Source organism: Ornithinibacillus xuwenensis (assembly GCF_039614845.1).
GTDB lineage: Bacteria > Bacillota > Bacilli > Bacillales > Amphibacillaceae > Ornithinibacillus > Ornithinibacillus xuwenensis.
In genome coordinates this window covers 653,625-703,237 of sequence record NZ_JBDIML010000002.1, presented here as the reverse complement: position 1 = coordinate 703,237, position 49,613 = coordinate 653,625, and the positions used below count along the sequence as shown (strand labels likewise).

35 protein-coding genes and 1 pseudogene are annotated in these 49,613 nt (G+C 35.9%); 15 read left to right on the top strand and 21 right to left on the bottom strand.

Annotated elements, in window-relative coordinates; genetic code table 11:
* Positions 1-488: 488 nt before the first annotated feature.
* Genes ABC228_RS09240 through ABC228_RS09230 form a run of 3 tightly spaced genes read right to left on the bottom strand, consistent with a single transcriptional unit; the run spans position 489 to position 1,157 of the window.
* Positions 489-623, bottom strand: coding sequence for a YvrJ family protein (locus ABC228_RS09240; protein WP_345824831.1), 135 nt, complete (start codon positions 621-623; stop codon positions 489-491).
* Positions 624-679: 56 nt separating this feature from the next.
* Positions 680-895, bottom strand: coding sequence for a DUF2922 domain-containing protein (locus tag ABC228_RS09235; RefSeq protein WP_345824830.1), 216 nt, complete (start codon positions 893-895; stop codon positions 680-682).
* A 37-nt stretch (positions 896-932) separates the two neighbouring features.
* Positions 933-1,157, bottom strand: a complete 225-nt coding sequence (locus tag ABC228_RS09230; RefSeq protein WP_345824829.1) for a DUF1659 domain-containing protein — start codon at positions 1,155-1,157, stop codon at positions 933-935.
* A 256-nt stretch (positions 1,158-1,413) separates the two neighbouring features.
* On the opposite strand from ABC228_RS09230, the gene ABC228_RS09225 reads away from it, so the two are divergent.
* Positions 1,414-2,448 (top strand): LCP family protein, encoded by a 1,035-nt coding sequence (locus tag ABC228_RS09225; protein WP_345824828.1) that lies wholly within the window; start codon positions 1,414-1,416, stop codon positions 2,446-2,448.
* Between the two features lie 42 nt (positions 2,449-2,490).
* On the opposite strand, the gene ABC228_RS09220 is transcribed toward ABC228_RS09225, so the two are convergent.
* Positions 2,491-3,222, bottom strand: coding sequence for a WecB/TagA/CpsF family glycosyltransferase (locus tag ABC228_RS09220; protein ID WP_345824827.1), 732 nt, complete (start codon positions 3,220-3,222; stop codon positions 2,491-2,493).
* Positions 3,223-3,495: 273 nt separating this feature from the next.
* Here ABC228_RS09220 and ABC228_RS09215 point away from each other — a divergent pair, with 273 nt between their 5' ends.
* Positions 3,496-4,527 carry an LCP family protein gene (locus ABC228_RS09215; RefSeq protein ID WP_345824826.1) on the top strand — a complete coding sequence of 344 codons (1,032 nt, stop codon included), beginning with the start codon at positions 3,496-3,498 and terminating at the stop codon, positions 4,525-4,527.
* A gap of 42 nt (positions 4,528-4,569) precedes the next feature.
* Here ABC228_RS09215 and ABC228_RS09210 read toward each other — a convergent pair whose 3' ends face one another.
* From ABC228_RS09210 to ABC228_RS09195, 4 genes are all read right to left on the bottom strand, one after another.
* The gene (locus tag ABC228_RS09210; RefSeq protein ID WP_345824825.1) at positions 4,570-5,622 is read right to left on the bottom strand and encodes a glycosyltransferase family 4 protein; all 1,053 of its coding nucleotides are present in this window, start codon (positions 5,620-5,622) and stop codon (positions 4,570-4,572) included.
* A 127-nt stretch (positions 5,623-5,749) separates the two neighbouring features.
* A complete protein-coding gene (locus ABC228_RS09205) occupies positions 5,750-7,447 on the bottom strand; it encodes a S8 family peptidase (protein WP_345824824.1) in 1,698 nt (565 codons plus the stop codon).
* 34 nt (positions 7,448-7,481) lie between these two features.
* Positions 7,482-9,116: an S-layer homology domain-containing protein gene (locus ABC228_RS09200; RefSeq protein WP_345824823.1), complete on the bottom strand. Its 1,635-nt coding sequence runs from the start codon at positions 9,114-9,116 to the stop codon at positions 7,482-7,484.
* A gap of 44 nt (positions 9,117-9,160) precedes the next feature.
* Positions 9,161-9,892, bottom strand: coding sequence for a hypothetical protein (locus tag ABC228_RS09195; RefSeq protein ID WP_345824822.1), 732 nt, complete (start codon positions 9,890-9,892; stop codon positions 9,161-9,163).
* An 87-nt stretch (positions 9,893-9,979) separates the two neighbouring features.
* On the opposite strand from ABC228_RS09195, the gene ABC228_RS09190 reads away from it, so the two are divergent.
* Complete coding sequence (locus ABC228_RS09190; RefSeq protein ID WP_345824821.1) at positions 9,980-10,747, top strand: glycerophosphodiester phosphodiesterase; 768 nt, start codon at positions 9,980-9,982, stop codon at positions 10,745-10,747.
* Positions 10,748-10,768: 21 nt separating this feature from the next.
* Here the strand turns inward: ABC228_RS09190 and ABC228_RS09185 are convergent, their stop codons facing one another.
* The 4 genes from ABC228_RS09185 to ABC228_RS09170 are packed head-to-tail and all read right to left on the bottom strand — an operon-like array spanning position 10,769 to position 14,667.
* The gene (locus ABC228_RS09185; protein WP_345824820.1) at positions 10,769-11,932 is read right to left on the bottom strand and encodes a CDP-glycerol glycerophosphotransferase family protein; all 1,164 of its coding nucleotides are present in this window, start codon (positions 11,930-11,932) and stop codon (positions 10,769-10,771) included.
* 23 nt (positions 11,933-11,955) lie between these two features.
* A complete protein-coding gene (locus ABC228_RS09180; RefSeq protein ID WP_345824819.1) occupies positions 11,956-13,221 on the bottom strand; it encodes a CDP-glycerol glycerophosphotransferase family protein in 1,266 nt (421 codons plus the stop codon).
* Between the two features lie 19 nt (positions 13,222-13,240).
* Positions 13,241-13,978, bottom strand: a complete 738-nt coding sequence (locus ABC228_RS09175; RefSeq protein ID WP_345824818.1) for an SDR family oxidoreductase — start codon at positions 13,976-13,978, stop codon at positions 13,241-13,243.
* The gene (locus tag ABC228_RS09170) at positions 13,978-14,667 is read right to left on the bottom strand and encodes an IspD/TarI family cytidylyltransferase (protein ID WP_345824817.1); all 690 of its coding nucleotides are present in this window, start codon (positions 14,665-14,667) and stop codon (positions 13,978-13,980) included. The genes ABC228_RS09175 and ABC228_RS09170 overlap by 1 nt, the downstream gene beginning before the upstream one ends.
* 254 nt (positions 14,668-14,921) lie before the next feature.
* Between ABC228_RS09170 and ABC228_RS09165 the strand changes: the two genes are divergently transcribed.
* Complete coding sequence (locus ABC228_RS09165; protein WP_345824815.1) at positions 14,922-16,349, top strand: MBOAT family O-acyltransferase; 1,428 nt, start codon at positions 14,922-14,924, stop codon at positions 16,347-16,349.
* Positions 16,350-16,371: 22 nt separating this feature from the next.
* On the top strand, positions 16,372-17,553 hold the full coding sequence (locus ABC228_RS09160) for a DHHW family protein (protein ID WP_345824814.1): 1,182 nt from the start codon (positions 16,372-16,374) through the stop codon (positions 17,551-17,553).
* A 78-nt stretch (positions 17,554-17,631) separates the two neighbouring features.
* On the opposite strand, the gene tagH is transcribed toward ABC228_RS09160, so the two are convergent.
* From tagH to ABC228_RS09135, 5 genes and pseudogenes are all read right to left on the bottom strand, one after another.
* The gene (gene tagH, locus ABC228_RS09155; protein ID WP_345824813.1) at positions 17,632-18,438 is read right to left on the bottom strand and encodes a teichoic acids export ABC transporter ATP-binding subunit TagH; all 807 of its coding nucleotides are present in this window, start codon (positions 18,436-18,438) and stop codon (positions 17,632-17,634) included.
* 14 nt (positions 18,439-18,452) lie between these two features.
* Positions 18,453-19,280: an ABC transporter permease gene (locus tag ABC228_RS09150; RefSeq protein ID WP_345824812.1), complete on the bottom strand. Its 828-nt coding sequence runs from the start codon at positions 19,278-19,280 to the stop codon at positions 18,453-18,455.
* A 91-nt stretch (positions 19,281-19,371) separates the two neighbouring features.
* Positions 19,372-20,532 (bottom strand): annotated as a pseudogene (locus tag ABC228_RS09145) (CDP-glycerol glycerophosphotransferase family protein); the annotation flags it as partial.
* 40 nt (positions 20,533-20,572) lie between these two features.
* A complete protein-coding gene (locus ABC228_RS09140; protein WP_345824811.1) occupies positions 20,573-22,228 on the bottom strand; it encodes a CDP-glycerol glycerophosphotransferase family protein in 1,656 nt (551 codons plus the stop codon).
* A gap of 88 nt (positions 22,229-22,316) precedes the next feature.
* Positions 22,317-25,058: a bifunctional glycosyltransferase/CDP-glycerol:glycerophosphate glycerophosphotransferase gene (locus ABC228_RS09135; RefSeq protein WP_345824810.1), complete on the bottom strand. Its 2,742-nt coding sequence runs from the start codon at positions 25,056-25,058 to the stop codon at positions 22,317-22,319.
* A 245-nt stretch (positions 25,059-25,303) separates the two neighbouring features.
* Between ABC228_RS09135 and ABC228_RS09130 the strand changes: the two genes are divergently transcribed.
* The 8 genes from ABC228_RS09130 to ABC228_RS09095 all read left to right on the top strand — a co-directional run bounded on the left by ABC228_RS09130 (position 25,304) and on the right by ABC228_RS09095 (position 39,035).
* Positions 25,304-29,086, top strand: coding sequence for a PA14 domain-containing protein (locus tag ABC228_RS09130; protein ID WP_345824809.1), 3,783 nt, complete (start codon positions 25,304-25,306; stop codon positions 29,084-29,086).
* A 126-nt stretch (positions 29,087-29,212) separates the two neighbouring features.
* Positions 29,213-29,611, top strand: coding sequence for a glycerol-3-phosphate cytidylyltransferase (gene tagD, locus ABC228_RS09125; protein WP_345824808.1), 399 nt, complete (start codon positions 29,213-29,215; stop codon positions 29,609-29,611).
* A 112-nt stretch (positions 29,612-29,723) separates the two neighbouring features.
* On the top strand, positions 29,724-30,785 hold the full coding sequence (locus ABC228_RS09120; protein WP_345824807.1) for a CDP-glycerol glycerophosphotransferase family protein: 1,062 nt from the start codon (positions 29,724-29,726) through the stop codon (positions 30,783-30,785).
* 279 nt (positions 30,786-31,064) lie between these two features.
* Positions 31,065-32,654 carry an S-layer homology domain-containing protein gene (locus tag ABC228_RS09115; RefSeq protein ID WP_345824806.1) on the top strand — a complete coding sequence of 530 codons (1,590 nt, stop codon included), beginning with the start codon at positions 31,065-31,067 and terminating at the stop codon, positions 32,652-32,654.
* Between the two features lie 45 nt (positions 32,655-32,699).
* Entirely contained in the window at positions 32,700-34,256 is a 1,557-nt protein-coding gene (locus ABC228_RS09110; RefSeq protein ID WP_345824805.1) for a putative polysaccharide biosynthesis protein, read from the top strand.
* 31 nt (positions 34,257-34,287) lie between these two features.
* Positions 34,288-36,165: a DUF5693 family protein gene (locus ABC228_RS09105; protein WP_345824804.1), complete on the top strand. Its 1,878-nt coding sequence runs from the start codon at positions 34,288-34,290 to the stop codon at positions 36,163-36,165.
* Positions 36,166-37,251, top strand: coding sequence for a polysaccharide pyruvyl transferase CsaB (gene csaB / locus ABC228_RS09100; RefSeq protein WP_345824803.1), 1,086 nt, complete (start codon positions 36,166-36,168; stop codon positions 37,249-37,251).
* Positions 37,252-37,283: 32 nt separating this feature from the next.
* The gene (locus ABC228_RS09095; RefSeq protein WP_345824802.1) at positions 37,284-39,035 is read left to right on the top strand and encodes a glycoside hydrolase family 26 protein; all 1,752 of its coding nucleotides are present in this window, start codon (positions 37,284-37,286) and stop codon (positions 39,033-39,035) included.
* 36 nt (positions 39,036-39,071) lie between these two features.
* On the opposite strand, the gene ABC228_RS09090 is transcribed toward ABC228_RS09095, so the two are convergent.
* Together ABC228_RS09090 and ABC228_RS09085 are read right to left on the bottom strand one after the other, a co-directional pair.
* Positions 39,072-40,124 carry a glycosyltransferase family 4 protein gene (locus tag ABC228_RS09090; RefSeq protein ID WP_345824801.1) on the bottom strand — a complete coding sequence of 351 codons (1,053 nt, stop codon included), beginning with the start codon at positions 40,122-40,124 and terminating at the stop codon, positions 39,072-39,074.
* A 112-nt stretch (positions 40,125-40,236) separates the two neighbouring features.
* Positions 40,237-40,974 carry a glycerophosphodiester phosphodiesterase gene (locus tag ABC228_RS09085; protein ID WP_345824800.1) on the bottom strand — a complete coding sequence of 246 codons (738 nt, stop codon included), beginning with the start codon at positions 40,972-40,974 and terminating at the stop codon, positions 40,237-40,239.
* Positions 40,975-41,209: 235 nt separating this feature from the next.
* Here ABC228_RS09085 and tagD (ABC228_RS09080) point away from each other — a divergent pair, with 235 nt between their 5' ends.
* Both tagD (ABC228_RS09080) and ABC228_RS09075 read left to right on the top strand, forming a co-directional pair.
* On the top strand, positions 41,210-41,599 hold the full coding sequence (gene tagD / locus ABC228_RS09080) for a glycerol-3-phosphate cytidylyltransferase (RefSeq protein ID WP_345824799.1): 390 nt from the start codon (positions 41,210-41,212) through the stop codon (positions 41,597-41,599).
* Between the two features lie 4 nt (positions 41,600-41,603).
* A complete protein-coding gene (locus ABC228_RS09075; protein WP_345824798.1) occupies positions 41,604-42,758 on the top strand; it encodes a CDP-glycerol glycerophosphotransferase family protein in 1,155 nt (384 codons plus the stop codon).
* A 370-nt stretch (positions 42,759-43,128) separates the two neighbouring features.
* Here the strand turns inward: ABC228_RS09075 and ABC228_RS09070 are convergent, their stop codons facing one another.
* Both ABC228_RS09070 and ABC228_RS09065 read right to left on the bottom strand, forming a co-directional pair.
* Positions 43,129-44,589: an APC family permease gene (locus tag ABC228_RS09070; protein WP_345824797.1), complete on the bottom strand. Its 1,461-nt coding sequence runs from the start codon at positions 44,587-44,589 to the stop codon at positions 43,129-43,131.
* A gap of 586 nt (positions 44,590-45,175) precedes the next feature.
* Positions 45,176-48,283 (bottom strand): S8 family serine peptidase, encoded by a 3,108-nt coding sequence (locus ABC228_RS09065; protein ID WP_345824796.1) that lies wholly within the window; start codon positions 48,281-48,283, stop codon positions 45,176-45,178.
* Positions 48,284-49,613 lie beyond the last annotated feature (1,330 nt).

Here is a 49,613-nt window from a genome sequence, read left to right as displayed (position 1 = left end):
CTCCCTCATGTACTTTTTAACCAGAATTTCCTCTCAAAACATACATGAGAGCATCCCTCATGTACTTTTTAACCAGAATTTCCTCTCAAAACATACATGAGAGCATCCCTCATGTACTTTTTAACCAGAATTTCCTCTCAAAACATACATGAGAGCATCCCTCATGTACTTTTTAACCAGAATCTGCTCTCAAAACATACATGAGAACCTCCCTCATGCACCTTTCAACCAGAATCTGCTCTCAAAACATACATGAGAACCTCCCTCATGCACTTTTCAACCAGAATTTGCTCTCAAAACATACATGAGAGCATCCCTCATGCACTTTTCACCTCATTTCCCCGCTCAAAACATGCATGAGCTCACCCATCATGCGCTTTTCATCCTAATTTCGCTCTCAAACCTGACCCACCTCCTCTACTATCACATCCACAACATCCTCAAAAAGAGCGGCAGTTATTCACCAATGAATAACTGCCGCTCTTTTCCTACTTCATCCTATCTGGCAATGCATGAATCGACTCTATCAGAGTATTGAGTTTTCCTTCTATGCGGTGCAATAAATAGAATGTCACCGCGATTGGAAAACCAACCTCTGTCACGAGCGATACCCAGTTCTCCACAATGTCACCTCCATTTAGAAAAATAGACCAGCAATCAATGCTGGCCTATGCTATCGTTAAGCTAACTCGATATCCTGAACAATACGTTCAACAACTCGTGCACTTTTCTTAGCTACTAAATTACCGCCACTTGTCGTGAAAGCATTTTGCGTAAGAATCTCATCCATTGCAGATCCTACAGTAGCTGGGTCCACTGGTTCAATCGGATTGTCCACGGAATACGTTACAACCTTTCCATCTTCATTCTCGAACTTCAATTCAAGCTTTTTCATACCTTAACCTCCCTTCTAAAGTTCATGTAGTACTTCATTACGCCTGACGAATGTCAGAGCTGTCTTTACGCTCAATATTAAATAGTGAGCGCTGTTGCAATCCTGAAATTGCATTTGCGATTGCATACAATTGATCTGCTGTAGCATCTGTTTTCACATTGTTAAAGCTTTTGTACTTATAAATTGGTTCACCTGTTATGGCATCATCACCATCGTGAAAAACAAGACGCAGCTGAGAATCGGTCATATCTGATACTGCCATGCTTAGCACCTCCTTTCACCTGTATAATCGATAAAAGGAGACAAAAGGAGGCAAAGTTGAACAAAATTGTTTAAATTTCAAAGAGCTCCTCATTTCATTATTGGTAAAATTATGCTATTTTAAGAAGTATGTATAAAGTCCTACTTATCATTTCCAACTTGGAAAAGATTGTGTAGATTGAATAGCTACGGCAATTATCGGAAATAACCAATAATACGATGTTTTAGAAAGATAGCAGGAATAGAGGAGTTTTTAGATGAATTTTATCAGGAATTTTTGGACTACGAAGAGCCGACTACAAAAAGTAGTTATTATTGGGAGCTTCGTATTTCTATTTTGTATTGGTATTGGGGTTGGCTACGCACTTTATTTATTAGATAAAACAGAGGATATGGTGGATGGTTCCTATCAGGAAATTGACCGAGAAGAAGATACCTCATCCCTCCGACCTGATCCTGTTAGTCCAGTCAGTGATAATGTATCGGTTCTCTTTATTGGTGTGGACACTGGAGAAGAAAGAGGATTTGGGGAGCAAAGTCGTTCTGATGCGTTGTTATATGCGACATTCAATGTTGAGAAAAATACGGTAAAGCTATTAAGTATTCCTAGAGATACCTATACCTATATACCCGTTATTGATGGTTTCTCTAAAATTACACATGCCCATTTTTATGGCGGTGCTAAAGGATCAATTGAAACAGTAGAGAAATTCCTCAATGTTCCAGTAGACTATTATGTTCGGTTAAATTTTGATGCATTCGTTGAGGTGGTAGATGCATTGGATGGCATTCAGTTTGATGTACCATATGAACTCTATGAAATGGATTCCCATGATAATGAGGATGCGATTCATTTACTACCTGGTGAACAATTAATAACTGGCGAAGAAGCATTAGCACTTGCTCGAACTAGAAAATATGATAATGATTTTGAACGTGGTAAACGACAACAAGCGATTCTAAAAGCAATCTTTAACAAATCAACTTCAGTAGCATCTGTATTTAAATTAGGTGCCGTATTAGATGCAATTGGACCAAATATGAGCACTAATTTAACCTTTGATAAGATGAAGGGCTTTCTATCCTACGTGACAGATGAAAATGTATCGATTCAAAGCATCGAGCTTGAAGGTGATGGAGGTTATATGGATGATGGTGGATGGTATTTTCAAGTAGATGAAGAAAGTAAGGAACAAGTATCACAGAAGCTAAGAGAACACCTTGACATTCCAACAAACTATCAGTTCACAAGTGAGCTTACCAATGAATATGGCATTTACCTAATGCAATAACTGTTGCGAATAACAAGTAGAACAAAAAGCTAGCCTATCAGGCTAGCTTTTCTTAACTAATACTCGTAGCATAAACTCAAAGACTTTTCCGATACGTTTAATGCGGCTTGGTTGTTTTATTATGCGATATAACCATTCAAGGTTCAGTTTGATCCATATTTTGGGAGCACGGGGGACATCGCCTGCTAGTCCATCAAGCGTTCCACCGACACCGATAAACACACCTTTATGAAAATGATGGTAATGCTGATTAATCCATAGCTCCTGTCTAGGAAGACCTAGTGCAACTAATACGATATCTGCATTCGACTCCTTAACTGCTTCGACAATAGATAGATCATCCAAGTCAAAAAAGCCATGATGGTTCCCCGCAATTGTTACATTAGGATATTCTTTTCTTACTGCGGCAACCGCTTTTTCATTCACATGTGCTTGTGCACCAAGAAAATAACAGCTAAGCCCTCTTTCATTAGCATATTGCAATAAGTCTACTACTAAATCAAAGCCAGCAATTCTTTCCTTCAGTGGCTGCTTCATCCACCCAGCTGCCTTTACAATTCCGATCCCATCTGGTATTACATAGTCCGCCTCTTGAATCACCTCTTTATAGGCTTGGTCCTCTCGTGCCTTCATCACAATCTCTGGATTTGCCGTGACGATAAAGCATTTTTCTTCATTTTCTAGACGAGGCTTCACACAGTCTCGTAAAAATTCTTCTTTTGTTTTGTTCACAAAGCCAATATCCATAATGGTTACAACGTTTTTTGAATTCATTAGAAAAAATCCTTTCCATTAAAATGAAACTTTTAGTCCACTTTTTTCGTCAAATTATGGAGACGCATCTTTATGTATTTTTTTAGTATAATTGTAATAAAAATATAATTTACGAATGAGCTGATTCATAGTAAAATATAGGGTAGGCTTTTTTATGCCTATATCACATGTAATATAAATATCAAAGTAATCATAACACTTGAATGTAAATTTTGTATATATTTGATGCGTTCTATACGTAAAGACGATAGAAAGTATAAGAGGAGATATTTTATGACAACTAATCACACACCACAAACACGTATGGTGAAACGAAAACGAAAAAGGAAACTTCGGAAACGCGTATATTTTATCTTTATACCCCTTATCTTTTTAGTAGCCGCGTTATCTTATGCAGGTTACCTATATTTTAAAGCAGATACCGTGTTCTCAAATTCGTATGTCGAGGACGGAAAAGAAAAGTCAGATCTTCGGGAAGCAAGTGTTAACCCTAGTGATGACAATGTATCGGTACTAATTATGGGGGTAGACGCAAGTGACATCCGCGCAAACGCAAATAACTCTCGTACGGATACTTTAATGGTCGCTACCTTAAATCAAAAGGATAAAAGTGTAAAACTAGTAAGTATTCCTCGTGATACACTTACGTACATTCCTGAGGTCGGTTATGAGGATAAAATTAACCATGCACACGCATATGGCGGTCCAGAGGCAACAATTGACACTGTAGAAAATCTATTAGAAATCCCAATAGATTACTATGTTAAAGTGAACTTTGAAGCATTTATTGATGTAGTAGATGCTGTAAATGGTATTACTGTCGATGTTCCATACGAATTTTACGAACAAGACTCGAAGGATAATGCAGGAGCTATTCACCTACTTCCAGGTGAGCAGGAGCTTAACGGTGAAGAAGCACTAGCACTTGCTCGTACAAGAAAGCTAGACAATGATATTGAACGTGGAAAAAGACAACAAGATATCATTAAAGCAATTGTGAAAAAATCTGTGTCTGTTAAATCAATTCTAAAAATCGATGATATTATTGAAGCTGTTGGTAGTAACATGACAACTAATATGACTTTCAAAGAGATGAAAAGCTTCATTAGCTATGGAACAAGCGGATCAAATCTTGATATTGAAGCCCTTACGTTAGAAGGCTATGATTATCAACCAGGTAAAACATATTATTGGAAATTAGATGATGCTTCACTTGCTGAAACAAAGCAAATCCTACAAGATCACCTAGATCTTAACACAAGTACTGTCATTAATATGACTGGTTCCACAGAAGGCCAAGAATAATCTAATATAAAAGAAAGCAGCTGTTACAAAACAGCTGCTTTCTTATTTATGTCGAAAACCTTTTATGAAGTTTGTTAATGGTTTAAAATTCGTTCGAATTAACCCGAGATTTTCGATTAAGACTTGAAGCGTTAATAGAATGGTTACCGTAATTAGAACAGAGCCCCAAACCGTAGTCATGGAAAATAAGATCGCTGCCAAGCTAAACATCGAGCTTAATGCATACATAAATAATACCGTTTGTTTATGTGTAAATCCAACGCTGATTAAGCGATGATGCATATGTGAGCTATCTGGACTAGATATTGGCTGTTTATTAATGTATCTTCTAACCATCGCAATTAATGTATCCGATATCGGAACACCTAAAATAAATATCGGAATGATGATGGAAATAAACGTAATGTTTTTAAATCCAAGTAAGGATAATACAGCAATCATATATCCTAGGAATAGTGCTCCGGTGTCACCCATGAAAATCTTTGCAGGATAGAAATTGTATCGTAAAAATCCAAGGGTGCTAAAGAGTAATATCAATGCCATTGTACCAACATACACTTCACCCATAATAATTGCCATCACAGCAATCGTACCCAGAGCAATTGATGATATCCCCGCAGCAAGACCGTCTAAACCATCAATTAAGTTTATCGCGTTGGTCACACCAACAATCCAGAATATCGTGATTAACGAACTCAAGACCCCAAATTCTACTTGTCCACCGAAGGGTAGATTAATAAACTCAACTTGTAATCCACCCCAAAACACAACCATCACAGCAACTGCTATTTGTGCCATAAACTTTATTCGAGGAGAAAGATTGTACATATCATCCATTATCCCTAGCACAATGATGATGAATGCCCCCATAATAATTGCTAAATGATAGTCACTAGTTGGGTTTAATATTAGTAGCCCCGCTAAAAAACTTATGAAGATTGCCAAGCCGCCCATAGTCGGAATGGGCTCCTTATGTACTTTTCGTTGATCGGGTTTATCAGTTATATTTAGTCTCTTATTTAACTTAATTAGCAATGGTGTCATGATCAGAGAGATAATCATGGTTATCAGTGCTAACAAAGCAATTTTTATCATAATGAATACCTTCTTTATGAAGTAGGACCTCATTCGGTCCATACTTTTCCTATTTTGTATATCTAACTATATATTATAAAGGTTTTAAGCCATACTTTCTACATGAAATTAATAACACTCTCCTCATCTATTCACCTAGATGAGGAGAAATACGGTTTAACATAGCCGCCATTTCGGCTCTTGTCACCGACTTTGCCGGTGCGAACGAGGTTGGTGTCACGCCACTAATAATTCCCATACCATACATCGAAGCAATTGCTTGATATGACCAGCGTGACAATGCGACATCCGTAAATGGAATTCTAGTTGTTTGTTGATTGGAAAATATTCTGGATAGCATGACCACCATTTGTTCCCTTGTTAAATATTTCCCCGGTTGAAATTGATTCGGTGTTATCCCTACCATTAATCCATCTTGGTACACAGTTCTTATGTCTTGATAGGCCCAATGCTTTATCGATACATCGGTAAAAGGCATTTCTCCACTTGTGGCCTGCTGAAGCCCCAAGATTCGTGAGATGATTGCTGCTCCCTCTGCCCTAGTTAACGCTCTACTAGGGTAGAAATATTGATCTGGTAATCCCACCATCCATTGCTTTTCATAGACAGTTAAAATGTCGTTTCGAGCCCAGTGTCCATAAATATCTTTAAAATAATACGGTGCTTGTACCAAACCAAAACCATACCAGGAATCTCTTCCTACCGAACCAAGGTCTATACTTTCATTTCGTAATTCTGTCCGAATCGCTTGTAATGTAATAGTCGGATTAATTTGCTTCAAAAGCGCAATGACACCTGTAACATATGGTGTAGCCGAACTAGTGCCATCCATTCTGGCGTAAGAATTCCCTACATAAGAGCTTAGGATACTGACACCTGGTGCCACAAATTCCACAGCACTTCCAGTAGAGGAAAAAGAAGCTCGTTTATTCGTTTTATCCACCGCTCCAACACCAATTACATTTGTATACCGTGCTGGATAGCTTACCGTATCAACATCACCTGCTGCTGTTCCTTCATTGCCTGTAGCAGATACGATCACCATATTTTGGCTTACTGCCTTGTTTATCATCGTTTCTAATAAAGGTGATGCTTGATTACTCCCTAAGCTTAGGTTAATGATATCCATGCCATTCTGAATAGACCAGTCAATTCCAGCAATTACATCTGACAAATAGCCTGTCCCATCTTGATCCAATACTTTTACTGCATATAGCTCGCTGTCAGGTGCTACACCAACAACCCCAATTGCATTATTCTTTGCTCCAATAATTCCAGCGACATGGGTTCCATGACCATTGTCATCATGAAAGCTCGTCGTATAGTCCACCAAGGAAATACCATTTACAATTTTCAAATCCTCATGTATGGCTATTCCTGTATCGATTACAGCAATCTTGACACCAGAACCGGTAAAATTACTCGCGAGTGAATTGGGGACTTGTAAACGCACACCGCCCCAATCCAATACTTGAGCTGGCTTCAATTCGACAGGCTTATCAATCTCAAGATGCATAATTCTAGCATCCTGCTTCAAATTCTCCAGCTGGTCAACTGGTATTAGACCTGCAACCATATTCATTTCTTCATAGGATTGTTCAACCTCACCACCATATTCAAGCATGATCGTAGCTGGTCGAAAACCGCTTTTAGCCAGAATCATAACCTTACGATGTTCAACCGCTTCTGTATTGTCTAACGGAATTTGTTCTCCAGCTGTATTCAGCTTGGTGATATTATCGAAGTTATCCCGAGCAGGCTCTTGCTGAGACTCGTTACTACAAGCAGAAAGCAATATGACAATAAATAAGAAAAAACTCCGCATAACAACCACCACTTTTCTTTCATAGAGAGCATGATTATTGTTGTAATTGAATCTGTTCAAAATCATTCTTCATACGGTCCATTAAAGCAGCCATGTCTGCTCTAGTTGAAGATGAGCTAGGGCGGAATGTACCATCGGGATAGCCACTAAGAATGCCTTGTTGGGACAGTGCTAATATCGAGTTAAAAGACCATTTGTTTTTGGATACGTCTGGGAATGGGTTTACCGTTGAATTCGTAATATTGTATTGAAAGATATTCTGAAAAATGGCCGCTAATTGTTCCCTTGTAAGTGGCGCCTTCGGATCAAAGGTTGTAGCAGACTTCCCAGATACATACCCAAGCTCTCTTGCAATTTCAATTTCTTTTTGTGCCCAGTGACCAACCGCATCCTTAAACTGCTGGGATTTAGGGATGATCGTATCCTTATCTAGAGCACGAACAATAATTACAGCTCCTTCAGCACGCGTTAAGGTTTTCTTTGGTGAGAAGTTAGTACTGGTTGTTCCCGCCATCCAGCCGAGCTCTGAAACTCGATTAATACTTGCTTCTGCCCAATGATTTGCAACCACATCTGTAAAAAATACGCTGTTTAGCCATAGTGAATAGTAATCCCATGTATCAGGTGTTTCATGATACAAAGCCCAAGATCCTGTTCCTTTAAGCCCATATTTACTTGGCATTCTTAGCTTGGCCTTTATGGACGGTTCATTCTCATACCAAATGATATAGTTTCCTGCTGTTAACTCTGTGCTACCAATAAAGGAAGACTGGCCACTTGGTATAGAGAAGGTTGCAAATGACGATTTTGTTACTTCATCAAACTCAATTTTGCCATTGTATTTGTCCACTAATGGCCCTACTCTCGTACTGGATACCCCTTTACCAGTAATGCTCTTGCCTGCCGATGTTGGCCCGTCCAATTTCCACATACGTCCGTAAAATGGTAAACCAATTACAATTCGGTCTCTAGGAACCCCTCGATTAATAGCATATTGAATCGATCGTTCAAAGAATTGAATGCTGGATACCGGTCCAATTGGGCTATCGGGCGATTCCCATGTTTCGTCATAGGCCATAATCATGAGATAATCAGCATATTTGGCGAGTGCAGTATAATCATAAAAACCGTGCCACCCAGTATTCCAACCGTTTGGATTAGCTGCAGTGGCAACCGACACTTCCTTATCCTTTGGTACATATTGCCTTAACAGTCTAATAAAATCAGTGTGAGCATCTCGATACGTACTACCTACACCTTCAATATCTACATTTACCCCATCTAAATTATATTTTTGGATGGCATCTGCTACTTTTCTCGCTAATGCATCTCGATTATTTAATCCATTTATTCCAGCTGTTGCATTCCAGTGATTTGCAAGAAAAGGGACAACTCGGATTCCTCTTTTATGCATTTCATTGATAAAGGAGGATTGTAGGGTCCACGTAATGGCCAAGTCCCCCTCCTGGGTAATATCAAAATAGTTTGGAGATACCACATCAAGGCTTCCCTTTGTTTTATCCACCTGACTGATATAGCTACTCGGGGATCCAAAAAACAGATAAGACATATTGAATAAGTTATTTTGTGATTTGGTTGGGGTACTTTGTGGTAAAATTGTCAACATAAAGGCTGTACAAAGTATCAGAATCCATTTTAGCCTTTTCATTTTCGTACCTCCCTGTGTTACGTTCTAGTTGCGTAAACAATCTTCTATTTATAGGCTCCACGAAATACATATCCTTCTTCCGTTTTTGCAAGTTCATATTCGAGGTAATCATAAGGATAAATTCCTTCCTTTAGATTGGTTAAATCTCCATTAGGACCGACTCCAATCTCATTGAAGAAAGCATCCACATCATGTATCTCGAGCTCAGGATGTAGAATTTTAATAACTTGCGACCATCCTGTAAGCATCTGCACGGTGTCTACATTCCGATCTGAAACTAATCCAACCGATTGTACATAATCACTTGTGACCTTCACTCTAAGCTTCATATGTGCATTTAATGACGCTGTATAGCTAATACCAACATCATTTTGCATCTCCTGGAATTTACTTATGTACAAATTAGTAAGTTGCGCATCGGATATCGCATTCCAGCGTTCTTTAAAGCTATCAAATGGTAATGTGGTTATTACTTCAACCTGCTTAGCTTCATATTGTTCCTCTTCATATAATTCCTCAGGCGTTATAGAATCTTCTGGTAGCGCTTTTTGTAAATCTTCTTGATCACGGTTAATTTCTTCGTTATCCGCCAATTGATCCTCGTTCGTATTCAAGCCATTATTGGGAATCTCTGATGGTTGTTCATCCGCTGGAGTCTCGGTTGAGATATTCTGAAAAGGACTTTCATCACCGCGCTGTCCTTGTTCTGGTTCATCATTACAGGAAACCAATAAAAATAGCAGGAATACACTTAGCAAACTTAATCTAATTTTCATATTTTCACCCAACCTTAAATGTGAAGTCGTTTCTTATTTTATTATGTAATAATCGCTTTAATTTATGTGAATGATGATTGTTAAGATATGGATTTCTTATGGTATGATGAGGCTATATGGAATAAAGATGGAGATGATGAAATGGTATTAAATTTTGCACATCGTGGTTCTTTAACGGAGGCCCCTGAAAATACAATTCCAGCATTTCAAAAGGCGCTTGAACGAGGAACAAAAGCAATTGAGCTCGATGTACAACTAACAAAAGATAAACAATTAGTTGTCTGCCATGATCATAAATTAACAAGGTTTAATAAAAGCTCCACCACATTGATAAAGGACTATACACTAGAAGAGATTAAACAGATTGATATTAGTGGCTCCTTCAAAGACAAATATAGCGGTACAACATTACCGACACTTGATGAGGTATTGGCTATCTGCCCTAAATCCATCCTATTAAATATCGAAATCAAAAATATTCCCGTCATTTATGAAGGGATTGAAAGGTTATTGCTTGATAAGCTGGAGGAATATAATCGACTTGATCAGATTATCATCTCTTCCTTCGACCATGTGGCATTAAAAAATGTCCAAGATCTTAATCCTTCCATTCCACTTGGGTTACTTTTTCACTATCGAATATTACAAACATGGAACTATGCAGAAAATAGTGATCTGAATGTTTATAGTATTCATCCAAATCATGTGTATGTGGACCAAGAATTTGTTACAAAATGCAAAGGAAAAGGATATAAGGTGTTCCCTTATACCGTAAATCAGAAGGAACGATATGAGGAATTAGTAGAATATGGTGTTGATGGGGTATTCTCGAATAATCCGGATATATTTGTATAAGAAAAACCAAGTAGATACATTCTACTTGGTTTTCTGCAAGATATCGCTTACAATTCGTTGCGTTGCAAATCCATCCTGATAATCAAAAAATCGATTAGCAAAATTCTCTATATCATGCGATTTAAAGTCGTTATTTTGGATAATATTTATAAGTGCATCTGTATTCGAAATTATTGGACCTGGAATTAACGCTTCATAATCATAATAGAAATCCCGTTCATTTTTATAATCCTCTAAATCATTGCTATAAAATATAATAGGGCGGTTTAACAAGCTATAATCGAAGAATACCGTAGAATAGTCCGTAATTAATATGTCTGTAACCCCTAGTAACTCTTGTATAGTGAATCCTTCTTCTATATTGTAAACGAAGCTATTCTCTTCATAATTTAATTCTGATTTCATGTATGGATGTAAATGAACTAATAAGGCATATTCTTTCCCTATGGCTGATTCCATAGCAGCTGTATCAAACGGTAGTTCAAAATTATCCTGGTAATGACTTTTCCCCCTAAAAGTTGGTGCATATAAAATCAACTTTTTATTAAAGAGGCTGGGATACCATTTATACAGCCGTTCTCTAGCATGTTCGATTAGATCCTCCATATAAAAATAATCGGTTCTCGGCACACCCAATGGTTTGATTTTCTCTTTTTCCATCCCAAATGCCTCAGCAAAATAGGGAATAACCTCACGTGAACTAACATATGCCTTCGAATAATTACCATGAATACTGACATGCTTCAAGTACTGTGAACTTGGCCCAAATGGTTTTCCTACCGTACTTAATCCGAACTTTTTCAAAGCTCCTGAACTATGCCACAACTGTATAATTTCAGCCTGTTTTCTCGGTTTAATCACATAAATTGGAAAGTAATAATCATCGATAATAAAATAACGAGAAGTCGCGATGTGAAAACAAGACTTCAATAGATGAATTAGATATTTCATCTTACCAATAGTCGATGAATCAAATTTTCGCAACAAATACACTCGGTTATAGCTTGGATGCTTTTCCTTGAATTCTTCACTCACATAGTACAAATTATCCTTCAGTTCATTAGAACGATACGATGCAAATGTTATTTTTTGGTCTTTTACTTTAAAGATTAGACTAAAGATGCCATGTGCAGCTCTTAAACCATATTTCACTAAAATAGTAGGTAGTAGCCTTAGTTGCTTCATTATGTACCTACCTTTCACTTTATTTACAAAATTTGTTCATAAAGATAATCTAGTTGTTTTTGTAGAACTTCCTTTTGATTCTCCTCCGAGTAAAAAATATTAAGTACTCGCTTTCTATCTTCCTCGAATAATTCCGGTGCTTCCATTGATTGGTTAAGTTCTTGCATCAAAGCTGTAAAATCATTTACTTTTGGACCAGGTGTCACATCAAAATAATTAAAATACATCTCATTGGATTTTTTTAAATACAAATCCAAATCATAGCTATAGAATAAGACAGGACGATTTAATAGTAGATAATCTGTGTAGCAGCTGGAGTAATCGGTAATCAAGATGTCGGTGTACTTTAATAAAAGCTGTGGGTCATAGGTTGAATTACTGATATCAATAATATTTTCATAGATTTCTGGAACCTGACCAGTGCTATACATATGCCGCTTCACGAGAAATTTATAGCCCTTTTCCTTACAAAGTTTATTTAATTTATCAAAATCAAATACTAGATTAATATCCGTTTCAAGCTTCCCAAACTTGCGATGAGTGGGCATATACATAATGACTTTTTCACTTCGAATCCACTCTGGGATTTCCAGGTCTTCCTCTGTTTCTTTAAAAAACACATCATTTCTTACTTGCCCTAGCTCTAAAACATTTTCTTTTGAAACCAGAAAGGTCTCTGGATAGTACGAAGAGACTCTTGGGCTAGTGGAAACAACGTAATTTTTCCCTGCTAAATTTGCTCGGACTACAAACTTACCAAAGAAACGTTTTACCTTATTTGTTTCATGCAGGATTTTATAGGAGAAGGTGCTTTTATTTGCTCCCCAAACCTTTTTCAACCCTACTCCATGCCAAGTATTATAAGCGATTGCTCCACCTAATAAAGCTTTTTCAAAATCATCATTAATAGAATGAGAATGTACAATCAATTTGGCCCGCAATTGGTAGTACATGCCCTTTAAGCTATGATGACGATAAACCTCATATCCTAGCTGGGACATTTGTTGGATTACTTGATGATTTTTGGTAATCCAAATACAAGTAATTGCTTCGTTTTTATTCATTTCGATAAATATATATTTTGTATTCCCACGGAATCCTTGGCCACTTTCGCCACCAAATACGACTAGGTCAGATTTTTTCGGAACAATCTTCGATAAGAACCGTATGGATACAACGATGCTACGTTTTAGGAGTAGTTTTAATTTCTTTAAAAGTGATATATTCACCGAAAGTAGAATGAGCACTAGTAATACTAGCTGAATGATTTCCAGTTCAACTGAATTCATTTGATAATCGCCTCTGTTTTTATGTTGTTTGTTTTACGGATGCTTGCTTCGATGTAGTAACCTGTTTTCGAACGACGATATTCTGTCCATCTAGACAAATACCATTATCTGAAAGTAGTTGGTTGACTACTTCTCCAACATGCTCTGGTTGCATAATGGTTGTTGGATCTTCATCTGGCGCTAATACCTTTCTCAATTCGGTAGCACATCTACCAGGTGAAATGCAATATACTAAAATACCATATTCTGATAGTTCCTCCGATAACGTCTGCGATATACTTATCAGTGCTGCTTTCGAAGAAGCATAAGCTAGCCAGCCCGGTCTAGCTGAGCTACCCGCTGTAGATGCCACATTCAAAATCTTTCCACCGGTCTTCTTCATAAATTTAACGGCTTCTTTCGTCATATTGAATAAGGAATGTACGTTAATCTTATATGTCATCTCCCAGTCGTCAATTGAGGTTTCTAGTAAAGACTTTGGATTTGCATAGCCAGCAACATTCACGAGCATGTCAATAGTGCCGTAAGTTCCTCCTATTTCTTGTATTAGTTCCTTTACTTCTGCATAATCCGTTAAATCTAATGGGTAATATTGGATATTTTTGTTGGGGTTCATCATGGTGGAGGTTTCTTCTAATCCTTCTTCAGTTCTGGAGATTAATATAAAATTGGAGATATCTTCACGGTGACTTAATTCAATTGCGATTGCCCTTCCAATTCCTCTACTTGCACCAGTTACAACAACAGTTTTCGACATTAATAACCCTCCATTAAAATAGATTCTCTATAAATTGCCTCTGCAATTTTTCGATCAATAGGTTTTGTGATCTTGATGTTGTACTCGCTGCCTTGCAAAATTTGAATATCACTCTTGTAATAATGAAAAAAGAGACTAGCATCCTCTGTGAATTCTAGTTTATCTTCTCTTGCGCATTCATGCGCATATAGAAGCTTCTTCGTACTATATTTATGTGGAAGTTGAACATTAACTAACTGATCTCTCTCTAAGTTTTCTTCAATGACATGCTTTCCTTTTAGAACCGTAAATGGAATATCCAGTCCATATATAGCATTTTCATTATCAGTCTCCATGAGCGCCTTAAACGCTTCCCTTGATACAAATGGCCTAACCGCCTCGTGAATAATAACATGATCAAAGGATGCTTCTTTCAATCCATTGTAGACCGATTCTTGCCTGGATTCTCCCCCATTTATACAACGTATCGGCTTAGATATTCCGTATTCCTGAATGGTTTCCATTGTTTTCTCAACAAAATCCTGAGGACAAGGAATGATGATTTCTCTAATCTCTTCGATGACGTCTATCTTCTCAAGAACATGGATAAAAATTGGTTTTCCTGCAAGTAGTAGAAATTGCTTAGGAATATTTAATTGCATCCGTTTTCCTATTCCACCGGAGAGCAGGATAAAGCTGTAATGCGACATATATGTATCCCCCAAATGAAAAAATAGTTAGAATATTTATATTTTATTATACAGATTTTACAAAAAATTTACAAAAGAAGTTATCGACAAAATTATCCATTTATTTCCGGAACACAAGTCCTGACTGTTAAATCCGACAAAGTAATCATTCGAAAATATCTTTCTACACTTTTCTACAAAAACTCTCTCCATTTCTTGTCCACCGTGCTATAATGGTAAACGTGAAAATTTACTATTGGAAAGGAAATATGCTAATGGTTTTTAGCTCTACTGTCTTCCTATTTTTATTTTTACCAGCAATTCTTATTGTTTATTTCATCGTTCCTAAAAGTCTTAAAAATATCGTACTTTTAATTGGAAGTTTGTTTTTTTATGCATGGGGAGAACCAAAGTTTGTCCTTGTAATGATTCTTTCTATTATTATTAACTATGTATTAGGAATCATTGTTGACATAAACAGAAATAACAAATTAAAAGTTAAACTGATATTAGGGTTTATGGTTGTAGTTAATCTCCTAATATTAGGTTTCTTTAAATATACAAATTTTATAGTTGAAAATATTAATTCTCTATTAAATACTAATTTTGCTAATCCGGAAATTCCTTTACCAATTGGGATCTCCTTCTTTACTTTTCAAGCAATGAGTTATGTGATTGACGTTTATCGGAACGACGGTAAAGTTCAACGTAATCCATTTGATTTGGCCCTCTATATTTCTTTGTTTCCACAACTTATAGCTGGACCAATTGTAAGATATCAAACAGTTGCGGAACAAATTACAAAACGATTTTCTAATTTGCCTAGAATTTTATATGGTGTAAGAAGGTTTATTATCGGTTTAGGAAAGAAAATGATTTTAGCGAATAACTGTGGTTTTGTGGCAGATCAAATATTCTCACAAAACCCAGCAGATATGACTACTGGTCTTGCATGGATTGGGATAATCTCCTATTCACTACAGATCTATTTCGATTTTTCCGCTTATTCTGATATGGCTATTGGTTTAGGAAAGATTCTTGGGTTTGACTTCTTAGAAAACTTTAATTATCCATATATTTCTAAATCAATTACAGAATTCTGGAGAAGGTGGCATATTTCACTAAGCTCTTGGTTTAGAGATTATTTATATATTCCACTTGGTGGAAATAGACGAGGTAGATTTAATACGTACCGAAATCTATTCATCGTTTGGCTGGCAACAGGAATTTGGCATGGAGCAAGCTGGACATTTATTGCATGGGGTGTCTACTATGGCTTGCTTATTATGATTGAAAAATTATTCTTAGGTAAGTTGTTAAAATCAATACCAAAACCTATTAGCCATATCTATACGTTAATTCTTGTTATGATAGGTTGGGTATTCTTTAGAGCTGATAATTTTTCATATGCTTTCTCTTATTTAGGAACAATGTTTGGATTTAATGGTAATGGGATCTGGGATATTGATGCACAGTTCTATTTTTATCAAAATGGCATTATTTTGGGTATCGCTATCATTGGTTCTACACCTTTACTAATGAAAATATTTGAAGCTATACAATCTAAATCACAGACATCTACACTTTCAAATGTATTTCTAAACCAAATTGGAATTAACACGTATATCATGCTAATTTTTATACTTTCAATATCCTATACAGTAGCTGATACTTTTAATCCGTTTATTTATTTCCGTTTCTAATCTAACAAAAGTGGGAGATATTATGAAGAACTCGATAGGAGAAATTATAGTAGCAGTATTATTCTTTGCAATTATTATTAGCTTCGGCGCTTGGAATTTAATCAAGCCAGACGAAAGTACATCCATACTAGAAAATAGAAAGTTAGAGCAACGACCTGACTTTACGATAGAAAGTATGATTTCTGGGAATTATTTCGGACGATTTCAAACCTACCATAGTGATCAATTTCCATTGAGAAGCTCATGGATAGAACTCAAATCAAAAATTGAGCGCATAGCATTTGGACAAAACCTTGTGAAAGGTACTTATATTAGTGACGATGGCTATCTAATTCAAACCTTAGTTACGAATGAGAGAAGTGTTAAACCAGAAGAAATCGCTAGTAGAATTAATACCTTTGCATCTAATGTAAAGGATGATGTGGACATCTATTTTTCTTTAATTCCTAATAAAACGACTATCATGGAAGAAAAGATACCTGATTATATTGTTAGTAATGCAAATAAACAATCAGACTTATTACTAAAAGAATTAGCTAACGTAAAAAATATTACTGCCCTTGATTTAAGAGATACAATTGAACCACACTCCAATGAAGAGAATTTATACTTTTTTACAGATCACCATTGGAAACCAAAGGGAGCACATTATGCCTATGAATATATAATAAATAGGATGAGGGAGAACAACGGAGATATAGAGGAACCAATTCCAAGTAATAAATTTACCTGGGAAGAAAGCGAAGCTGAATTCTATGGTTCTGATGCAAGAAGAACCACTGCCTCTTATGCAACTAGGACAGATACAGTTACAATTGTGACACCAAAGTTTGAGGAAGAAGATTTTGAAATTTGCTACCGAGGTAGCTGTGACAGAGACTTTTATGATTTAGCTTACCTTGATATTCCCGATAAATATACCAATAGGTATATGATTTACTTTTCAGGAGATGTACCAGAAGGTATTATTAGGAATCCAAATGTTACGAACAATGAAAAGCTACTAATATTGAAAGATTCGTATGCAAATCCATTAATTCAATTCCTTTCCAGGAGCTTTTCTGAAACTAGAGTATTAGATCTAAGGCATTATAATAGTAAGACTGTATATGAATATATTGAAGATAATAATATCACTACAGTACTGTTTGTTCATAATATTAATTCATTAATAACTACACCTGGTCTTACAGATATCAACTAGCCAAAAGCCACAGTTAATTCTAAACTGTGGCTTTTTTCCATAGAAAAACCACAGCTTTATACTGTGGCATGTAAGATATTAGTTAATACCTTGAACTAATTGTAATTGCTTTTTTAGAATCGCTTCTCTATATTCATCACGTTCTTTTTTAGACAATTTCTTTTGTTCTCTTAGATACTCCTCATACTTTGGAAGAACTTGATCAACACTTCCAAAGTCTTTAACCATACCATATTCTAACCAAAGAATCTTCTCACAAAATTCCTTCATTTGTCCTAAGGAGTGGCTAACAAAAATCATTGTCTTTCCTTTTTCCTTAAATTCTTTCATTTTATTTAAGCTTTTTTCTGCAAATGCTTTGTCACCAACTGACAACGCCTCATCAATAATTAAAATATCTGGATCAACAGTAACCGATATTGCAAACCCAAGTCTAGATTTCATTCCACTAGAATAGGATTTTACAGGTTGATCAATAAAACGTTCAAGTTCAGCAAACTCAATAATCTTAGGTTCAAGTTCTTTTATTTCATCTCTACTAAAGCCTAGCATTAAACATTTCAACTCAATATTATCGCGTCCTGATAAGTCACCCTTTAATCCTGAGGAAACTGCTATTAAGGAAGCCTGTCCGTTTACTTTAACAGTTCCTGCGGTCTCAGGTACAATACCTGCTATAATATTTGAAAGAGTAGACTTACCAGAACCGTTAATACCTATAAATCCAATAATATCTCCCTTTTCCGCCTCAAAATTCACATCAGCTAATGCATAAAAATCCTCACCATAGCTTTTGGGAGTAATTAAATCGAGTAAACGTTCCTTCGTGTTTTTATATAACTTATATTTTTTCGTAACATTTTTAGCAATAATTGCTTTTTCCATTTTAATCACACCATTTACAAGTAATCGATAAAGTGTCTTCTAAATTTCACATGTAAAGCCGCACCAAATAAGAATAAGACCACAACTAACGCCCAGAAATATAAAGTGTACTCCCAATGTACGATAAAGTACCAGTCAATTCCATATAATGCTGACCGATATCCTTCAATCAAATAATAAAGAGGATTTAGCATTAATAGCTTATCTATAAAAGGATTATCTACGATAGATTCTATTTGCCATAATATTGGTGACAAATAGAGGAGCATTCTTAAAGTAGAATTTAAGAACATGTGAATATCTCTGATTATAGTCGATAAGGTCGACGTTATTAGTGATATAGCAAAAACTAAGCATAAGGTTGCAAATAAAAAATATATTAGCTGTAAATAATATATATTTATATAAAATCCACTAAAGTGAAAAATGATAATGATAAAAAATAGTAAAAAGAAGTGAATATATAATTGAGAAAATATTACATAGTTTGGAATGATACTCATCGGAAAGTTCATCTTAGATAGCATTCTTAACCTACTATAAATCGATTTCGAACCTTGGATAGTTGATTGATAAAAGAATATCCATAATACAAATCCTGCAACGAGCCAGGTTATAAAAGGTACTGGCTCCATTTCTTTACTCACTTCAACTGCACTATTTTCTCGAATGTTGCCAAATACAAACCAATAAATTAGTATTTGAATCGCAGGATTTATAACTTCCCATGCCATACCAAGATAATTACTTTTATTTTTACTAATTAATTCGTACACTGATAATCTTCTAATTAAATAAAAATGATTGATTTGTTCTTTTAGAACTGTAAGAGCAGATTTCATAAAAATATCCTTTCAAAACTTTATCAGCCATTTAACATGCTTCTAAATTATACAAGCAAAAAAACAAAAAAACAATTGTAGTCTATAATTGTTAACGAAATACTTGTTCTACCACTCTTTCACTAGCATTCCCATCTTCTAAATAGCAGAATTTATTATAGAATTCGTTCATTTCTTCCGACTGCTCATATTCTAAAGCATCTAAATTTTTTATTACATCAATAACTTCATCTGTAGTCTTTACTAAAGGTCCTGGAGCTTCATTTTCAAAGTCAAAATAAAACCCACGTAGTTTATCACGGTATATTTCTAAATCATATACATAAAAAATCATAGGACGTTTCAAATTCGCATAATCGAAAAACACTGAAGAATAGTCTGTAATCAACACATCCGAAATCAAATATAAATCACGAATATCCTCATAGCTTGAGAAGTCATATACAAAACCTTTGAATTCAGACAAGTCAAGTTGCTCAGCTACTAAGTAATGCATTCTCAATAAAACAATGTATTCCTGACCTAATTCGTTTTGTAATCTTTTTAAATCTAATTGAATTTGAAACTTATATTTTCCCTTATCATAAAATTCATTATCCCTCCATGTAGGCGCATAAAGGATAACCTTTTTGTCTTGAGGCAAGTTATTATCTGATTTAACTTTTTCAATAATTTTGTCGTCATTAGAATTTATTAGGTAATCATTTCTAGGATATCCTGTTTCAATTAATGATTTATTGAATTTAAATGCACGCTTAAAGATCTTTGATGAATAATCATTAGGCGAGATAAGATAATCCCACTTACTTGCTTCCTTAATAAAGTTCTCTTTATATTTTTCAGTATTAGTACCAGGCATATGAACTTCTTCCATATCCGCTGCCAAACGTTTTAACGGAGTTCCATGCCAGGTTTGCAAATAGACCGTCTTTTTTGGTTTTGTTATCCAGAGGGGTAACCTACTGTTTGTAACCCAATAGTTTGCGCGATTCATTAAAAATAACCATTTTAAAGAAAGTCTTCTAACCTGCTTTATGTCCTTGTAGTCATCAAATACCCCTGTATAGTGCTTGTTTACACTCCAGTAACATATATAATCCGGATAATTTTGATTAATATATTCAAAAATAGCTCTTGGATTATCACTATACTGTTTTCCATGGAAGCTCTCAAAAATGATTAACTTTGAATTTACTGGCAATAAAACACCAGCTAATTTAAATAAAATTTTATATACGATTAAAAGGTATTTTTTCATTTCTTATTCTACCCTTCTTTTTGTAAAGATAGTTTTACTTTTTTCTATGCTGCTTAAATATTGCTAGATATTTACGCAACTGTGTAACCCATCTTGGTTCCGGTAACCTAAAATCAACAATTGCATTAAGTATCCTTTGATTGGAATTCATATCATTAAACTTTAAAAACTTCTGTGACTTATTATGTTTTAATTCCTTCATTCTAAAATTATTCTCTTTGTATTTTTTGATCAGCTCTATCAATTGAACTTCTTCATAAACAATATCACCGGGTAGTTCTTCTTCAATGTCTATGTGTGACGGTTTACTATCAAGGAACCTATCTCTGTCAAATTGATAGTATATCACTGGTTTTCTTAAAAAGCTAAAATCAAAAGCCACGCTAGAATAATCTGTAATCATTAGTAAAGACTCTTTTATAAGTGTCTGTACATTAATTTCTCCTTGTTTAATACACTTTACAATGCCTGATTCAAAATGACCTGTAAATTGTTGCATATTAGGATGGATGCAGAATAATATTTGAATTTCATTCTCTCTTGCAAAATCAAGAAGGTCCTTATTGTTAATTAGATTGTTGTACCGATTAAAGTATTCACTCTCTTTAAACTGATTATTATTAGAAAGCCAATCCCGCCATGTTGGAATAATTAGTATCTGTCTTTTAAGACTAACATCCTTTGAAAACAAAGCGTCAAAGCGCGATAAACCAGTAACCTTCACTTGGTTCTCTCCATAATTTAAATCATTAATAACAATCTTTCTTTCATAATCAGAACTAACGAAGAACAAATCAACATCAAAATCCCCAGAGTACTTGCCGTAATTAGCAGTCATATTTTTCGTTCCTAAAACTCCATGCTGTAAGAAAACTTTAACTGCTTTTACTTTCTTTTTAAATTTCTTAGTTCTTATTGGATATAAATAATCAGGGTGATGTGAAGAAATTACTTTTCTAGAAACAATTGTATAGAGAATATGTTTCTTAGATTTAAAGTCTAGGATATTCCCTAATTTCTCTATATTCTTTTTTTCTGGAGAATTTGTGTTAATGACATAATACACATTTTTTTCTGGATGATTTTCTCTCATATACTTGAAAAAGTGATAACCAGTATCCTGTGCTTTATAGGGAAGTTCGCCAACAATCCATATCCTTTTTTTTATATAAAGTAATCTGTAAATCCAAGACAAACGCATCACTTTTTTCAAATATCTATAGTTCTCAAGTGGAAAAAGAAATATTTCTAAAGAGAGATTTTGCCTTTTAAAAGTATAATATGGTCTAACCATTTGTACTAACTTAGAATTTAATACCTTTGTTTCATTTGTTAATAGCTTCGTTTTTAAAGTGGGCTTCCCTACCCTAACTCTTGTACACTCAGCATTCATAGTCTTAATGTCTAAAAATACATCATAAACTAATTCATCTAATACAAAGTTATCATCAGCATTTTTAAAGTATATCATCGAAGAATAGAGATAAACGTTTTCATTTGGATTACCTTCTACTTTATTTAACTTAACTTCGTATGAGTATCGATAATCTACATTCCCTCTCGAAAGTAATAACAACTTAGCTTCTGCTATTTCATGTTCTTTCAATATGATTCTTCCGAAGATGGTTAGACTATTTTTATTTGAAACTACTTTTTCTAATTGATTTCTTACTTTAATTTGATTGCTCAATATAATCACCTATATCATATGGAATAAAAAAATAGATGTTAAAGTAGTATTAAAGCTGCCGAATTCTCGACAGCTTTATATATTATGTCTACAGTTTGCTTAATTTCTCATATACCCTTGCTGAGTTACTTCTATCACTATGCGCAAAGAAGTCATTAATTCGATTTAAGTATTTTTCATCAATATTACAATCGTTGTCCAGTGCTTGGAGTATTGTGTTAACTAAGGCTTCATAATCGTATATTACCGGGCCAAATCCGATATCTTCATAATCAAAATAGCCTTTCAGTATGTGTGTACTATGAAATTCTTCTACATCAAACTGATAGTAAAGAATTGGTTTTCTTAAATATGCAAAGTCAAAAGCTACTGATGAATAGTCTGTAATTAAAAGACTTGAAACGTTAAATAGTTGCCTATAGCTTATTTGACTAGGATCCATAATTTTTACATGTTCATTCTTATCAAAATCTTTAATCTGCAAAGATATATTAGGATGTACAACGAAATTAATGTTATATCCTTTTTCCTTTGCCTTCTCAATAACTCGCGGATCATTAATTAGCTTATTGTAGTATAGATAATAATCTGACTTAGTAAAGTCCTCGTTGTACTCTCGTTTTCCTTTTAAATTGAAATTACCCACGATTTGCTTTCTCCAAGTAGGCATTATTAAGATTTCTTTTTGATTTTTATTTTCTAACCGGTCAAATCTAGGTAAACCAGTTAAAGCGACTTCGTTTTCATCATATCCATACCTATCTCCAACCACTGCATTTTTTTCTAATTCAGAGGAAGTGACAAACACTTTTATATTTTTATGATACTTGTTTAACCAATTCGATAAGTCATTTTGCAAGATACCATGCTGTAGGAAAATAAAGTCGTACTTAAATAAATCCCTATAATACTTCCCTATTTTACCAAATGGATTTAACACAACTTCATCAGCATGTGAAGAAATTAATTTGTCTGCAAGTAACAGTAGTAATCTGTGGTAGTATGAGCCGTACTTAACAACCTTCCCACTCTTCTTTAACCGATCCACGTCTTTACTTTCATTCGAAATAATAAAATATTTTTTTACGTTATCGTTCACATTATTAGCATATTCAAATAGCACTTCTGCATTATCATCGGCCTTATCAATACGGTCCATAAAGAGATAAATTTTATTTTTCTTTAACAAGCTTGATAAGAACACAGCCACCATTCTAATGATCGCTACTTTCTTTAAGACATTGTTCTTCTTTTTAAATAAATATTTAAATACCCGAAGCTCATGTTTAAATTTGTTCTTTAGCGTATTTTTCTTAATGATTAAAGAATCCTTTTTATTTCGAGTAATTAATAGGTCATCCTTAAAGAAATAACTAGGTCTCTTTAATACGATTGGTGCTTTATTCGCTAGTGTTATATTAATAGGTATAATATTACCATCTATTCTTACACAAAAAGATATTTTATTTTCACGCTTCTCAAATTCAATAGGAATATGAACAGCGAAACCATATACTTTTTTCACCGTTGCGCCGAGTACTCTTGTATCCTTTAAAGGCCTTTCAACAAGTTCGGTTTTTACAAGTTCATCATTAACCTTAACTAATATTTCACTTTGCTCCCGATCAAAAAGACTTGCAAAAAATCCTTCAATAGTTAAAAGATTGTCCCTTACATTAATTAGTTCAACGTATACATTCTGTTTCTTTAAACTATTTAACAAAGTACCATTCAAATATAATCGAACATCATCATCTGTGAAGACTTGTTCAATACAACAATTATTATGTTGAGACTTATATTTTAGTTTTAGTATGAAATATTTTAAGTGTACATTAACATTACTTTGGCTTTTTATGACAGAATCATCTATGTAACTAAGTATCGGTATAACGGAATTGAAAAATTCAATAACTTCACTTTCATTCAATGTTTCACTTGATATCTCTTTAATTTTAAATTTCCATTGCAAGTCATAAAAGATAACATGCTGTATATACTTTGGAACGTAACCATATTTAGACAAAGAATAATCTATTAACGATTTCAAAAAGTATTCGACTGATTCAACAAATATATCTTTTGATTTTCTAGTGTTTTGAATCGCTGATGTCCCCGCCGCTCGAATCCTATACAAATAGTTTCCTTCTGTAACTACACCATATTTTCTTTTTAAAAGGATAATTTTATTGACAAATTCTGCATCTTCCCCGTATTTTAATGACTCGTTAAACACAAAGGATTTTGCTACATCCAATTTAATAAAAGAACTACTTGCGCTAAGTTGAATATTGTGTGGCTCTTCTTCTACATCAATAACCCGAGTTTCATCAAACTTAAAATTTAAAATATGCGGACCTTTTCTAGCTTCGAAAAAAGTAACTGGGATAGCTACTAAATCTATATCATTACTATGCAATTCAAAAAAATCAAAAACACTTAACAAAGTTTCTTGGGATAGAATGTCGTCTGGATCGACAAAATTCACATATTTTCCTTTTGCATATTGCAGTCCAACATTCCTGGCACTACTTACCCCTCCATTTTCCTTAGATATGTAGACAACATTGTTAGGGTAAGCATTTTTATATTTTTCACATATTTCGTGACTACCATCAGTACTTCCATCATTTACTAATACGATTTGTACATATTTTTCAAAATCTAAATTCTGGTTTATTATACTTTCCATTGTTTCTTCTATATAATCTTCAACATTATAGACCGGAATAATCAATGAGAATAAAATAGTATTTGATTGATTTTTTTCTATGTTGTTTATACTTGATATGTATTCTTCTAGAGATACTAGAGAAGTATCTTTATCCATCTTTTTATCCCCTTTACTACATGATAAAACTACCTTAAATTATTTTACCCCGACTTTAAAATCATATCCTATAATATACCACATAAAATTTTTAGCTGCAAAAGAGTATCTTTAATAATGGAACAAGGTCAAATTTTTGCTATTGTTTAAAAGATTCAACCCATTTTTTTACTGTTAAATTACATTGCTTTATAGTTATGAATCTATTAAAATTATAACTATTAAAATATTTTTATTTTAGGGAGGTGTCGAATATTAAAACTAGCAAGTTACAACTGAATAGTCTACTCCTTATTACCACAGTATTATTGATTTCGTTACTATTAGCTCTAAATCCTAATAATGCTAATGCGGCGTCGAGTTCTAGCTGGGAATACATATATTACGATAATGTGAATTTAGAAGGTAATGGTGTGTATTCTGGAACTACTGACACTATTAATTACAATTGGGGTAATGATTTATCGCCGGCACCTGGCATTGCACCAAATACTGCTTTTTCTGCTGTCTACGAAAGAAAAGTTACCGTAGATGAAGGTGCATATAATCTAATTGCTAGAGGTAATGGTGGAATTAGGGTTTATGTTGATGGCCACTTATACATTAATAAATGGAATGATACAGGTGAACGTCAAATCCATACACAACCGATTACGTTATCTTCTGGTGAGCATACCATTCGAATTGAATTTAGGGAAACTGCTGGTGAGGCAGACCTTGAATTTGTTCTAGATGATCTACTAAGAGATAATCGGTGGTTTGGTGTTGTTTACCCTAACACGACATTATCTGGAGATAAAGGTGTTCTTTCCGGGTACAGTCCACAGCTACCAGAAATAAACTTTGATTGGGGTAACACAAAATCTCCTGCTCCTGGTATTGCACCTAATACGGCTTTTTCCGCTGTATATCAGCGAAAAGTTACTGTAGATGAAGGTGCGTATAATCTAATTGCTAGAGGTAATGGTGGAATTAGGGTTTATGTCGATGGGCACTTATACATTGATAAATGGGTAGATACTGGGAAGCGTCAAATCCATACACAACCGATTACGTTGTCTTCTGGTGAGCATACTATCCGAATTGAATTTAAGGAAACCGCTGGTGAAGCTGACCTTGAATTTGTTCTAGATGATCTTCTAAGAGATAATCGATGGTTTGGGGTTGTTTACCCTAATACGACATTATCTGGAGATAAAGGCGTACTTTCTGGGTACAGTCCACAGCTGCCAGAAATAAACTTTGATTGGGGTAATACAAAATCTCCAGCACCTGGTATCGCACCTAATACGGCTTTTTCCGCTGTTTATCAGCGAAAAGTCACTGTAGATGAAGGTGCATACAATCTAATTGCTAGAGGTAATGGTGGAATTAGAGTTTATGTCGATGGGCAAATGTACATTGATAAATGGAATGATACCGGTGAGCGTCAAATCCATACACAGCCAGTTAATCTTTCGGCTGGTGAGCATACTATCCGAATTGAATTTAAGGAAACTGCTGGTGCAGCTGACCTTGAATTTGTTCTCGATAATTTGATGAGAGATAATCGGTGGTATGGTGTTGTATTCCCTAATTCAGACTTATCCGGAAATAAGGGAGTTCTTACTGGATACAGCCCACAAATACCAGAAATAGGTTTTAATTGGAATACTAACAATTCTCCTGCACCTGGTATCGCTGCAGATAGTGATTTCTCTGCTATCTATCAAAGGTATATTACGGTTAACAGTAATGAACAAAAAAATCTAATCGTAAAAACTAACGGTAATTTTAGGGTATATATTGATGGAACCCTGCAGATAGATCAATGGAATACTTTACCAAGTGAAATTTCACAGAAAACTATTAATCTACCAGTAGGAAAACACAATGTAAAAATACATTATAAAAATGTATCTAGTAATCCTAATCTCCATTTCAAAATAGTATCTGGAGTCAACCCTTGGATAGGCCAAGTCTATACCAATAATGATTTTACAGGTGACAGCTATATTACTGGATATGAGAATAACCTAGATTTTAATTTAGGGAACAGTCTATCTCCAGTAGAAGGAATAAAACCAAACACCGCATTTTCAGGCGTATATACCAAAAAAGTTACTGTAACAGAAGGCGCCTATAATCTATTAGTAAATGCTAATGGTGGTGTTCGAGTTCTAGTAGATAACGAGGTATATATTGACCGACTAGTAGATACTGGTTCGAATCAAAGCTTCCAGCAAAGCCTTTACCTTGCAGAAGGAGAACATACTATACAGATCGAGTATGTAGAGGCAGCAGGTGAATCCTCATTAAAATTCACGTTGGATAACTTGACAAGAAGCGGCTACTGGTATGGTGTTGTATTCCCGAATACCAATCTTACTGGTAAAGGGAACTTAGTTGGGTATTCACCGAGGATTTATAACTTGGATTTTGATTGGGGAAATGATAAGTCTCCTTCTCCAAGTATTCCACCTAATACCGCTTTCTCTGCTATTTACCAAAAGAGTGTAAATGTTGAAAATGGTAGTTATTATATCAGTGCATATGCAAATGGTGGATTGCAAGTTTATGTGGATGGTGAAATTGTTCTTGATAAATGGACGGATACTGGTTTAAACCAGGTGTTTCAAGTTCCATTCCATTTATCAAAAGGTAATCATGACATCATGATTAAATTTAAAGAAACTGCTGGTGAGGCTAACTTAACTGCAACTTTCGGTAAATATAATCAGGGTGGAAATTACTTTACAACAAATTACAGTTATGAATTGTCTCATATGGTCAATGCACAGATGAATGTTAATCCACAAACAGATCTTACAAATGGTCAAGGATGGCAAACTGCATCAAGAAATCAAGTGGAATATTATACAAACCCTACAAATTTTGCTAAGGGAAGTAAAGATTATTTCCAATTCTTAGTTCTTTCTCAACCTTTTGGCTTAGATTCTGTGGATGCAAAAATTCTTAACGATAACTTTTTATATAACAAAGGAATTTTAACCGGCCGAGCTCAAGCATTTATTCAAGGTGCAAATAAATACAATGTTAATGAGCTTTACCTAATCTCACATGCATTATTAGAAACTGGTAATGGAACTTCTGATTTAGCGACTGGGATTAGTAGATGGATTAAAAGAACTCCTGACGGAAGTGTCGTAAAGGATAGTAATGGTAATCCAGTAGTAATGGATATTTCACCTAGGAAAGTCTATAACATGTTTGGTATTGGAGCATTTGATTCATGTCCATATGATTGCGGTGCTCAACGTGCCTATGATAACGGGTGGTTCTCACCTGATACTTCTATAATTGAAGGGGCTGCTTTTGCATCAAGCAATTACATTAACAATGGACAAAACACACTTTATGAAATGCGTTGGAATCCTGCTCATCTAAATAATAACAGTTATGCATATCATCAATATGCATCTGATATAGGTTGGGCTGTAAAACAAACTACTCAAATGTATAACATGTACAACGCACTAGCAAATTCATATGCTTTAGTGTTTGAAGTACCTCACTTTGTTAATCAGCAAAGCGCTCCTAAAGGTAGTAAGACCTGGTCAGGCAGTACAGGTAATGTAGTAAGCTATCCGACCGGTATCTTTGGTATTACAGATAGTGGAAATATCGGATTAAATCTAAGAGATAGTCCTAATGGTAACCTCGTAGGTAGTATTCCTACCGGTAGTAAGATAACACTATTAGCAACCAATGGTACTTGGTATAAAGTAAACTATAACAATACAATCGGATGGGTGCACAGTGATTACGTAAATAACTTAAATTTATTGAAGGTTACAGCAACCATTAATTTAAATGTACGTAAAACACCTAGCACATCAGGTACGCTATATTCTGACCAATTAACAACAGGAGAATTAGTCTCAGCCGTTTTAGATAGTAATAATAATCTAGTAACAAGAGAGGCAGATGGGTACTTCTGGTACCAAATCAACTTCAAAGGTGAAAAAGCATGGGTAAGCAGTGGACCTCTTACAGATCGAAATAGCTGGCTTATCAAAATAGACTAAATGTTAATGCACTCTATATTAAATAGAGTGCATTTTCTTTTGTTAATTTATTATGTTCTTTTCGTAAAAAAATAGTATAATAGAATAAGGTTTAAAGTATTCCTGAATAAATGCAGGAGGTCTAACATGAAGAAAGTAATTACCTATGGCACTTTTGATTTACTCCATACTGGGCATATAAATATTTTACGTCGTGCCAAGGAGTATGGCGACTATCTAATTGTTGCTATATCAACAGATGAATTTAATAAGCTAAAAGATAAAAAAGCATACTACACCTTCGAACAACGCAAAGCGATTTTAGAAGCAATTCGCTATGTTGACGAGGTTATTCCGGAGCACACATGGGAACAAAAGGTTGAAGATGTCCAAAAGCATGATGTCGATGTTTTTGTTATGGGAGATGACTGGAAAGGTAAATTTGACTTCTTAAAAGATTATTGTGATGTGGTTTATTTACCAAGAACAGTTGGAATATCTACAACTAAAATTAAGCAAGATTTAAATATGACACAAAATGGCTAGAGAATTAGCGATTAGTTTCTATCTATTTGTTTTTCGAGTTACGTTCAATATGTTTAAATTATTTCCCCAAAAGGAGAAAACAACATTTGTTGCTTCATTTGGGGATAATATTTTGTATACGTTAAAAGAACTTGAAAAACAGACAGATGATCAGGTTGTTGTGCTTAAAAACTCCCAATGCAAAGCAAATTTCCATGCAGATGGTCGTATTATACTAGATTTTGAATCTACTAATATTATCCATTGGTTCCGGGCAATCTATCATTTAGCAACATCCCATAAAATTATCGTAGATAATTATTATGGTTTTTTAGCGGTGACTAACTTTAAAGAAAATGTTCTTTGTGTTCAGCTTTGGCATGCAGCAGGAGCGATTAAACAATTTGCGTTAACAGACCCTTCTGTTGAATTTCGATCACCAAGAGCTTATAAGCGTTTTGTAGATGTATACCATCGCTTTAATTATGTCGTTGTTGGTTCGGAAAAAATGGCATCTATTTTCAGAAAGAGCTTTGATTTATCCAGTGAGCATATACTGCGTACCGGAATACCAAGAACGGATTTCTTTTTTAATAAACAAGAAATGAAAGCTGCAGAGGAATCATTACGTGAGGACTTTCCGGTTATTAATAAGAAAAAGGTTATCTTATATGCGCCTACATTTCGTGATGATCAATTAAACGTAGCGGAGTTAGAGCTTGATATAAAGAGAATGTACAAGTCCCTTAGTCGAGACTATGTTCTTTTCTTACGATTACACCCAGCAATCAATGCTGAGTTTAAGAATGATTTTCCTGGCTTTATATATAATGTTTCTAGCTATCCGAATATCAATCATCTATTAGTTATAACGGATATACTAATCTCGGATTATTCCTCCATCCCTTTTGAGTTTTCTTTACTTGAGAAGCCTATGATTTTTTATGCGTATGATATTGATGCCTATCATGAATCAAGAGGATTCTGGGAAAATTATGAGGAAATGGTACCAGGGCCTGTCGTAAAAACGACGGAAGAAATTATTGAAGTTGTGAAACAAAATCAATTCAACCTTCAGGAAGTATCCGTTTTTGCTAATCAATGGAATCAATATTCAAAAGGTTATGCTAGTGAACGCTTAATTCAAGCTCTTTACACAGATGAAGAGCCACTTCAAGCAGTTGATCAACTATAAAGTCCCCTCTTCATATGGGACATTTACATTAGTCAATACCAAGTTAATTAATCCCTTCTAAAGGATTCAACCTTTAGAAGGGATTTTTCTATGTCTACTCCCCCCTTTTATATGTACGCAATGTTAATTATGTAAATAGTCTGTTAACTTTTTGTATTCTTAACCATTTCCCTATAAAAATATAATACTATTATCTCGAGCGATAATATTTCTACTAAATCTAACAATTTTATCTTTATTTTGCTTCGAGCATTCCACTAGCTACGGGGGATCTAGTTCATGAAGAGATACAGCATTCTATGTATTATTTTGGTGTTAGTGCTATTGCTGCTTTCACCGATATCCGTTCAAGCAGACGATATAACAGGTCATTACTTCGAAAATGATATTCGAGCACTTATTCATGAAGGAATAATGGTTGGCTATGACGACGGCATTTATAAGCCCAATAGAGAGGTAACACGAGCAGAGTTCACTGTATTTCTAGTGCGAATTCTTGGCTTGACAGATAGCTCTCAATCTACTAGTTTTACTGACGTTAGTCAACAGGATTGGTTTTATAAGGATATTTCCATTGCGAACAGTCACCAATTAATCAATGGTTACCCAAATGGCTCATTTCAGCCTAATAAGAAGATTACAAGACAAGAAATAGCTGCCATAACGCATCGAGCACTTCAGTCAAAAGGAATCCGTGTCGAGGAAGCGTCGTTGAATTTTGTCGATAAGGAAACAATTAATCCAATTTATCATAAAGCCATTGCCCAGTTATTGGCACTGAATATTATCGTAGGGAAAATAGATGAAAATGGTAATCGTTATTATCACCCCTTAAAGCAAACAACCCGAGGGGAAACAGCTGCTATTTTAAATCGAATTAGAAATGTATTAAAAGGCCCAACCGAGATTATTACGTATACGAAATACAACTACGATTTTCTAAACATGGTTGCCATACAAATGACAAAAACACCTAAAGTTGATGGCTCTGGAATTTATTTAGCTAGTCAAGAGCTCGTTTCCTATTATACAAACCCGAGTAATTTTGCAACAAGCTCAAGTGATTTTCTACAGTTTCTAACACTTTCACAATCTTCTGGGTTAAGTGTAGAAGAATTAAATAATAAAGTACTTAAAGGTAAAGGATCGTTAGAAGGTCAGGGGCAAGCATTTATTGATGCTAGTACACAATATAATGTGAATGAGGTTTATTTAATTGCTCATGCACTTCATGAAACCGGTAATGGCACCTCTGCTCTTGCTAGTGGATATCTAGTATCACAAGTGGATGGCAAGAGTGTCCCACCAAAAAAAACATATAACATGTATGGCATTAAAGCATATGATAGCAATGCTCTGAAAATGGGATCAGAGCATGCATATAAAGAAGGATGGTTTACACCAAGAGACGCCATTATTGGCGGTGCTAAATTCTTGGCAGAAGGCTACATTAATCGCGGGCAGGATACCCTGTATAAGATGCGATGGAATCCGAGTAGCCCTGGCTATCCACAATATGCAACACATGTCGCATGGGCTGTATTACAAACCCACCGAATGCGAGAGATTTATAGTTTACTTGATTTCTATGTGCTGCATTTTGATGTACCTGTGTTTCTTAACCAGCCAGGTTCAATGTCTTACCCTTCAGGGGCGTCACAATACTTTGTTAACCGTAAAAGAGAAGGAATGATTGGAACCACAACGGTTAATCTCAACATACGAACTGGGCCAACTACCTCCTTCCCAATTATCAAGACCCTTCCCCAAAACACCCGTGTGACCATAATTGGAGAAAATGGGGGGTGGTTCAAGGTAACGTCTGAAAGTATAACTGGTTGGGTATCTGGTGAATACTTGAACCTATAGTTATTTTCTAAAATGCATCAATTTATCCTTAAGGGGACCTGTTTTATGAGTCAATCATCCTTTGTAAAAAGCACCATTATTCTAACGATTGCTACACTAATTTCAAAAATATTAGGAAGTATCTTTCGTATACCGCTACAGAATATTGCCGGTGATGAGGTGCTTGGAATATTTAGTTTAGTTTATCCAGTATACATGGTTGCCCTTATCTTATCTGTTGCAGGACTACCACTTGCTATTTCCAAGCTTATTGCAGAGGCAAGGTCGAAGAATGATACATTATCCATTCGAGACATTTATCGTACGGCTAGTATTCTCGCGATATTATTTGGACTTATAAGCTTTTTATTGTTATTTACTTTTTCAACAGAGATTGCAGGACTTTTAGGTGGTCCTTCCATTCGACCTGCATTAATTGTTGTTTCAGCTACATTACTTTTTGCTCCATACATGGCAATATATCGGGGGTTCTTTCAGGGGTTCAACGATATGCGACCAACAGCAGTATCCCAAGTAATAGAACAGTTTATTCGTGCTAGCTTGATAATAGCTATTGCCTATTATATGGTTAGTCATCATTTTTCCAATACAGAAATTGCTGGTGGAATTATGGTTGGATCAATAATAGGTGTAATTGGATCACTTCTCTATTTGTGGATGAAATATAGAAGCGCTCCCTTCAAAGCCAGCCATACAAAACGTTATACAACGAAACATTTTCGAACATGGAGTAAACGAATTTTAGCAGTATCCATTCCGATTGCAATTGGTTCCATCACAATGGCTTTATTTAATGTTGTTGATTCCATTACCGTATCCTATGGATTGCGTTCGACAGGTGTAACGGATAGCGAGGTTCATTACTTATATGGGGTTTATAGTCGAGGTCTTATACTCGTGCAAATTGCTACGGTATTTGCAACTTCTGTTGTCCTTCCATTGGTTCCACTTATTACAGCAAAGCTATCACAAAAAGATTATCAAGGCACGCGTTCTATTATGGAGCGGACACATGAAATGACCAGTATGATTTCATGGCCCATTGCCATTGTTCTGTTTGTCCTAGCTGCCCCGCTTAATCTAGCTCTATTTATGAATCTTGAGGGAAGCTGGGTACTAGCAATCATTGGTTTCAGTTCGATTTTCACTTGTCTGACATTAATCGGCACAGGAATTCTTCAAGGGATTAATTTAGCCAAGTTAGCAGCAATCATTATTATAGGTGGGGTCTTATTCAAAACCTTCTCCAATATCATCCTAATCCATTTGTATGGCTTAGAAGGTGCGGCTATCTCAACACTACTTGTCTATTTATTGGTTGTCATCTTAAATACAGTGCTGATTATTAGAAAGATGCACTTTTCCTTTCTTAATCGTAACAGTGCAAAAATCATTCTAGCTTCCATCGTAATGGGGGCAATAATTGGGATTCCAACATTCCTCATCGACTTTGAGGCATGGAATAGAGGCTCAGCTTTATTATATGTATTCCTAGCCAGTATCATCGGTGGGACTGCATACTTTGTCCAATTATATTGGTTCAAGATTATGGATAAAACGATGTTAAAACGAATTCCACTGATTCAGAAAGTCTTTAAATAAACGTTATTTTACTGAAAAGGGAGAAATCTACGTGAAAAATCGTGTAATTGTTTGGACACTATTAATTTTAATCTTGCTTACCTCCATACCAACCGTTATGAATCGCTGGTCTGCTGAGGCGAGAAACAATACGTATGAAATTATCGCGCCTTACGAGGAAATATATGACCTCGCCGTACAAGGTACTCAAGGTATGGATGATATTCTTCGTACTTTGAAGGAAGCAGGATTAACAACCGTCAGTCTTTCTCCCCTATCTCTATCGGATTTAGAGGACCGAGGCATTGTTTCTATATTCGATACAGAGGAGCTTATCAAGGCACTACGTTTTTCGGATTATCAACGTGAGCTTATTCCAGAGGATCTGGGATATTATGTATCTGTCCCCCAAAATGCTTATTACGATGAATTGATACAAACATCATTGAATCCAACACTCGTGACTATTCAAGAAGAGGCCTTTTACTTTTTAGCGGAATCGGAAGGAACTAACCGCTCCTCTATTGTTGGGTATGATGAGCAAGCTATCGAGCAAATTAAAAATAATAACTTAAATTATCTATTCCGAATTGAAAATGATGATGATAATCCAGAAATGAATACGCAAAATGTAGATGCATTACTAAGCTTACATTCTGAGGAGAAAAACAATTTATTGTTTTCAGGTGCTGAGGTTATTGGTTATCCAAGTCCAGAACAAATCCAGAAACATACGCAAGCATTACACGATGCTGGTTATACATTCTATTGGATTGAATTTGCTTCTCAAAGTGGTATGCAAACATTGGCAAGAGCAACAAACTATAATATCGTTCGGTTGCACAGTATTGACTTAAATCAAAAGAATTTAGAAGAGAATACAAATCAAGCCATTCGAGCAATTAAAGAAAGAAGTATCCGGTCTATTATTTTCCATTTTCAATCAGATAATCCCGATACAAGCATTGAGAATGCCGCTGCTTTTATAGCAGGAGTACATCAAAGCCTACCAGCCACATTTTCACAAGGCATACCAGATGCACTCGATAGCATTACGGTTCCGCTATGGAGCATTATTGCGTTGTTAATTGCAGGTATCCTGTATACGTTCCTATTTACATCCGTGCTTGAGCAAAATTGGTTGAAAATAAGTGCTATAGCAGTCATGACAGGAACAGCAATCGCTTACTTATTGCTGGATAGACTCCTATTTTTACAAGCATTTGCCCTAGGCATTGCGATTATTGCACCGACATATGCCGTATTGTCCACTATGGCTACTGATAAAAATATTACGGCACAATATGGGAAAGCACTCGGCATTAATTTTATTGGAATCTATCTTGTTATTGGCTTATTAAATGGGAACGCCTTTGTGACAGGAATGGAATTATTTCGAGGAGTTAAATTGGTGTATGTTGTACCAATTATGCTGGTGACAATTCTCTTATTCTGGAAACAAGCAATCCATATCGTCCATAAGCAAGGCCTAAAACTATTACAAGCCGAAGTCAAATACTGGCACTTGCTCATATTCCTCCTTATTAGTGCTGTTGGCTTTTATTACATTAGCCGTACCGGTAATGGAGGAACCGTCAGTGAAATGGAATTATGGATCCGAAATAAATTAGAAGAATACTTATACGTAAGACCGCGTACAAAAGAATTCTTAATTGGTTTTCCTTTCTATATTCTAGGTCTCTATTTTGTTAAAAAATGGGAATGGGTTGGGAAGTTATTACTGCTAATTGGTGTGATTGGTTTTCTTTCCATGATGAATACTTTTACACATCTGCATATTCCAATATCTATATCCTTATTACGAACAGCTTACAGTATCGTTTTTGGTTACGTAATTGGCATGGTATTGATTTATCTCTTTAAAAAGTTAGCTCCAAAATTGAAGACAATGACAAAGAGGTGGAATTAAATGCACGTAGTCCTATCAGGGTATTACGGCTTTGATAATGTAGGTGACGAGGCTATCCTTTTCTCAATTATTCATGCACTACGAAATGCACAGCCAGATATTAATATCACAGTACTCTCCAATAACCCGGAGAAAACGATGCAAACCTATCAGGTTAATAGTGTGAACCGTCGTAGCTTGTGGGCGGTTCGAAAGGTAATAAAACAATCGGATGGTCTCATCAGTGGTGGCGGAAGTCTTTTACAGGATGTAACTGGACCAATGTCCATTCCATATTATACAGGCATCATTCAACTAGCAAAATTCTACCGTAAGCCTGTATTCATTTATGCCCAAGGAATGGGCCCTATCAATAGAAAGTTAAGCAAATGGATAGTCAAAGTAACCTTAAATAAAGCAGATGGAATTACAGTTAGAGATGACAATTCAAGGAATCTGTTAAAAACAATTGGTGTTAAATCAGATGCACGAATAGCACCTGATCCTGTGCTAGGTCTTGACTCCAGCTCCTTTATTAGTAGTTGGCTTGAAGAGCAAAAAATTGAGACTCCTATTATTGCCGTTAGTGTACGTAATTGGAAAGAACATCGTGCTTATAAGGAAAGAATAGCAAAATGCCTTGATCGACTTGTTCAAAATGGAATGACTGTCATATTTGTACCGATGCACGGTATTCATGATTACGAGGCTTCCCAGGATGTCGCTTCCTTCATGCAGGAAAAAAGCTTGATTTCGCCTCATGATGCAACCATAGAAGAAAAAATTTCACTAATTGGGGCTTCTACCTTATTAATCGGCATGCGATTACATTCGCTTATTTTTTCCGCATTACGTATTACACCATTTATTGCAATTTCATATGATCCAAAGATTGATTCTTTCGCAATGATTTGTGAGCAACCCGTTATTGGTGATGTCACTGCCAAGAGCTGGGATGAGAATCATTTATTCGAAAAAGTGCAGTATTCCATTGAAATGGCAGAAGAGCACACGCTTGGATTAGAAAGGAGGTTACAATCTTATAAACAAGAAGCAATGCAGACCGCAGCTGGAGCACTACAACTAATTAGAGAGAAGGTTAATTGAAATAAATATTGTCATACAAGGGGATTTGCGATATGAATAAGAAAAAGATTGTGTTATCGATACTTATCGGATGTATTATATTTGGTGCTGTAATTGTTTTGCTTATCGGTCCAAGTCGATTTATCTTTTGGACCAAGCAAAGCATAGACAAATTAACCACAGCAACAGCACCATCCTCTACTTATGGAATGGAAATTGTTTATGACGGTGACCATTATAAAATTGACCAACCAATTAAATCAAAAGATAACCAACTATACATAGCGTTATCTGATTTAGAGATGATTACCGAGCTCCAAATCGAAGAACGTGATCAACAAATCTCTATTACATATCAAGATAATCATTTATTCTACCAAGAAGGCGCCGTACAAAATGATAATTGGAAAAAAGGGGAAATAAAAACCAATATGGAAGACGAGGACACCATTTATTTACCTGAGAGCCATATTGAAAAATATCTTGGAATTGAAGTTGATTATTACCTCGATGAAAAAACAAAAACAATTTCACTGCTTAGTCCCCAGGAACAGCAATTAGAGCCATACGACCAAGAAATTGGCACGACCATTTTACTGCATCAAGAAGATGTCCCTTTAGCCAAATATGAACCGAGAGATGGTATTTATTTAGGAGGTTATGTTATCCAAGATGAGCACATCAACGCCAATATGGATAATTTTAATGAATTAGCTAGGAAACAACATGCCTCTTATTTCCGTTATGTAGGTTATGGACAACCATTCCCGAAGGATTGGGTAAATGAAGTCATTGCTGCAGGAGGTTTTCCCCAAATTGCTTGGGAGCCAAATAATGGTCTAGAAGAAGTAAAGGATGACGACTATTTAAGGCAATTTGCAAAGGATGCAAAAGCAGCGGATGTCCCAATCTTACTACGGTATGCTAGTGAAATGAATGGAACTTGGACCGCCTACTCTGGAGACCCTGAACTCTATCTTGAAAAATGGAAACTTGTCCACGATATCATGGAGGAAGAAGCACCTAATGTCATGATGCTATGGAATGTCTTTACAATGCCGGAGAACACGATTGATGATTACTATCCTGGTGACGAATATGTGGATTATGTTGGTGTGAATATTTACAATGTGGTCTACCACAATGATAATTTGGAAGAAATCTCAGACTTTGAAGACCCACTTCGTCTGTTAGATTATGTGTACAATAAATATAGTGACACTAAGCCTATTGTCATTGGAGAATTTGGTGCGACAAACTATACGGTTACAGATGGCTTATATCATGTAGATTTTGCTGTAGAAAAAATTACTCGAATGTATACTTATTTACCAACATTATACCCTCGAGTAAAATTCATTTATTATTTCGATGTGAATAACTTAGTGAATGCCCCAGAAGGTAGAAAAATTAATAACTATGCCATTACAGAAAACCCTAGAATTACAAACGCTTATTCAGGTGCAATACAGGATAGCTTTTACCTATCAGAAGTCCAACAAAATGCTAGTACAGAGGAAACATTCTCCTATCGTGACTTCCTATTTTACTACCAGAAAGAGCTATTCGTGGATATCCAGTTTGTTCGTGACTACTTAGGTATGAAGGTGGAGGAATCGGATAAGGATGAATATGAGGTCACTTACCAGGGAGAAACCCATACGATAAACGGCGAGTCATTAACTATTGATAAAGCAGCGTTTTTTGAAAAACGTACGATTCAAGGGATATCACTGGATGCAATAATTGAGGAATTCAACGTAAAGCATGATTATACAGAGGATATCCTTCATCTTTACCAATAAAAAATGGAGTAGGCTTTCATAGCCTGCTCCATTTTTCTATTTTCGATGTTTACCATTCTCCATTAATCGAAGTATCGGTCGGTAATTAACACTTATTAATCCCGTAACCTCTACGATAAGCTCCACCAGAAGAATTAAAGAGATAATAATAATCGTTGAGCCCCATAAGGTTGATCGTGTAAAAACGATTGCTGCTAAGCTAAATAAGGCACTTAATGCATAGATGGTTATCACCGTTTGCTTATGCGTAAATCCTAACCGGATAATACAATGATGCAAATGAAATTTATCCGGTGCTGAAATTGGTTTCTTATGAATGATTCGTCTTATTATTGCAAAGGTTGTATCAAGAATCGGAATTCCTAAAATAATGATTGGCACTAATAATGAAAATATCGCAACATTCTTATACAAGCCTAACACCGATATGACACTAATCATATACCCAAGAAATAATGAGCCCGTATCCCCCATAAAGATTTTTGCCGGATGAAAATTATAAACTAAAAAGCCTAATGTGCTGCCCAGCATCATAATTCCCATGAATACCATTAAAGTATCGACCATCGTCATCGCTAAACCTGTAATCGTGATTAAGGCGATGGATGATACACCTGCCGCTAGTCCATCTAAACCATCAATGAAATTAATGGCGTTTGTAATGGCAATAATCCAAATAATCGTGAGTGGAATAGCAAGATAATCAAATTCAATTCTATCCCCGAAAGGTAGCGTTATAAATTCAATTCGAATACCGCCGAGGACGGTTACAATTGCAGCCAGTAGCTGTCCAAATAATTTAGATTTGTACGATAAGCCCCTACTATCATCCAGAATGCCTGTTATACAAATAATTGTTGCTCCAAGTAAGACTGGCCACGCATCTAATATTCCAGGATGAAAGATGGTATACCCAATAAAAAAGCTAATAAATATTGCTAATCCGCCTAGTCTTGGCATGACTTGTTGATGAACCTTACGACTATTCGGAAGATCGACTGCCCCTATCTTGAGTGCCAGTTTTTTCACCAAAGGGGTTATGGAAACAGCAATAAAAAAACATAATAAAAGAGCAATAATATACTCCATTTAAATCCTCCTAAGTTAATTCCTATATCAATATGTTTTGTAGTTATGCATAATTTAATGATTGAATTAATTACCATCATTATAGAGGAGCTGATTTACTAAGGTTGAAGCATTAGACACTGATTTTTTCTAGAATATTATTGGTGTATGAGGATGGATGGTAAACTTCTTTTAATATTTCTAATTCATCCGTTGTAACAAGTACAGAGGGATATTTCTTGAAAAAACGCATTCTTTCTACGTTATTAACGGTCCATACCACTAATTGGATGCCTTCCGCTTCACATTTCTTTATGCATTTTTCATCCACCGAGGATTGCTTAACGGCAATATATGCTGCATTTAATCTCTCAATTAGACGAAAATGAGATCGTTTAAGTTTACTTACAAGGGGCCCAATTTTAATTTCCTTAGAAATCTCCCTCAGTATCGCAAGTGAGCGATGGTTAAACGAAATAACATACACTTGGTCAAGCATGCCGACTTTTTGAATGACCTCATATACTTTTTCTTCGATTCCTTTATATAATTTGGTATCTTTTAGCTCGATTGATACAATAATTTGGTCTTTTGCTAAAAGTAGTACCTCTTCTAACGTTGGAATCCTTTCATTCTGTTCCACTCTGAAATTCTTTAACTCACTTAAGGTATACAAACGAATCTCCCCAGTTCCGTCGGTCATTCGGTCGATTCGAGAATCGTGCATGACTACTGGAACCCCATCCTTACTTAGATGCACATCCAGTTCCATATGTGTGTAGCCTAACGCAATTGCAGCTTGAAAAGAAGACATTGTATTTTCTGGATACTTTACAGGGTAACCGCGATGGCCAATCCCACGAATATTCATAAAACCGCTCCTTTCAATTTGGCAAAACCATTCCTTAAAATCATTATAGATTTTAAATATTAAGACAATATTAGTTAGCGGTAAAGCTAATGTAAAGGATGTACTATTAAGTTTTATATATTTACATATACTACTTTTAAAAAGCTGGGTTACTTATTGCACCTACTGAAGTGCGTGACCCAATCTCAGGCAATAACGCCTCTAAAAGTGAGAACGATATTTGGAGGGATACTCCGTGAAAAAAGTTATTACTTATGGAACCTTTGATATACTCCATACTGGTCATATTAATTTACTGCGTCGAGCAAAAGAATACGGTGATTATTTAATCGTTGCAGTTTCTTCTGATGAATTTAATGCACTTAAGGGAAAAGAAGCTTATTATACGTTCGAACAACGCAAAATGATCCTCGAAGCAATCCGATATGTCGATAACGTGATTCCTGAGCATACATGGGAACAAAAATTAGACGATGTACAACAATATGATGTGGATGTATTTGTAATGGGGGATGATTGGATGGGAAAGTTTGATTTTCTGAAGGATTACTGTGAAGTAATCTATCTACCAAGAACGGTAGGAATATCCACGACGAAAATAAAGACAGATTTAAATAGGAGGTAATATAGTGAGAGATCTAACCATTACGATATATCTCGCTATATTTTGGATGCTATTCAACCTTTGTAGCGTTTTCTCCCTAAAGTCAAAGACAATCTTTGTGACTTCCTTTGGGGACAATGTATTGTACACGTTACATGCATTAGATAAACAAACTGATCAACACGTTGTTATTTTACAATCTAGACGTTGCCGAGTTGACTTTGATAAGGCACCCAATCGAATCATAATCTGCTATGAAACCACTAATCCCCTTAATTGGATTCGGGCAATTTATCATTTGGCTACGTCCAATAAAGTGTTTATTGATACGTATTATGCTTTTTTGGCCGTAACAAATTTCAAAAAAGGGGTACAATGCATACAGCTTTGGCATGCAGCTGGCGCAATGAAACGTTTTGGATTAGAAGATTTATCAATCCACAATCGTTCAGCAGTTGCAAGAAGACGATTTAAAGAGGTCTACAAACGTTTTAATTATGTTGTAATTGGCTCTGAGAAAATGCATCAAATATTTCACCGGGCATTTGACGTTACGAATCATCAAGTACTGCGAACCGGAATACCGAGAACAGATTTTTTCTTTAATGAGCCGGAAAAAACAGAAGTACTAGCCAACTTAACTGAAGATATGCCGGTGATAAAGGATAAAAAGGTTATCCTTTATGCGCCAACTTATCGCGATAAGCAATTAATTGTACATGACTTAGCATTAGAAATCGAAAAATTATATGAAGAATTCAAGGATGAGTATGTATTATTTCTTAGTCTCCATCCAGCAGTTCATGTGGATCTACAGCATGATTTTATCGATTTCGTTTACGATGTCTCTAGCTATCACATTAACCATGTTTCACTTGTTAGTGACGTACTTATTACCGATTATTCATCCATACCGTTCGAGTTTGCACTACTCCATAAGCCAATCATATTTTTCGCCTATGACTTAGAAGAATATGAACGAACAAGAGGATTATGGGACGAGTATGAACATCTTGTACCTGGTCCGATAGCGCGTAATACCGATGAATTAATTCACATCCTGAAGTATGATGAGTTTAATATGGGAAAGCTAATCTCTTTTGCAAGGGATTGGAACGAATACTCCCATGGAAATTCCAGTCATCAATTAATTGAAACGATTTACCAGAAACAAAATTGACACTCCTACCTTCACAGGATGAGAGTGTCAATTTTTTATATTAAAAATAGGGGGTATCAAAAAAGTATGTAACAGTTTTATTGATCTTTACAGACTTACAAATTGTTTTTCTCGAAACGTTCTGTATGACAGTACTAACAATAATGGCAAAAATATGAACCAAAGTAATCCTTTAAGGACGAAAGGGATTCTCCCCTTGGAGTGCTTGGACATGTTAATACTCCTCTCTCGTATTCCACTTCACTCTGCTGTTTTCACTTGTTCTTTTTCTCTAGTATCATCATAATAAAGCAATATTAACTGGATATTAATTCCATGTGAAATAACTGTAAAAAATCCCATCTGTTATGAAAACAGATGGGATTACTCATTAATTTAAATTCTTTGCCTTAATTTCTTTACTTCCTAATATTAAATAATTCATTTCTTCTTTTGGAACTTCGTTTATTTCTTTTCGTTTATATAAATAAAAGCTAATACCCAGTACAATCCATACACCTAGCGCAATTCTAGATTCGATTCCAAGGAATGCTGGAGAGCCAGGAATTAATAGTAATGCTAAAAAGGTTACACTCGCAATCATACCTAGACCAGCAAATGTCTTTTTCCACGGTGCAATAACATGCTTTTCTGGATTAAAGTTCGCATCCTCTTTGCGCTTAAATAATGTAAATGCCGTATAGCACGTATAGAAATAGGCAATGGTTACGCCAATAGAAGACATATCAACTATCCAGAGTAATGCTTGTCGCCCAAACCATGGTGCGACCATCGCAACGAGCATGACAAAGATGATTCCCATATAAGGCGTTTTATGTGTTGGATGTACCTTTGAAAATACTCCTGGAATAATTTTTGCCCGTGACATTGCGAATAATAATCTACTTCCTGAAATAATGAACCCATTTAAACCAGTAAAGATACCCATGGTTAGTGCTGTTACTAATACAACAAGCCCCATCGTACCAAGCAGCTCTTGAATAGCAGCACCAGTACCCCAAGCATGACCTTCTGCAGCTAATCCTTCCCATGGTGCGATCATTGCTGTAGCGATAATCATTAAACTATATAATAATGCTGCTACTAAAATCGCAAATATGATTAAAGTAAATGCTTTTTTAGATGAAAAGTGAAATTCTTCTGCTGCCTGTGGAACATTATCGAAACCAACATAGGCCCATGGTGCAATGGCTACAATTGTAATAATCGCTGCAATCGCTGTTTTATCTGCAGGGAACAATGGGCGAATATTAGATAATCCTGCCCCAGGCTGTGCCCCTACCATAAATGTAATCGCAACAACACTTAACACCATAATTAAACAAAAAATAAATTGCGCTCGGCCTGTAAGACCTGTACCTTTAATATTTAGAAAGCCAAAAATCCCAAGCAGTACAGAAGCTATGATGATCTCCATTCCATAAACATCCCAGCCCGCTACTTCATATAGCTTTAGATTTTCAATAACATTGGGAAATACAAATTTTATCATAAGTGCAAATGCCGAGGCGTTTTGTGCAACAATACATATATAACCTAGTGTTAGAAACCAACCACTAATAAAGGCGTGTCTCCGTCCCAAGCTAATAAAGGCATAGGCGAACTCACCACCAGATACGGGGAAGCTTTTAATGAGGAATCCATAACTAATTGCAATTAACATCATTAATAATGCACCGATGCTAAAGCCTATAATGACACCAGCAGGTCCAGCCGTTGACATCCAATTGACCGGTTGCACAAATGCACCCCATCCAATGGATGATCCTAAGGCAATAGCCCAAACCCAATGTGGCTTTAATGATTTTTTCAGTGTCTGTCGTTCTTCCATAATAATCTCCTTTTCTTACGTAAAAATAATTACATGTAACTATTATCCCAAAATGAAATTTTTCCTACAATTTCGATATTCGAAGGATTTCCTATCATATGGGAATATGAATGAATATATGAAGGTATTTGCATATAAATATGATTTTTTTCCGCTAATTTCACTTGAAATATACAGTTTTCAATGGAATTTCCAGGTTGAATGATCAGAGGACGTTTGGGATTGCTGTTTTTTAGGATTCATTGGGTTAATTTTACCGTGAGAGTGAAATTTGGTTTTGCGTGGCGGAAATGTCTAGGGATGAGAGGTGCTTGGGTGGGACCTTGGCTATTTTGGGCGGACTTTAGCTGTTTTGAGTGGGACTTTAACTGTTTTGAGGGGGACTTTAACTTCTTTGCGCTAAACTTTAGCTTTTAACCCCATTTCCAAGCACCCATTGCTCAATCCCCAGCATTTTCCGTTAGAGTTTAGAATTTCTGCCAACCCCAAGCACATCCCATCACTCTCCCAAAACTCCACACAACCAACAAAAAAAACAACCGATACCACATTATTAAGTGGTACCGGCTATCTTTATTTATTCACCTTAACGTCTTGGTTTACCATTTCCGTTTCCTTGTGGTCCCATTACGGTTTCAGTAGTTGTGTTACCAGCGTTATCCACTACAGCAACTCGTACTACTGAGTTTGGTTGAATATCTTCTAGTTCTAGAACCGTATCACCAACAATTGGTCCTTCTGATACAGATTCACCATTCACAAATACTGCCCAGTAAGAAATTCCGCTTCCATTCTCATCAGCTACTTCAATCGAAAGCTCACGATTTCTTCTATCAATATCTGCTTCAATATCTGGAGCGTCTGTGTCTAATAGTAATGGCAGTTCAAGTGATTGAGCTTCTGCACCTTCATAGTCAATAACTGCTTCTACTTGTAAGTAATATTGACCATCTTCTGCTAGCGCTCCATCAATTGTTCCATCCCATGCCCAATCAGATGATATCTTGTAATAGCTTCCTTCCCCACTATCATAGTAATCTTTACGTAAAAATTCTTCGGTAAAGATCGTTTCGACTACATTTCCATCAGAATCTAAAACATTAAAAGTTGCATCTTTTGCGTTTCTTATAAAGGAAAGAGACATCACTGCATCCTCCTTTGCTCCATCTCCATTAGGGGAGAACGCAATCTTCGTAGGATCATATTCACCTGTCGCTTGGTCTAATCCTAAGAATTCAAATTCATCTCCTCCAAGCGATGTCGCTATACCAGTCATACCATAGAAAGTTAGCTCATCCCACATTGGCGTATCAAAAATAGGTGCTGATTGCCATTCACCTTTGAAGCCTACATATGGCACATTTAAAGCTGGGTTTGTATCAGTTGGATCGGTTAACATAACAAATCCTTCTAACCAATAACCGTTTGTGAAATAGCTATTTAGATCAGCATCCCAATCACTCACATCAATTGCTACCTCAAATGTTGTGGAACCATTTGCAGGAACTTCAATCGTGCTAACTGCTTCCCCGTCAACTGTTGTTACTGCTCCTAAATCTAGTGCTCCAAATAGATTTGGTGCTGTTACAAATACCCCTCCACCATCAACAGGACTATCTGTTTGAGCATTCGCACTAACTTCATAGCTTACTGCTTCATCTGTGAAGTTTTCAGCAGTTAATTCAAATGTTACTTGATTACCAGTAATTTCTTTTAGTGACACTTTTGCTTCTCCTGTTTCTGAATTAGTTACCATTACAGGAGTTGATAATGCAGAATGAAGCTGCATTAGACCAGAACCTTGACGACGTGGTGAAACTAGAGCACCGTCAAAATCTACTGGGTTAGATGTATTCATTAAAATATTTTTAGCTAATAATACACGATCCGAACCCTCTAAACCGAATTCTTCATCTACACGCTGTAGGATTAGTGCACTACCACCAGAAACATGTGGAGCAGCCATTGAAGTCCCACTCTTCACACCATACTCACCATTGTTCAATGTAGAATAGATTAATCCACCTGGTGCAGTGATTTCAGGCTTGAAATCAAGGTTTGGAGTTAATCCCCAAGATGAGAATGAACTCATTTCACCAGCTGTAGCATTTGGCACGGATGTTTGGTCACCGTTAAAGGTTATTGTAGCTGTTTGACCATTAAGTAGTGCCTCAGCCAGCTTATCACCGTCTACTTTTGAAAGGAATAGCTGTGGAATAACAATAGCCGGATCTGATGCCATGTTGACCATTCCGTCCGTATTATTGTATACAATGACTCCCTCAGCACCAGCGTTTTGCGCATTTAGTGCTTTTGTGATGAAATCAAGCTCTCCACGCTGTACAAGTGCAAATTTTCCTTCATAGTCTTTTCCTTCAAAATCTTCAGGATGACCAAGTCCAGATTCTACTAATTCAAAGGAAGTACCAGCTGTTGGAGGTGTTTGACTTGCAGACATAAATCCTGCAATTCCGCTCTCACCGCCATCAATTGAATATTCCAATGCATCAACTGTCAAATAGCTATTTTCAAAGGATGCAACTTGTAACGAATCATAAGCAATTCCTGGAGATCCAGTTACGCCATAATCAGGATTCGATGCATAAGGGTAGAAGAACCCATCCCCAAACATAGCAGAGTTACCAGAAGATATAGACATCAGGATGCCATTATCTACTGCACGAGAAACAGCTAATTGCTCTGGATCTTGACTGTCAACAAACCCAGCAGGAGCACCAAGACTCATGTTTAACACATCTGCACCAAGTTTGATTGCATCATCAATCGCTTTAATATAAACGTCTCCATACGTATATGGATTCTCTGGATCATTACTAAATACTTTTAAGTTTAATATTTGAGCTTCTGGCGCTATACCAGTAATCCCACCATTTTCTTCATCACCATTTGCACCAACAGTTCCTGCTACGTGCATACCGTGTGAAGATGCTCCAGGATAATTATCTGTATACTCATGATTTTGATCCATATAGTTGTAGCCATATGGAACTTTTTCAGTATAGTAAACTCCCGGTAATTCTTCATCAGCAATAATTTGATTAATTTCTTCCTCTGTCAACTCAACAGAAGTTTCTTCAGAAAGCACCATATCTTGGTGGTTATGATCTACGCCTGTGTCAATAACCCCAATTACCATGCCTTCACCTTTAAATCCATACTCATTCCATGCTTGTTGTGCTTGAACAAGTTCCTTACTGTAAGCCATGTCTGGTTTAGCAATTGGTTGTTCATATTTTGTTGAAATGACGACACTTTTTACATTCGGAAGTGCTTGAATTTCTTCAACATCGCCAAATTTAACCTCAGCACTAAAGCCGTTTACAACCGCATCAAATTCTTGAAGGATTTTAGCATCAATTTTCTTTTCCTTCATCGCATCCTTTACGGCCCTTTTTTCATCTCTAGCTTCATTTAGAAGCTTCTTCTTTTCAGCTACACTTAAATCACCGAACTTAACCCCTTTTTCTGTAGCTACTTCAATCGGTGCGTCACCCTCTAGTTCAACCGTGACACGAACTTCTTGCTCGGGACCAATCGTTTCTTCTAAATCTTTCGAAAGCGTCCCTTTCTGAAGATTACCATTAACCACTAGGCTTCCGTTAGCTGTCGCAAAAGAAACCGTGCTAAAGGCTAATAGAAAGATTAAAGTTATTACCGAAATTCTTCTAATCATTTCCTTCCTCCTCTATTAAGATTGACTTGCTTGTTTAAGTCTTTAGCCCTTATCCCCTATGATTCTAGTAGCCTAAAAACTTAGTAATTTTAATGATAGATAATTCAAAAAAGTTAGACAAGGTTCAATAGTCTTAGATAGAAAGGTAGATGATTTCTCGGTAAAACGATAAGCTTTTGCAGATTTCTGCAAGATGTAATAAAAAAGGTCAGGTAGTTTGGCCTAATTACGGGCGAAATTCGAGTCAGATAGCATTACCAGTTCAACTATATCGACAAAAATAGTTCGTTATTAAGAACGATTTTACTGAAGATTACCCTACTTTCGTGAATTTCGGTTGATACTTCATGGCAAAATCAATAGATTAAGGAGATAGGAGATAATACTATTGTTTATTTGTGGATGAGGTCATCTCTCATGCTCAATCCTGTTTTCTCTTTAAAAAGTGCATGAGGGGGCTCCTCTCATGCTGGTTTCACTCCTGTTTTTTCTTTAAAAAGTGCATGATCAACCTCTCTCATGCTCCTTTCACTTCCATTTTCACGTTAAAAAGTGCATGACAGCCCTTCTCATGCTCCTTTTAATCCCATTTCCTTGCCAAAAAGTGCATGATAGACCTTCTCATGCTCCTTTTAATCCCATTTCCTTGCCAAAAAGTGCATGATAGCCCTTCTCATGCTCCTTTTAATCCCATTTCCTTGCCAAAAAGTGCATGATAGACCCTCTCATGCTCCTTTCACTTCCATTTTCACGTTAAAAAGTGCATGACAGCCCTTCTCATGCTCCTTTTAATCCCATTTCCTCGCCAAAAAGTGCATGACAGCCCCTCTCATGCTCCTTTTACTTCCATTTCCTTGCCAAAAAGTGCATGATAGCACTTCTCATGCTCCTTTTAATCCCATTTTCTCCCCAAAAAGTGCATGATAGCACTTCTCATGCTCCTTTCAATCCCATTTTCTCGCCAAAAAGTGCATGACAACCCCTCTCATGCTCCTTTTAATCCCATTTCCTCTCCAAAAGGTGCATGATAGCACTTCTCATGCTCCTTTCACTTCCATTTTCTCGCCAAAAAGTACATGATAGCACTTCTCATGCTCCTTTCACTTCCATTTCCTTGCCAAAAAGTGCATGACAACCCCTCTCATGCTCCTTTTAATCCCATTTTCACGTTAAAAAGTGCATGACAACCTCTCTCATGCTCCTTTTAATCCCATTTTCACGTTAAAAAGTGCATGACAGACCCTTTCATGCTCCTTTTAATCCCATTTCCTCGCCAAAAAGTGCATGATAGAACCTCTCATGCTCCTATCACTTCCATTTTCACGTTAAA

Bases quoted from the DNA above. Each gene is read 5' to 3' on its own strand.
- ABC228_RS09180 (WP_345824819.1), bottom strand. From the start codon at position 13,221: ATGAATTCAGTTGAACTGGAAATCATTCAGCTAGTATTACTAGTGCTC.
- csaB (WP_345824803.1), top strand. From the start codon at position 36,166: ATGCACGTAGTCCTATCAGGGTATTACGGCTTTGATAATGTAGGTGAC.
- ABC228_RS09215 (WP_345824826.1), top strand. From the start codon at position 3,496: ATGACAACTAATCACACACCACAAACACGTATGGTGAAACGAAAACGA.
- ABC228_RS09200 (WP_345824823.1), bottom strand. From the start codon at position 9,116: ATGAAAAGGCTAAAATGGATTCTGATACTTTGTACAGCCTTTATGTTG.
- tagD (WP_345824808.1), top strand. From the start codon at position 29,213: ATGAAGAAAGTAATTACCTATGGCACTTTTGATTTACTCCATACTGGG.
- ABC228_RS09205 (WP_345824824.1), bottom strand. From the start codon at position 7,447: ATGCGGAGTTTTTTCTTATTTATTGTCATATTGCTTTCTGCTTGTAGT.
- tagH (WP_345824813.1), bottom strand. From the start codon at position 18,438: ATGGAAAAAGCAATTATTGCTAAAAATGTTACGAAAAAATATAAGTTA.
- ABC228_RS09085 (WP_345824800.1), bottom strand. From the start codon at position 40,974: ATGAATATTCGTGGGATTGGCCATCGCGGTTACCCTGTAAAGTATCCA.
- ABC228_RS09195 (WP_345824822.1), bottom strand. From the start codon at position 9,892: ATGAAAATTAGATTAAGTTTGCTAAGTGTATTCCTGCTATTTTTATTG.
- ABC228_RS09065 (WP_345824796.1), bottom strand. From the start codon at position 48,283: ATGATTAGAAGAATTTCGGTAATAACTTTAATCTTTCTATTAGCCTTT.
- ABC228_RS09175 (WP_345824818.1), bottom strand. From the start codon at position 13,978: ATGTCGAAAACTGTTGTTGTAACTGGTGCAAGTAGAGGAATTGGAAGG.
- ABC228_RS09190 (WP_345824821.1), top strand. From the start codon at position 9,980: ATGGATTTCTTATGGTATGATGAGGCTATATGGAATAAAGATGGAGAT.
- ABC228_RS09225 (WP_345824828.1), top strand. From the start codon at position 1,414: ATGAATTTTATCAGGAATTTTTGGACTACGAAGAGCCGACTACAAAAA.
- ABC228_RS09165 (WP_345824815.1), top strand. From the start codon at position 14,922: ATGGTTTTTAGCTCTACTGTCTTCCTATTTTTATTTTTACCAGCAATT.
- ABC228_RS09070 (WP_345824797.1), bottom strand. From the start codon at position 44,589: ATGGAAGAACGACAGACACTGAAAAAATCATTAAAGCCACATTGGGTT.
- ABC228_RS09230 (WP_345824829.1), bottom strand. From the start codon at position 1,157: ATGGCAGTATCAGATATGACCGATTCTCAGCTGCGTCTTGTTTTTCAC.
- ABC228_RS09235 (WP_345824830.1), bottom strand. From the start codon at position 895: ATGAAAAAGCTTGAATTGAAGTTCGAGAATGAAGATGGAAAGGTTGTA.
- ABC228_RS09150 (WP_345824812.1), bottom strand. From the start codon at position 19,280: ATGAAATCTGCTCTTACAGTTCTAAAAGAACAAATCAATCATTTTTAT.
- ABC228_RS09095 (WP_345824802.1), top strand. From the start codon at position 37,284: ATGAATAAGAAAAAGATTGTGTTATCGATACTTATCGGATGTATTATA.
- ABC228_RS09220 (WP_345824827.1), bottom strand. From the start codon at position 3,222: ATGAATTCAAAAAACGTTGTAACCATTATGGATATTGGCTTTGTGAAC.
- ABC228_RS09090 (WP_345824801.1), bottom strand. From the start codon at position 40,124: ATGGAGTATATTATTGCTCTTTTATTATGTTTTTTTATTGCTGTTTCC.
- ABC228_RS09185 (WP_345824820.1), bottom strand. From the start codon at position 11,932: ATGAAGCAACTAAGGCTACTACCTACTATTTTAGTGAAATATGGTTTA.
- ABC228_RS09210 (WP_345824825.1), bottom strand. From the start codon at position 5,622: ATGATAAAAATTGCTTTGTTAGCACTGATAACCATGATTATCTCTCTG.
- ABC228_RS09110 (WP_345824805.1), top strand. From the start codon at position 32,700: ATGAGTCAATCATCCTTTGTAAAAAGCACCATTATTCTAACGATTGCT.
- ABC228_RS09170 (WP_345824817.1), bottom strand. From the start codon at position 14,667: ATGTCGCATTACAGCTTTATCCTGCTCTCCGGTGGAATAGGAAAACGG.
- ABC228_RS09135 (WP_345824810.1), bottom strand. From the start codon at position 25,058: ATGGATAAAGATACTTCTCTAGTATCTCTAGAAGAATACATATCAAGT.
- ABC228_RS09115 (WP_345824806.1), top strand. From the start codon at position 31,065: ATGAAGAGATACAGCATTCTATGTATTATTTTGGTGTTAGTGCTATTG.
- ABC228_RS09160 (WP_345824814.1), top strand. From the start codon at position 16,372: ATGAAGAACTCGATAGGAGAAATTATAGTAGCAGTATTATTCTTTGCA.